56 protein-coding genes (2 of these 56 cut by a window edge) are annotated in these 54,866 nt (G+C 67.9%); 31 read left to right on the top strand and 25 right to left on the bottom strand.

Features of this window, described 5'->3' with window-relative positions; genetic code table 11:
• From KVT32_RS15320 to KVT32_RS15305, 4 genes are all read right to left on the bottom strand, one after another.
• Positions 1-864: the 5' portion of a DMT family transporter gene (locus tag KVT32_RS15320; RefSeq protein WP_175155400.1), read on the bottom strand. Its footprint begins 24 nt before the window's first position; only the first 864 of its 888 coding nucleotides appear in the window; its start codon is at positions 862-864; its stop codon lies off the left edge, out of view.
• A gap of 464 nt (positions 865-1,328) precedes the next feature.
• On the bottom strand, positions 1,329-3,986 hold the full coding sequence (locus tag KVT32_RS15315; RefSeq protein WP_217618461.1) for an AAA family ATPase: 2,658 nt from the start codon (positions 3,984-3,986) through the stop codon (positions 1,329-1,331).
• Complete coding sequence (locus KVT32_RS15310) at positions 3,983-5,128, bottom strand: DNA repair exonuclease (protein ID WP_152384326.1); 1,146 nt, start codon at positions 5,126-5,128, stop codon at positions 3,983-3,985. The genes KVT32_RS15315 and KVT32_RS15310 overlap by 4 nt, the downstream gene beginning before the upstream one ends.
• 130 nt (positions 5,129-5,258) lie before the next feature.
• Positions 5,259-6,560, bottom strand: coding sequence for a D-amino acid dehydrogenase (locus KVT32_RS15305; protein ID WP_152384325.1), 1,302 nt, complete (start codon positions 6,558-6,560; stop codon positions 5,259-5,261).
• A 135-nt stretch (positions 6,561-6,695) separates the two neighbouring features.
• On the opposite strand from KVT32_RS15305, the gene KVT32_RS15300 reads away from it, so the two are divergent.
• From KVT32_RS15300 to KVT32_RS15285, 4 genes are all read left to right on the top strand, one after another.
• Positions 6,696-7,163 (top strand): winged helix-turn-helix transcriptional regulator, encoded by a 468-nt coding sequence (locus tag KVT32_RS15300; protein WP_056317296.1) that lies wholly within the window; start codon positions 6,696-6,698, stop codon positions 7,161-7,163.
• A gap of 147 nt (positions 7,164-7,310) precedes the next feature.
• Positions 7,311-8,039 (top strand): DUF502 domain-containing protein, encoded by a 729-nt coding sequence (locus KVT32_RS15295; protein WP_175155397.1) that lies wholly within the window; start codon positions 7,311-7,313, stop codon positions 8,037-8,039.
• A gap of 23 nt (positions 8,040-8,062) precedes the next feature.
• Positions 8,063-8,320 carry an RNA-binding S4 domain-containing protein gene (locus KVT32_RS15290; protein ID WP_063953978.1) on the top strand — a complete coding sequence of 86 codons (258 nt, stop codon included), beginning with the start codon at positions 8,063-8,065 and terminating at the stop codon, positions 8,318-8,320.
• A 32-nt stretch (positions 8,321-8,352) separates the two neighbouring features.
• Positions 8,353-8,928, top strand: a complete 576-nt coding sequence (locus KVT32_RS15285; protein WP_217618460.1) for a restriction endonuclease — start codon at positions 8,353-8,355, stop codon at positions 8,926-8,928.
• A 33-nt stretch (positions 8,929-8,961) separates the two neighbouring features.
• On the opposite strand, the gene KVT32_RS15280 is transcribed toward KVT32_RS15285, so the two are convergent.
• Positions 8,962-9,342 (bottom strand): nuclear transport factor 2 family protein, encoded by a 381-nt coding sequence (locus KVT32_RS15280; RefSeq protein WP_152384322.1) that lies wholly within the window; start codon positions 9,340-9,342, stop codon positions 8,962-8,964.
• A 161-nt stretch (positions 9,343-9,503) separates the two neighbouring features.
• Between KVT32_RS15280 and KVT32_RS15275 the strand changes: the two genes are divergently transcribed.
• Entirely contained in the window at positions 9,504-9,896 is a 393-nt protein-coding gene (locus KVT32_RS15275) for a DUF2784 domain-containing protein (protein ID WP_152384321.1), read from the top strand.
• Between the two features lie 26 nt (positions 9,897-9,922).
• Here the strand turns inward: KVT32_RS15275 and KVT32_RS15270 are convergent, their stop codons facing one another.
• From KVT32_RS15270 to KVT32_RS15260, 3 genes are all read right to left on the bottom strand, one after another.
• Entirely contained in the window at positions 9,923-11,050 is a 1,128-nt protein-coding gene (locus KVT32_RS15270; RefSeq protein WP_180099364.1) for an acyl-CoA dehydrogenase family protein, read from the bottom strand.
• Between the two features lie 117 nt (positions 11,051-11,167).
• Positions 11,168-12,988 (bottom strand): glycoside hydrolase family 15 protein, encoded by a 1,821-nt coding sequence (locus KVT32_RS15265; RefSeq protein ID WP_217618459.1) that lies wholly within the window; start codon positions 12,986-12,988, stop codon positions 11,168-11,170.
• 8 nt (positions 12,989-12,996) lie between these two features.
• Positions 12,997-13,818 (bottom strand): glucose 1-dehydrogenase, encoded by an 822-nt coding sequence (locus KVT32_RS15260; protein ID WP_217618458.1) that lies wholly within the window; start codon positions 13,816-13,818, stop codon positions 12,997-12,999.
• A 251-nt stretch (positions 13,819-14,069) separates the two neighbouring features.
• Here KVT32_RS15260 and KVT32_RS15255 point away from each other — a divergent pair, with 251 nt between their 5' ends.
• Together KVT32_RS15255 and KVT32_RS15250 are read left to right on the top strand one after the other, a co-directional pair.
• Positions 14,070-14,966: an NAD(P)/FAD-dependent oxidoreductase gene (locus KVT32_RS15255; RefSeq protein ID WP_217618457.1), complete on the top strand. Its 897-nt coding sequence runs from the start codon at positions 14,070-14,072 to the stop codon at positions 14,964-14,966.
• Positions 14,967-15,077: 111 nt separating this feature from the next.
• Positions 15,078-16,133, top strand: a complete 1,056-nt coding sequence (locus KVT32_RS15250; protein WP_227741381.1) for a sensor domain-containing diguanylate cyclase — start codon at positions 15,078-15,080, stop codon at positions 16,131-16,133.
• 68 nt (positions 16,134-16,201) lie between these two features.
• On the opposite strand, the gene KVT32_RS15245 is transcribed toward KVT32_RS15250, so the two are convergent.
• From KVT32_RS15245 to KVT32_RS15215, 7 genes are all read right to left on the bottom strand, one after another.
• Positions 16,202-17,173, bottom strand: a complete 972-nt coding sequence (locus KVT32_RS15245) for an alpha/beta fold hydrolase (protein ID WP_175155392.1) — start codon at positions 17,171-17,173, stop codon at positions 16,202-16,204.
• Between the two features lie 161 nt (positions 17,174-17,334).
• On the bottom strand, positions 17,335-19,065 hold the full coding sequence (locus KVT32_RS15240; RefSeq protein ID WP_063953969.1) for an ABC transporter substrate-binding protein: 1,731 nt from the start codon (positions 19,063-19,065) through the stop codon (positions 17,335-17,337).
• A 119-nt stretch (positions 19,066-19,184) separates the two neighbouring features.
• Entirely contained in the window at positions 19,185-19,493 is a 309-nt protein-coding gene (locus KVT32_RS15235) for a DUF2160 domain-containing protein (protein WP_056317261.1), read from the bottom strand.
• A 27-nt stretch (positions 19,494-19,520) separates the two neighbouring features.
• The gene (locus KVT32_RS15230) at positions 19,521-20,333 is read right to left on the bottom strand and encodes a carbohydrate ABC transporter permease (RefSeq protein WP_175155390.1); all 813 of its coding nucleotides are present in this window, start codon (positions 20,331-20,333) and stop codon (positions 19,521-19,523) included.
• Positions 20,326-21,216, bottom strand: coding sequence for a carbohydrate ABC transporter permease (locus KVT32_RS15225; protein ID WP_056317256.1), 891 nt, complete (start codon positions 21,214-21,216; stop codon positions 20,326-20,328). Before KVT32_RS15225 ends, KVT32_RS15230 begins: the two co-directional genes overlap by 8 nt.
• A complete protein-coding gene (locus tag KVT32_RS15220) occupies positions 21,213-22,301 on the bottom strand; it encodes an ABC transporter ATP-binding protein (protein WP_175155389.1) in 1,089 nt (362 codons plus the stop codon). Before KVT32_RS15220 ends, KVT32_RS15225 begins: the two co-directional genes overlap by 4 nt.
• A complete protein-coding gene (locus KVT32_RS15215; RefSeq protein ID WP_175155388.1) occupies positions 22,301-23,386 on the bottom strand; it encodes an ABC transporter ATP-binding protein in 1,086 nt (361 codons plus the stop codon). Before KVT32_RS15215 ends, KVT32_RS15220 begins: the two co-directional genes overlap by 1 nt.
• A gap of 221 nt (positions 23,387-23,607) precedes the next feature.
• Here KVT32_RS15215 and KVT32_RS15210 point away from each other — a divergent pair, with 221 nt between their 5' ends.
• Positions 23,608-24,399, top strand: coding sequence for a DeoR/GlpR family DNA-binding transcription regulator (locus KVT32_RS15210; RefSeq protein ID WP_056317250.1), 792 nt, complete (start codon positions 23,608-23,610; stop codon positions 24,397-24,399).
• A gap of 92 nt (positions 24,400-24,491) precedes the next feature.
• A complete protein-coding gene (locus KVT32_RS15205; RefSeq protein ID WP_217618456.1) occupies positions 24,492-26,090 on the top strand; it encodes a glycerol-3-phosphate dehydrogenase/oxidase in 1,599 nt (532 codons plus the stop codon).
• A gap of 4 nt (positions 26,091-26,094) precedes the next feature.
• On the opposite strand, the gene KVT32_RS15200 is transcribed toward KVT32_RS15205, so the two are convergent.
• The 3 genes from KVT32_RS15200 to KVT32_RS15190 form a co-directional block, all read right to left on the bottom strand.
• A complete protein-coding gene (locus tag KVT32_RS15200) occupies positions 26,095-26,694 on the bottom strand; it encodes an HD-GYP domain-containing protein (protein ID WP_217618455.1) in 600 nt (199 codons plus the stop codon).
• 142 nt (positions 26,695-26,836) lie between these two features.
• Positions 26,837-27,517, bottom strand: a complete 681-nt coding sequence (locus KVT32_RS15195; RefSeq protein WP_056317241.1) for a type 1 glutamine amidotransferase domain-containing protein — start codon at positions 27,515-27,517, stop codon at positions 26,837-26,839.
• Positions 27,514-28,563 (bottom strand): NADP-dependent oxidoreductase, encoded by a 1,050-nt coding sequence (locus tag KVT32_RS15190; RefSeq protein WP_152384311.1) that lies wholly within the window; start codon positions 28,561-28,563, stop codon positions 27,514-27,516. Before KVT32_RS15190 ends, KVT32_RS15195 begins: the two co-directional genes overlap by 4 nt.
• A gap of 162 nt (positions 28,564-28,725) precedes the next feature.
• Here KVT32_RS15190 and KVT32_RS15185 point away from each other — a divergent pair, with 162 nt between their 5' ends.
• From KVT32_RS15185 to KVT32_RS15140, 10 genes are all read left to right on the top strand, one after another.
• Positions 28,726-29,505, top strand: a complete 780-nt coding sequence (locus KVT32_RS15185; RefSeq protein WP_152384310.1) for a TetR/AcrR family transcriptional regulator — start codon at positions 28,726-28,728, stop codon at positions 29,503-29,505.
• A gap of 2 nt (positions 29,506-29,507) precedes the next feature.
• Positions 29,508-30,461, top strand: a complete 954-nt coding sequence (locus KVT32_RS15180) for an HlyD family secretion protein (protein WP_217618454.1) — start codon at positions 29,508-29,510, stop codon at positions 30,459-30,461.
• Positions 30,458-31,405 (top strand): ABC transporter ATP-binding protein, encoded by a 948-nt coding sequence (locus tag KVT32_RS15175; protein ID WP_217618453.1) that lies wholly within the window; start codon positions 30,458-30,460, stop codon positions 31,403-31,405. Before KVT32_RS15180 ends, KVT32_RS15175 begins: the two co-directional genes overlap by 4 nt.
• Positions 31,402-32,547 carry an ABC transporter permease gene (locus KVT32_RS15170; protein ID WP_128829460.1) on the top strand — a complete coding sequence of 382 codons (1,146 nt, stop codon included), beginning with the start codon at positions 31,402-31,404 and terminating at the stop codon, positions 32,545-32,547. Before KVT32_RS15175 ends, KVT32_RS15170 begins: the two co-directional genes overlap by 4 nt.
• A 4-nt stretch (positions 32,548-32,551) precedes the next feature.
• Positions 32,552-34,018 (top strand): efflux transporter outer membrane subunit, encoded by a 1,467-nt coding sequence (locus KVT32_RS15165; RefSeq protein ID WP_217618452.1) that lies wholly within the window; start codon positions 32,552-32,554, stop codon positions 34,016-34,018.
• A 131-nt stretch (positions 34,019-34,149) separates the two neighbouring features.
• Entirely contained in the window at positions 34,150-34,875 is a 726-nt protein-coding gene (locus KVT32_RS15160) for a DNA-binding response regulator (protein WP_217618451.1), read from the top strand.
• Positions 34,876-34,938: 63 nt separating this feature from the next.
• Positions 34,939-35,421, top strand: a complete 483-nt coding sequence (locus tag KVT32_RS15155; protein ID WP_056317222.1) for a YbaK/prolyl-tRNA synthetase associated domain-containing protein — start codon at positions 34,939-34,941, stop codon at positions 35,419-35,421.
• A gap of 20 nt (positions 35,422-35,441) precedes the next feature.
• On the top strand, positions 35,442-37,421 hold the full coding sequence (locus KVT32_RS15150) for an FUSC family protein (protein WP_253853750.1): 1,980 nt from the start codon (positions 35,442-35,444) through the stop codon (positions 37,419-37,421).
• Positions 37,422-37,424: 3 nt separating this feature from the next.
• Positions 37,425-38,225, top strand: a complete 801-nt coding sequence (locus KVT32_RS15145; RefSeq protein WP_217618450.1) for an NRDE family protein — start codon at positions 37,425-37,427, stop codon at positions 38,223-38,225.
• A gap of 128 nt (positions 38,226-38,353) precedes the next feature.
• On the top strand, positions 38,354-38,788 hold the full coding sequence (locus KVT32_RS15140; protein WP_217618449.1) for a carboxypeptidase-like regulatory domain-containing protein: 435 nt from the start codon (positions 38,354-38,356) through the stop codon (positions 38,786-38,788).
• Positions 38,789-38,848: 60 nt separating this feature from the next.
• On the opposite strand, the gene KVT32_RS15135 is transcribed toward KVT32_RS15140, so the two are convergent.
• On the bottom strand, positions 38,849-39,223 hold the full coding sequence (locus KVT32_RS15135) for an MAPEG family protein (protein ID WP_062841508.1): 375 nt from the start codon (positions 39,221-39,223) through the stop codon (positions 38,849-38,851).
• 162 nt (positions 39,224-39,385) lie between these two features.
• On the opposite strand from KVT32_RS15135, the gene KVT32_RS15130 reads away from it, so the two are divergent.
• Positions 39,386-40,222: a CPBP family intramembrane glutamic endopeptidase gene (locus tag KVT32_RS15130; protein ID WP_253853752.1), complete on the top strand. Its 837-nt coding sequence runs from the start codon at positions 39,386-39,388 to the stop codon at positions 40,220-40,222.
• Between the two features lie 3 nt (positions 40,223-40,225).
• Here KVT32_RS15130 and KVT32_RS15125 read toward each other — a convergent pair whose 3' ends face one another.
• The 4 genes from KVT32_RS15125 to arfB form a co-directional block, all read right to left on the bottom strand.
• Positions 40,226-41,281, bottom strand: a complete 1,056-nt coding sequence (locus tag KVT32_RS15125) for an alkene reductase (RefSeq protein WP_217618447.1) — start codon at positions 41,279-41,281, stop codon at positions 40,226-40,228.
• 51 nt (positions 41,282-41,332) lie between these two features.
• On the bottom strand, positions 41,333-41,680 hold the full coding sequence (locus tag KVT32_RS15120) for a helix-turn-helix transcriptional regulator (protein WP_056317201.1): 348 nt from the start codon (positions 41,678-41,680) through the stop codon (positions 41,333-41,335).
• A gap of 69 nt (positions 41,681-41,749) precedes the next feature.
• A complete protein-coding gene (locus tag KVT32_RS15115; protein ID WP_217618446.1) occupies positions 41,750-42,442 on the bottom strand; it encodes a DUF2238 domain-containing protein in 693 nt (230 codons plus the stop codon).
• An 8-nt stretch (positions 42,443-42,450) separates the two neighbouring features.
• On the bottom strand, positions 42,451-42,867 hold the full coding sequence (gene arfB / locus KVT32_RS15110; RefSeq protein WP_152384299.1) for an alternative ribosome rescue aminoacyl-tRNA hydrolase ArfB: 417 nt from the start codon (positions 42,865-42,867) through the stop codon (positions 42,451-42,453).
• A gap of 210 nt (positions 42,868-43,077) precedes the next feature.
• Here arfB and queE point away from each other — a divergent pair, with 210 nt between their 5' ends.
• From queE to KVT32_RS15055, 11 genes are all read left to right on the top strand, one after another.
• A complete protein-coding gene (queE, locus tag KVT32_RS15105) occupies positions 43,078-43,710 on the top strand; it encodes a 7-carboxy-7-deazaguanine synthase (protein ID WP_056317195.1) in 633 nt (210 codons plus the stop codon).
• 28 nt (positions 43,711-43,738) lie between these two features.
• Complete coding sequence (gene queD / locus KVT32_RS15100; RefSeq protein ID WP_217618445.1) at positions 43,739-44,182, top strand: 6-carboxytetrahydropterin synthase QueD; 444 nt, start codon at positions 43,739-43,741, stop codon at positions 44,180-44,182.
• Between the two features lie 142 nt (positions 44,183-44,324).
• Positions 44,325-44,798, top strand: a complete 474-nt coding sequence (locus KVT32_RS15095) for a MarR family winged helix-turn-helix transcriptional regulator (protein ID WP_128829467.1) — start codon at positions 44,325-44,327, stop codon at positions 44,796-44,798.
• Positions 44,795-46,846 carry an FUSC family protein gene (locus KVT32_RS15090; RefSeq protein WP_217618444.1) on the top strand — a complete coding sequence of 684 codons (2,052 nt, stop codon included), beginning with the start codon at positions 44,795-44,797 and terminating at the stop codon, positions 46,844-46,846. The genes KVT32_RS15095 and KVT32_RS15090 overlap by 4 nt, the downstream gene beginning before the upstream one ends.
• The gene (locus KVT32_RS15085; RefSeq protein WP_025140452.1) at positions 46,843-47,055 is read left to right on the top strand and encodes a DUF1656 domain-containing protein; all 213 of its coding nucleotides are present in this window, start codon (positions 46,843-46,845) and stop codon (positions 47,053-47,055) included. Before KVT32_RS15090 ends, KVT32_RS15085 begins: the two co-directional genes overlap by 4 nt.
• Before the next feature lie 2 nt (positions 47,056-47,057).
• Positions 47,058-47,972: an HlyD family secretion protein gene (locus KVT32_RS15080; RefSeq protein ID WP_128829468.1), complete on the top strand. Its 915-nt coding sequence runs from the start codon at positions 47,058-47,060 to the stop codon at positions 47,970-47,972.
• Between the two features lie 69 nt (positions 47,973-48,041).
• Complete coding sequence (locus KVT32_RS15075) at positions 48,042-49,463, top strand: efflux transporter outer membrane subunit (RefSeq protein WP_217618443.1); 1,422 nt, start codon at positions 48,042-48,044, stop codon at positions 49,461-49,463.
• Positions 49,464-49,620: 157 nt separating this feature from the next.
• The gene (locus KVT32_RS15070) at positions 49,621-50,454 is read left to right on the top strand and encodes a hypothetical protein (protein WP_217618442.1); all 834 of its coding nucleotides are present in this window, start codon (positions 49,621-49,623) and stop codon (positions 50,452-50,454) included.
• A 13-nt stretch (positions 50,455-50,467) separates the two neighbouring features.
• Entirely contained in the window at positions 50,468-52,192 is a 1,725-nt protein-coding gene (locus KVT32_RS15065; protein WP_217618441.1) for a thiamine pyrophosphate-binding protein, read from the top strand.
• 60 nt (positions 52,193-52,252) lie between these two features.
• Positions 52,253-53,230 (top strand): tripartite tricarboxylate transporter substrate binding protein, encoded by a 978-nt coding sequence (locus KVT32_RS15060; protein ID WP_062841521.1) that lies wholly within the window; start codon positions 52,253-52,255, stop codon positions 53,228-53,230.
• A 1-nt stretch (position 53,231) separates the two neighbouring features.
• Positions 53,232-54,026, top strand: a complete 795-nt coding sequence (locus KVT32_RS15055; RefSeq protein ID WP_062841522.1) for an SDR family NAD(P)-dependent oxidoreductase — start codon at positions 53,232-53,234, stop codon at positions 54,024-54,026.
• Between the two features lie 36 nt (positions 54,027-54,062).
• Here KVT32_RS15055 and KVT32_RS15050 read toward each other — a convergent pair whose 3' ends face one another.
• Positions 54,063-54,845, bottom strand: coding sequence for an IclR family transcriptional regulator (locus KVT32_RS15050; protein WP_056317168.1), 783 nt, complete (start codon positions 54,843-54,845; stop codon positions 54,063-54,065).
• Positions 54,845-54,866, bottom strand: the 3' end of a protein-coding gene (gene ypfH / locus KVT32_RS15045) for an esterase (RefSeq protein ID WP_217618440.1). Its footprint extends 683 nt past the window's final position; 22 of the gene's 705 nt are visible here — the last part of the coding sequence; its start codon lies beyond the right edge, outside the window — the gene reads right to left on this strand; it ends in the stop codon at positions 54,845-54,847. Before ypfH ends, KVT32_RS15050 begins: the two co-directional genes overlap by 1 nt.

The following is a 54,866-nucleotide window of genomic DNA, read 5'->3' as shown; positions in this document are numbered from 1 at the left end:
GTTCCCCGACGCCGGATGGCGCAGGACGAGCATCAGCCCCGTCAGGATCGCGGCCATGCCCGCCAGGCTGAGCGCCGGCAGGCGATTGCCCAGGATCACGTAGTCCAGCGCGGCCGTGCCCACCGGCACCAGGTAGAACAGGCTGGTGACGTTGACGAGATTGCCCGCCTGGATCATGCGGTAAAAAAGCAGCGTGGCGCCCACCGAGATCACAAGGCCCATCCAGATCAGCGGCACGATAAAGCCGACGCTCCAGTCGGCATGCAGCGGCTGGAATGGCGCAAACAGCAGGCACAGCACAAGGCTGACCGCGTACTGCAATGGCATCACCGCCATTGGCGCCTGCCGGACGCGCTTTTGCAGCAAGGCCCCGCCTGTCATGCTGGCCAGCGCGGCGCAGGCGTAGGCGATGCCAGCCACGGACAAGCGGGTCAGCGCGATGCTTTGATACACCACCAGCACCAGCCCGGCCAGCGCCAGGCAAAGCCCTGCCAGACGCGCCGGGGCATAGCGGCGCTCGGTCAGCGCCAGCGTCAGGATGGGTTGCGCGCCAAGCAACGTGGCCAGCACGCCCGGCGTCACGCCATGATCCAGCGCGAGCAGATAGCAGATGGAGTAACTGCCGATCAGCAGCGCGCCCGTCGCGGCCACCTGAATGCGCGTGCCGGGCAGGGGCAGCCATCGCCGGCGGGGTGCGCAGATCAGGAGCAGCGCCGCCAACGCAAGCAGGAAGCGGCACAACAGAAATCCAAAGGCGGAGGCGTGCGACAGCCCCCATTTTGCGAAGATCGCGCCGCCGCTCCACAGCAGCACGAACAAGGTGGTGGACGCGCGGGCAGTCCACGCGCTTCGGTTGATGGACATGAGAAATCACCTGTCTGAATGGCAACAGACTCCAGCCCGGCGCGCGATGACGCGCGCTCTCGGGCGCGCGCTGCTCAGAGGGCAGACGTCATGCGGCTTGCGGCGCGGCGCGACGGGTCAGGAGGGAGAAGGGAAAGCGGCAGGTCAGCCGACGACGGCCGACACGGGGCGGCGCAAAGCCAACCCTGGCGGGCACACGCCCGACACGACACCGCTGAGCGGCGAGGCGGGCGGCGGCGGCGCCGCGTTCTTGACAGGAGAGACTGCCGGCGGAGAACCGGCAGAGAAGAAAGCCGGCACGCGCGCGCAGGCAAGACCGGCGCGGACGGCGCAGGCAAGCATGGCGAGAGGCGTGTGATCTGGCATCGGGGCAGACTACCGGCCGCGGGCCGAAGCGTCAAGCGTCAAGCGTCAAGCGTTGGCGTTGGCGTTGGCGTCGGAATCAACGCCAACGCGCCCCGCCGCTATCCGATCCGGCGCTGCTCCACGCCCATGTCCCGCCATGCCTCGCCGTGGCAGGTGAACATGAGGATCTGGTGCCGCGTGGCGGCGTCAAAGAGCGCCCGTTTCATGAAGTCGCGACGCGCGTCATCGGTGTGCACCAGGGCATCGTCCAGCAGCAGCAGCGTGGGCCGGCCGGCCTCGCGCAGCAGATCCGCGTAGGCAAAGCGCGCCAGGATGCCAAGTTGCTCGCGCGTGCCGAAGCTGAGCGCCTCCAGCAGATCCTCGCCGTCGCCGCGGCGCAGCGCCGTGGGCAGCAGCGCATCGTCCAGTCGCAGCGCGGCATCGGGAAAGAGCAGCGCCAGATAGTGGTTGAGCCGCCGGGCGAGCGGCGCCTGCAGGCGCTGCGTGGCCGCTGCGCGTTTGTCGGCCAGCAGCTTTTGCAGCAGGTCCAGCGCGGCGGCGCGCCGCGCGAACTCGTCGCGGCGCCGTTGCAGGCGTTCGCAGGCCGCCTGCATTTCGGACAGGCGTTCGCCCAGCCCCTGCGCCCCGGCCTGATCCAGCTTGCCCTGCAGCTGCAGGATGTCGCCGTGGCGCTTGTGCTGCGCATCGCGTTCGATGGCGGCGGATTTCTCGAACCGCTGCACGTCCTGCTCGGCCAGTTCGGGCCGGTGTTCGGCCAGCGCGGCCCGGGCCTCGCGCACACGGGCGTCGAGCTGGTCGTGGGCGCTGCGCACTTCAGCGAGCCGGCCGGCGCGCGCCTGCCGTTGGGCCACGCGTTCAGCGGACTGCAATTCGGCGCCCCGGGCTGCCGCCTGCCCTTCCAGCAACTGGGCGCGGGCCGTGTCGGCGTCCAGCGCGCGCTGCGCATCGGCAACCGCCTTTTCTGCCTGGGCGGCCACCGCTTCGGCTTCGCGCAGGGCCTGGATGGCGTCCGGCAGGCCGTCGTCGTCTGCGTCCGCGACATCACCGGGCACATCGTCGCTCAGGTCCTGCGCGGGGGGCAGTTTGGACAGCCTTTCCTGCAACTGGGCAAGACGCGCCCGCGCTTCGTCGCGCTGCGTGCGCAGCGCATCCACGCCGCGCGGCGCATGAATGCCCAGGGTTTTGCGCATGCCGTCCAGCTCGCGCTGCAACGCGGTGTAGCGGGCGTGGCGTTGCTCGGCGTCAGTAAGGGTATCGACGCCAGCCCGCTTGAGCAACGCGGCACATGCCGACTCCGCGCGCGCCAGGTCGCGCTGCAGGGCCGGCAGATCCTGCCCGCCGGGTTCGATCTGCAGGCGGCCCACGCCGGGCAGGTCGAGTTCAGCCGCGGCCGTCAGCAGGACCTCTCCCGAGCCGCTGACCGCCTTGCCATCGAGCAAGGCTTGCGCGCCGGCATCGAGTCGGTAGCGCAGGCGGGTGGCCACGGCCTGTTGCTGCAATTGCAGATTGCCCAGTTCGCGGCTGGCCTTGCGCAGGGCTTCGATTTCGGCGTCGGAGATCTCCAGGCGCACGGCCTCGGTCTTGAGCGCGGATCCTTGTTCGATGAGGTGGGTGACCGCGATCAGGGCGGTGTCCAGGCGTTCGATCTCGGGCGTGAGCTGCGCCAGCTGGCGGTCCAGATCCCGGCGGTCGGCTTGCGCCTGAAGCTGCGCCACGCGACGGCGCGCGGCCTCGAGGGCGGCCGCATGCGACTGCCGCTGCTGCTGGGCGCGCACCAGCGGCTCCTGCATTGCCTGCACATGCGCGTGCGCGGCGCGCGCATCGCGCAGCAGCAACTGGTAGTCGGCTTCGTCCTGCTGATCGCGCCGGACCTGATCCTGCAGCAGCGCAAGTGTCTGTGCTGCCTGCGCCTGCTCGCGTTGCAGCCCGTCGAAGGCTTCACGTTCCTTGGCCAGCGCGGCCAGCCGCGCGCGGGCCTGCACGGCCTTGGTCTCGAAATCCTTCCAGGGCTGCTCGGCCTGCGCGCGTTCATGATCCCGCCGCAACTCGGCCAGGCGGTCGACGTCGGCGTTCAGTTGCGCCATGGCCTGCGCGCACGCGTCGCGCTCGGACATGGCGCGGGCAAGCGCGTCTTCGGCTTCCTTGTAGCTGCCCTTGGGCCGGCCGTTGCGCGCGTCCAGCAACGCGGCGCGCTCAGCCGAGACGCGGTCGAACAGGCGATCGCCGTCGCTGGACGCCAGCTCGCCGGAGAGCTGCGTCAAGGCATCGCGCAGATGCGAGCCGGCGTAGCCCGCGGCTTCGTGCAGGTTCTGGCCGTCGCCCTGGCGTATCCAGAGCAGGCCCGGTACGCCGGCCAGGTCGGGTTTGCTTTGGCCGCGTCCGGGGAGCTCAAAGCCCAGCAAGACCGCCAGCGCGTTTTCGGCCTCTTCGCCGTCCAGCCGCTGCGCGCCGTCGTCGACGACGAGTTCGCAGCGGGCCTTGGACAGGAACTGCTTTTTCAGGACGTACGAGTGATCCGCGTGCGTGAAGGCCAGCTCCACGCTGGGGCGCGCGCCCGACTCGCCGTGCGGCGCCAGGTCGGCGACCTTGCTGGTGCTGTAGCGTTCAAGGAACGCGGCACGGATGGCGGCGGCGATCGTGCTCTTGCCGGCCTCGTTGGGACCGACAAAGAGGTTCAGGCCGTCTTGCAGATTGTCCAGCGACAACGGCTGGCGGAACTTGCGGAATTCTTCGAGGGCGATGCGGGAGATCTTCATTTGGCGGCTCCCGGCGCAGCGGTTTCACGCTGGAAGCGCAGCAGCAGGCGCAAAGCCTCGCTGGCCACAGCGGACTGGTCGTCTTCGGCATGCGTTGCCTGCGTTGCCTGCAGCGCCTGCAGTTGCGCGGCGACCTCGCCCACATAGCCGCTGGCGCGCAATTGCGCCAGGTCGGCCTCGTCGGGTTCGAGCCGCACGCCCGACAGATCCGGCAGTAAGGCCCGTACCTGCGCGGCGGCTTCTCCCACCGCCTTTTGCAGCGCATCCCAGGTTTCAAGGTTGACGTGGCCCTGCACATCCAGGCGCAACACATCATCGGCGCGCAGCGCTGCCATGCGCTCGGCCAGCGCCTGCGCGTCTGACGATAGGCTGAGCGTCTCTGTCCAGGCTGACCAGCGATACCGGCCCGTCGCGATGCGTTCAACCACGGGCGCCATGCCGGGCGCGCCGATCTGCACGTCAAGCACGTAGCCAGGCTCGTTGCCCCGGAAGCGGTCCTGTTCGGGCGTGCCGGCATACCAGGTGCGGGCGTCGATGGACAGGCAGCCGTGCCAATCGCCCAGCGCCAGGTAATCCAGACTGGCGCGGTCCGCGCGATCGGGCGCGATGGGGTTGGTGGCGTCGATCGTGTCGGGCAGGCGGCCGGCAACGCTGCCGTGCGCCAGGCCCACGCGGATGCGCCCGGCTGGCGTTTCCAGCGTGTCGAAGGCCTGCGTGACGTCGTCGTAGGTATGGCGCTGCGTGAGCGGGGCCGCAAGCACGGCGAGGTTGGCCTGCGGCAGATCCACCACGCCGGTGACAAGCGGGACATGCACGTGGGCGGGAATGCAGCCCAGCTGCATGGCGCGGCTCCAGACGCTGTCGGCCAGCGCGGCATCGTGGTTGCCGGCGATCATGACCCAGGGCCCGGTGTAGGCGGACATGGCGGCAAAAAGCCGGCGGATGGTGCGATCCGAAACGGCTTGCGTGTCGAAGACGTCTCCGGCGACCAGCACGGCGTCCACGCGGCGCTCGGCGGCCAGGGTGGCGATGCGGGCCACGGCCTCGAAGCGGGCCTCGGCCAGCATGGCGGCATCGTCGGTTTCAAACTGGCCGTACTGACGGCCGATCTGCCAGTCGGCAGTGTGAAGGAAATGGGTCATGCGGCGATTTTGGCATAAAGCGGCGGGCCTTCCGGGCCCTCGCCGTGCTCAATTCAGCACACACAAAAAGACGCGGGCCGCATCGAAGCGGCCCGTCGGGGGGTGCGCCGGCAGCGGCGCGGTGGACGGATCAGGCGCCCTTGCCGTTCAGCACCAGTTCCTGACGGGAAGCGGCGCGCCGGTCGTAGCGCGACAGGCCAAGCCCGTCGGTGCTGATCGCGGGACGCTGGCCCATGACGAGGTCGGCGACCAGCTTGCCGGAACCGCAAGCCATGGTCCAACCCAGGGTGCCGTGGCCCGTGTTCAGATAGAGGTTGCCGTAGCGCGTGGCGCCGACAACCGGCGTGCTGTCCGGCGTCATGGGACGCAGGCCCGTCCAGAATTCGGCCTGGGCGACGTGACCGCTACCCGGGAACAGGTCGTTGACGACCAGTTCCAGCGTCTTGCGGCGGGCGTCCTTCAGGCGCAGGTCAAAGCCCGACAGTTCCGCCATGCCGCCCACGCGGATCCGCTGGTCAAAGCGCGTGACGGCGACCTTGTAGGTTTCGTCCAGAACGGTGGACACCGGCGCGGCGGCCTCGTCCTTCATGGGGATGGTCAGCGAATAGCCCTTGACCGGATACACCGGCAGGTCCAGTCCCAGGGGTTCCAGGAAACCGCGGGTGTAGCTGCCGAAGGCCGCCACGTAGCGGTCGGCCGTCAGGACCTCGTTGCCCACGCGCACGCCGGTGATCTGGCCGCCGGCCGTGTTCAGCCCCGTGACGCTTTGGCCAAAGCGGAAATCCACGCCCAGTTCGGCCGCCATGTCGGCCAGCCGGCGGGTAAAGAGCTGGCAGTCGCCGGTTTCGTCGTTGGGCAGGCGCAGACCGCCGGAAAGCTTGTGGGCGGAATTGGCCAGCGCGGGTTCGGCGGTCACGAGGCGGTGACGGTCCAGGAGTTCGTAGGGGACACCCACCTCTTCGAGCACGGCGATGTCGCGGCGCGCGGCCTCCATCTGGGCATCGGTGCGAAACAGCTGCAGCGTGCCCCGGGCGCGTTCTTCATAGTGGATGCCGGTGGAAGCGCGCAGTTCGCGCAGGCAGTCGCGGCTGTACTCGGACAGGCGCAGCATGCGTTCCTTGTTGACGGCATAACGGTCGGCCGAGCAGTTGGCCAGCATGGCGGCCATCCATTTCAGCTGGTACAGGCTGCCGTCCAGGCGGATCGCCAAGGGCGCGTGCTTTTGAAACAGCCATTTGATCGCCTTGAGCGGAATGCCGGGCGCCGCCCACGGGGTGGAATAGCCGGGCGAGACCTGTCCGGCATTGGCGTAGCTGGTTTCCTGCGCAGCCGCGGGCTGGCGGTCCAGCACGGTCACTTTGGCGCCCTGCCGGGCCAGGTAATAGGCAGTGGTGGTGCCGATGACGCCGCTGCCAAGGACGATCACATGCATGATTCTTTCCGATAGTTGGTATTGTCTGGGAATTTCGGTAGTCTATGACCCCTTCGGCAGTGAAAAACACTGAAGATTTTGCTTTACCAGTGCTTTTTCTCGGGCCACCCCGTTTTTTTGATCCGCAAAAGTGAAATGCGCGACCTCGACCGAATCGACCTCAAAATCCTCGATATCCTGCAGCGCGAAGGCCGGATTTCGGTCACCGAATTGGCAGAGCGCGTCAGCCTGTCGGCCACCCCCTGCTCCGACCGCGTCAAGCGCATGGAGCGCGAGGGCGTCATCACGGGTTACCATGCGCGCGTCAATCCGGCGGCGCTGGGCAAGAACCTGCTCGTCTTCCTGGAAATCAAGCTGTCGGCCAAATCGGGCGACGTCTTCGACAAGGTCAAGAAAGAGTTGCTGTACGTCCCGGAAGTCATGGAGTGCCACCTGGTGTCGGGGGACTTCGACTATCTGGTCAAGGCCCGCCTGACCGAAATGAACGAGTACCGCCGTCTTTTGGGCGAAATCCTCAAGCGCCTGCCCGCCTCCGCCGAATCGCACAGCTACATCGTGATGGAGGAAATCAAGGAGACGCTCTTTCTGCCGGTGGACCGTTAGGGCCTGTTCACACTAAAAGATGGGATGCGCCCTGCCCTGGCCACCTGCGGCCGCGGGGTTGTTACCGAAAAAACCGTTGGCGGCTGCTATGCTGCGGCCCTCCCGGCGAACCAATGCGTTCGTCCGACCCTATTTTTGCTCTTGCCTATGACCCGTCTTTATAAATACTTCTTTCGCGGCCTGATCACCGTCCTGCCGCTGGCGCTGACGATCTACCTGCTGTATCTCTTTCTGGCCTGGACTGAAGGCGTGGCGCTGACCTTCCTGCGCCCCTTCATCGGCGGCTTCTACGTGCCGGGCATGGGTCTGGCGCTGGGGATCCTGGGCATCCTGGCCATCGGCTATCTCGTGTCCAAGCAGCGCGTGCAGCGCGTTTTGACGCTGGTCGAGATGCCGTTTACCAACCTGCCGGTGGTCAAGAGCATCTATTCGTCGCTCAAGAGCTTTGCCGACTACTTTTCGCCCAGTTCCAAGAACACCGCCCAGCAGGTCGTCGTCCTGCGCATCCCGGGCCAGCAACTGGAGTTGGTGGGCCTGGTGACCCGCCGCGGCACGGACGGCCTGCCCGAAGGGTTCACCCAGGGCGACCGCGTCGCGGTCTACCTGCCGATGGGTTACATGATCGGCGGCTACACCGTCTTCGTGCCGCAGGAATGGGTGCAGCCCATCCAGATGTCCGTCGAGGAAGCCATGCGCTCGTCGCTGATCGCCTGGATGGCGCGCGCCGAAACCGGCAACAACCGCCCCGTGCCTCCCGCCAGCCCGCAGGCGCCCGCGGAGGACCCCGCCGCTGTCCCGGCCGCCTCGGCCGCGACTTCGCCAGCCAACCCCGCCGCCCCGGCCAATCCCGGCACCCCCGGCAACGGCCCGGCCTGACCCCGCCGTTTCGAAAGCTCATCATGTCCATCATCGAATTCACGCTCGCCGAAGGCAGCCCCTATATCGAGATCAACCAGCTGCTGAAGGCGACCGGCCTGTGCGACAGCGGCGGCGCCGGCAAGATGCTGGTGGCGGACGGCCAGGTCAGCGTCGGCGGCGTGGTCGAAACACGCAAGACGGCCAAGATCCGCGATGGCCAGATCGTGACCTGCGGCGGCGTGCGCATCGTGGTCCGTGCCTTTGCCGGCCCGCATGACGACGCCGGCGGCAGCGCCTGATTCCCTGTTGATCCCATTCGCCGCGAGCCGTCATGAAACTCAAGATGTCCCAGAACTCCATTTTTGCCGTGCTGCTGCGCTCGCCGTGGTGGATGAGCGCCGGCGTGGCCGTGCTGCTCAGCGCCGGCGGCTTTGCCGCGCTGCCGCTGGAGTATGCCGCGATGGGCGTCTTTGCCGCGGTGCCGTTCGCCGTGATTTCCCTGATGGCGGCCTACAAGCAACTGCGCGCCCCGTCCGGCGCGCGCGTGCAGGCGGTCACCGAAGCGGTGGCCGCGATGTCGTGGGCCGACTTTTCGCGGACCGTTGAAGCCGGCTTCCGGCGCGACGGCTGCGAGGTCGAGCGCCTGCAGACGCCCGGCGCCGATTTCGCGCTGACCAAGGACGGCCACGTGGCGATTGTCAGCGCCAAACGCTGGAAGGCCGCCAGGAATGGCGTGGAGCCGCTGCGCGAGCTGCAGGCCGTGCGCGAAAAGCGCTGCGCCCGCGAAGCCATCTACATCGCGCTGGGCGACGTATCCGACAACGCGCTGCAGTACGCGAAGGCGCAGGGAGTCTCGCTTATGACGGCGCCGGAACTGTCCAAGCTGCTGCGCGACCTGAAAGTCTGAAAGCCTGAAAACCAGAATGCCGCCCGGCGCGGCCTACACCACCATGACCGACGTGGCCGCCACGACGCGCCACGCGCCCGACGCAGAATCGGGCGTCCAGGTCCGCATGAAACGGAACGTGCCGTTGGCCGGCACGCCGTTGTAGCTGCCCGAGATGCGGGCCAGCACCGACACCACCGCGCAATCGGTCCGCGGCAGGATGCACTGCTCGGACAGGTCCAACGCATGAATCTTGAGCAGTCCGCCGCGGTGGGCGTCCAGGTCGTCTTCGCGCGTGACCGTCCAGCCCATGTGATTGACGAACAGCAGATCCGGGTCCAGCAGCGCCTCGAGCGCGGCGATGTCCGAGGACAGCATGGCTTGGCGCAGCCGTTCCTCGGCGGCCTGAATTGCGGCGGTGATCGAAGCGTGCATGGCGTGGGTTCCGGGCTGATCTTGGGATGACAACACGCCCGCATTCTATTCGGTCATCAGGCGTTTTGCCTTGTTGCCATTGCCGTACGCGCGCCCCGCGCGCATGCGCTTTAATTCACCTGCCGCCTGTTTGCGGCGCAACCCCACCTGTGATTTCCGAGATGACTTATCGCCTCCTTGCCGACCTTGTGCTGGTCATCCATGGACTGTTCGTCGCGTTCGTGGTCTTTGGCGGCCTCTTGGCGTTGTGGAGACCGCGCATGGCGTTCTGGCATCTGCCGGCGCTGGCCTGGGGCGCGCTGGTGATCGGCATGGGCTGGATCTGCCCGCTGACGCCGCTGGAGGTGTCGCTGCGCGAGCGGGCCGGCCAGGAAGGCTACGCGGGCGGCTTCATCGAACACTACATCCTCGGCATCATCTACCCCGAAGGCATCACCCGCCCCACGCAAATGCTGCTGGCGGCGCTGCTCATCGTGGGCAACCTTGTCATCTACACCGTGTGGGCGCGGCGCCGGGCCGGCGCGCGCCGTGAGGCCGCGGCGGCTTGCAGATAAGGGACGCCGCGGCGCTTCCCGTGGGGCTACAGACTACGCGCGATCACCAGGCGCTGGATGTCGCTGGTGCCTTCGTAGATCTGGCAGACGCGCACGTCGCGATAGATGCGCTCGACGGGAAAATCCTTCAGGTAGCCATAGCCGCCCAGCGTCTGGATCGCCGCCGAGCAGACCTTCTCGGCCATCTCGGACGCAAACAGCTTGGCCATGGAGGCCTCGGTCAGCGCCGGCCGGCCCGCTTCGCGCAAGGTCGCGGCGTGCAGCACCATCTGGCGCGCGGCGTGTATCTGGGTCGCCATGTCCGCCAGCCGGAACGACACGGCCTGGTGTTCGATGATCGGTTTGCCGAAGGCCTGGCGGTCGCGGGCGTAGTCGCGCGCGCATTCGAAGGCGGCGCGCGCCATGCCGACCGATTGCGCCGCGATGCCGATGCGGCCGCCCTCCAGGTTGGACAGGGCGATCTTGTAGCCCTCGCCTTCCTCGCCCAGCCGCCAGGCGGCCGGAATGCGCATGTCCTCAAAGGCAATCTGGCAGGTGTCGGAGGCGTGCTGCCCGAGCTTGTCTTCCACCCGCAGCACTTTGTAGCCGGGCGTGCTGGTGGGCACGATGAACGCGGAGATGCCGCGCTTGCCCGCGTCCGGGTCGGTGACCGCGAACACGATGACGGTCTGCCCGTTGCGGCCCGACGTGATGAACTGCTTGGCGCCATTCAGGATGTAGTCGCCGCCGTCGCGCCGCGCGCGGGTATGCAGGCTGCTGGCGTCGGACCCGGCCTGCGGCTCGGTCAGCGCGAACGCGCCGATGTGTTCGCCGCGCGCCAGCGGACGCAGGAACTGCGCCTTCTGTTCGTCATTGCCGAACTTCAGAATGGGCATGCAGCCGACCGAGTTGTGCACGCTCATGATGGTGGAGCAGGCACCGCTGCCCGCGGCGATTTCCTCCAGCGCCACCGCGTACGCGAGGTAGCCGCTGTCGTTGCCATCCCACGCTTCCGGCACCAGCATGCCGAAAAAGCCCAGTTGCGCCATCTCGGCGATGGCATCGGCGGGATAGTGATGCTCGCGGTCCCACCGCTCGGCGTTGGGCGCCAGGCGCTCCTGGGCAAACCGGCGCGCCATCTCCTGGACGCTTTGCTGTTCGTCGGTCAAAAGCATGCTTGTCTCTCCTGCTGCGCCAACCGGCAGGCAAGCCGCGGCGCGCGATTCTTGTGGGGTGCACGCGCGGCGCATGACGGAACGCGCCGCGTGATGGCGAGAATACACCGGCGCAGGCTAGGCCCGGGGCGCATCCTGTTCCGCGCGCTGCTGCGCCGGTCCCATCGCGCGGCTCAGGTTGTAGGCCGTGTTCACCAGCCCGATGTGCGAGAAGCCCTGCGGAAAATTGCCCACCAGCCGGCGCCGCACCACGTCGTATTCCTCGGACAGCAGCCCCAGGTCGTTGCGCAGCGACAGCAGGAGGTCGAAAAGCCGCTGCGCATCGCCCAGCCGCCCTTGCATCACGTAAGCATCCGCCAGCCAGAAGCTGCAGGCCAGGAACACGCCCTCCTCGCCTTCCAGGCCATCGTCGGTATCCTGGACGGCGTATCGGCGCACCAGCCCGCCGTGCATGAGCTCGCGCTCGATCGCGTGCACGGTGCCGGTCACGCGCGGATCGTTGGGCGGCAGAAAGCCCACCTGCGGGATCAGCAGCAGGCTGGCGTCCAGCGCTCGCGAGCCGTAGCTCTGCACGAAGCAGCCGCGCGTGCGGTCAAAACCGTTTTCGCAGATGTCCTTGTGGATGCGTTCGCGAATCCGGCGCCAGACTTCCACCGGCCCCTTCAATCCCCAGCGCTCGCAGGCCTTGACCGCCCGGTCGAACGCCACCCAGCACATCACCCGCGAATGCGTGAAGGCGCGGCGTTCGCCCCGCACCTCCCAGATGCCGTGGTCCAGTTCGCGCCAGCGCTGCTCCAGCGGCTTGAGCAACACGTTCTGCAGGCGCCAGGCCTCGGCAAGCGGCGCCAGGTCGGCGACGCGGGCCGCATACAAGGTGTCGATGAGCTCGCCGTAGATGTCGAGTTGGCTCTGCCCGGCCGCACCGTTGCCCCGGCGCACGGGCCGGCTGCCCTCGTAGCCGGGCAGCCAGGGGATTTCCAGCTCCGGCAGCCAGCGATCGCCGGCGATGCCGTACATGATCTGCAACTGGTCGGGGTGCCCGGCCACTGCGCGCAGCAGCCATTGCCGCCATGCCTCGGCTTCCTCGCGATACCCGGCGTTGAGCAAGGCGTACAGCGTCAGCGCCGAGTCGCGCAGCCAGCAATGCCGGTAATCCCAATTGCGGCCGCCGCCCAGCTGTTCGGGCAGCGAGGTCGTCGGCGCGGCGATGATCCCGCCGGTGGGCTGGAATGTCAGCAGCTTCAGCGTGATCAGCGAGCGCACCACCGCGTCACGGGTGCCGTCGCCCGGTCCGTCCCAATGGCAGCGCTTGGACCACTCCTGCCACCACGAGACGGTGCGGTCCATGCTTTCGACCCGGTCGGGCACGAACCGGGGCGTGCGGTGCGAGCGGTGATACGACAGGGTGAACGGCACGACGCGCCCGGGATGCACCGCAAAGCGCGCCGTCGTCTTCATGTCGTGGCCTTCCAGCTCGATGGGCGTGTGCAGCTCGACGGCGTCCGGCCCGGCGATGGCGTTGAGTCCGTAGTCGCGCCGCCGCACCCACGGCACGCTCTGGCCGTAGTTAAAGCGCAGGATCAGCTCCATGTCCATCTGCACATGGCCGGACTCGCCGCGCACGATGCGCACGACATCCACCCGCTCGTCGTCGTCGCTGAGCGGCATGAAGTCTTGCACCAGCACCGATCCCGTGCGGGTTTCGAAACGGGTTTCCAGCACCGCCGTGTCGGGCACGTAGCGGCGCGACGTGGCGCGGACCTTGCCGTGCGGCGCAATGAGCCAGCGTCCATGGCTCTGGTCGCCCAGCAACGCGGCAAAGCACGCGGGCGAATCGAAGTGCGGCAGGCACAACCAGTCGATCGAGCCGTCCCGCGCGACCAGCGCCGCGGACAGCATGTTGCCGATGAGGCCGTAATCCTCGAGCGGTTTGGACATGCCGGTCCTCAACCCGCGCCGCGGAATTCGGGATACAGCGTCATGCCGCCATCCACGAAGAGCGTGGTGCCGGTGACGTAGTCCGACGCATCGCCCGCCAGCCAGACGGCGGCCTGCGCAATGTCCTCGGGCTCGCCGATCCGGCCATAAGGGATGAGCTCCAGCAGCTTGGCCAGCGCCTGCGGCGTGTCCCACGCGGGCTGGTTGATCGCGGTGCGAATGGCGCCGGGCGCAATGGAGTTGACCCGGATCCGGTCCGGCGCCAGTTCCTGGGCCAGCGATTTCATCAGCAGCGAAATGCCGCCCTTGGAGGCCGCGTAGTTCACCTGAAACGCCCACGGGATCACTTCGTGGACCGAACTGATGAACAGGATGTTGCCCACGGACAGCTTCTGGCGGGCAGGATCCGGGGACTGCGACTTGAAAGCCCGGGCCGCCGCGCGGGCGCAGAGGAAGTGCCCGGTCAGATTGACGTCGATCACCCGCTGCCAGTCCGCGAGCGTCATGTCGGCGATCGGCGACGGATGCTCAACGCCCGCGTTGTTGACCAGGATGTCCACCCGGCCGAAATGCTGCATCGCCTGCTCGAACAGATGGTCGACGTCGGCTTCGCGGCTGATGTCCGCGGCCGCCGCCACCGCCGTGCCGCCGCTGCGCTGAATCGATTCCACCACCGCCGCGCCGCGGGCCTGCGAATCGCCGCCAGCCCGGTGGTTCACCACCACCCGCGCACCCGCTTGCGCGAGGCCGATTGCCACGGCGCGTCCAATACCGGACGACGCGCCCGTCACCACGGCCACGCGGCCGTTCAGGTCAGTCGTGTGCTGCATGCCAGTCTCCTTGGCGGTCGGCATGGGCCGGCCGCCGGTGTAGAGGAATCCAGGGTAGTCCCGCGCAAGGGGCCGGCGCAACCCGGCCGCTTCGGAGCGGCGGACAGCAAGCGCCATTCCTCAGGCCGGAAACACAATAATGCAACACCATAAGTTGCGTAAGAAGCCGCCGGCTTCTATCATGCAACTTTCAAAGTATCGAAATCTCAATTCTCAGCCCCCTGAGTTCAGCCCGTTCCGGAGGATCCTTCATGCACTACGACGTCATCATCATCGGCGGCAGCTTTGCCGGCCTGTCCGCCGCCATGCAATTGGCGCGAGCGCGCCGGCAGGTGCTGCTTGTCGATGCCGCCCGGCCCCGCAACCGCTACGCCGCGCACGCGCACGGATTTCTGGGCCAAGACGGCGTGCCGCCGCAGGAGATCGTGGCCAATGCCCGCGCGCAGCTTGCGCGCTATCCGACGGTGTCGTTCCTGGACGGCGAGGCGATCCAGGCGCTGGCGCAGGACGGCGGCTTTGCCGTCGTCATGGCGGGCGGCGAACAGGTGCGCGGCGCGCGCCTGATCCTGGCGACCGGCATGCGCGACGAACTGCCGCCACTGCCCGGATTGCAGGCGCGCTGGGGCCAGACCGTGCTGCACTGCCCGTACTGCCACGGCTTCGAGGTGGCAGGCGAACCGCTGGGCGTGCTGGCCGCGCATCCGATGTCGGTTCACCAGGCGATGTTGCTGCCCGATTGGGGGCCGACCACCTACTTCACGCAGGGCCAGTTCGAACCGTCGCCCGAGGATGCCCGCCATCTTGCCGCGCGCGGCGTCCACGTGGAACGCACGCCCGTCGTGGCGCTGCTGGGCGACGCGCCAGCCCTGACGGGCGTGGTGCTGGCCGACGGCCGCGAGGTGCCGGTACGCGCGCTGTTTGTCGCCAGCCGCGTGCACATGGCCAGCCCGCTGGCCGCACAGCTGGGCTGCGAATTCGACGAGGGGCCGTTGGGACCCGTCATTCGCGTGGACGACATGAAGCAGACCACCGTGCCCGGCGTGTTCGCCGCGGGCGACGCGTCGACCCCGATGTCCAACGCCACGCTGGCCAGCGCCTCGGGCGTCATGTCGGGCGTGTGCGCGCACCGCTCGCTGGTCATGCCATGACGTCATGCAGACGGGGCCCTGGCCCGTGCATAATGGCGGGATTGCCGGCCCGCTCTCCGCCTGGAGCACGGGCCGCATGTTCATCCGACCATGCATCCAGGAGCAGCCGTGCTGGATCCCATCCTCGCCGAACTTTCCACTACCCTGCCCGCCGCCAAGTCGGTCGAGCAGTTGACCCGCCCGCTGCTGGACATGCTGGGCGCCGTAACCGGGCTTGAATCGACATACCTTACCTCGATCGACCTGAAGGCCGAGCTGCAACGCGTACGCTACGCGCGCAACGTGGGACACCTGCAGATCCCGGAAGGCCTGTCGGTGCCCTGGGACGACACGCTGTGCAAGCGCGCGCTGGACGAAGGCCGCATGAGCACCAGCAACGTCGCGCAGTGCTGGCCCGATTCGGACGCGGCCCGGCAACTGGGCATACAGACCTACGTCAGCACACCGGTGCGCGCCGACGATGGCGCCTTGTACGGAACGCTGTGCGCCGCCAGCGCCCGCCGCCACGAAATCAGTCCCGAGGCCGAAGCGGTGCTGAAACTGTTTTCCAGCGTGATCGCCAGTTTCATAGAGCGCGAAATGCTGGTTGAGCAACTGCATGCGGCCAACGTGCAGCTCCTGTCGTATGCGCTGACCGACATGCTGACGGGCCTGCCCAACCGGCGCGCGCTTTACGAAGCGCTGGACCGGCTGCTGGCGCGGGCCGTGCGCGAACACGGCAGCGTGCTGGTCGGCGTCATCGACCTGGACGGGTTCAAAAGCATCAACGACACGTACGGCCACCAGGCGGGCGACACCTTTCTGCAGGAAGTTTCGCGGCGCATGGCCGCGGCGCTGCGCGGATCGGACATGCTGGGACGCGTGGGCGGTGACGAATTCGTCCTGATCGGGCCCGGCCCCGCGCTCATTCGCAAGCGGCCGGATGCTGGCGGCGTGGCGCAACAGGCCGAAGCCGAAGAAGCGGCGCGCGCCATGGAAGAGCGCATCCTGGCTGCCACGATGGGGCGCTATCCGCTGGGCGAAACCACGGTGGCCTATGAGGGCGCCAGCGCCGGGGTGGTGGCGCTGGACCCGGCCGGACTGGACGCCGAAGCGGCCGTCCGGCTGGCCGATGCGCGGATGTATGAAATCAAGCAAGCGCGCCGCGCGGCGCGCACCATTCACTGATTGGCCGCGCGGCGCATCGGCCTTCGATGCGCCGGCGCGCAAACCCGCGTTGACGCGCGGGCGCGCGCCTATTGCAGTTGCGCCTTGAAGAACGCCGCCACGCGGGCGTTCAGGTCCTGATGGAATGCGGTGCGATCAAAGCCTGGCTCATCGCGGCAGATGCCGGGCGATGCCTCGGCCTGTTCGGCGCCGCACGGCGCGAGAAACGCGAAATGTCCGGCGCCGTCGGCCACCTGGTAGTCGGGCGCGGCGCCCAGGCCCTCGCGCACCGCCTGCACGCTGGCGGGGCTGACGCCATCGCCGCCCTGCGCTGAAGCCCAAAGCTGGATCGGCAGCGACACGCGCTTGAGCGCCTCTTGCGGAAAGACATTGAGCGGGTCGGCAATGACCGCCGCCTTGATGCGCGCGTCCTGCGGATACGGTTGCTGCGGCACCCGGCCCGCCGCGATGTCGCGGCACATGGGCAGCGATGCCTGGCTGGCGCAGATTGCCAGTCCCGCCGCCAGGTCCGGCGCCGCACCCGCCAGCACCAGGCCCGTATAACCTCCGCGTGAAAACCCAAAGAAGCCGATCTTCTCGGGATCCAGCCTCGCCTTGTCGGGCCACGTGCCGGTCATGTAGTCGATCAGACGGCGCACTTCGCGCGGCCGGGTGGAAAAAATGGACAGATAGCCCTGGCGCGACTTGTCCTGCGCGTTGTCGCCCACGTGATTGATCGCCGCCACAACGAAGCCCGCATCGGCCAGCGCGGCGGCGGTGTCATGGTGGCTGAGGTACGAACCCGCCGAGCCATGCGACATGACGATGAGCGGGTAGCGGCCTTCGGGCAGCTTGCAGCCCTGCACGCCCTGGATGGTGACGCGACCCACCTTGATTTCACCGGCCGGTTCGGCGCAGGGCGTCCAGACCGCGCCTTGCAGGCCGGGACCGTTCTGGTCCATGGGCAGGTTCAGGCGTTGAAAACCGGCGGCGTGCGCCATGCCGGCGGACAGGGCCAGCGCAGCAGAAACCAGGGAGACGGCGAGCTTGGGAACGAGCATGCAGTAAAGAATTCTTAGAGACGCGCGGCGCGCGGATGGCGAGATTGTGGCATGCGCGATTCCCCGGCGGCGCGAGGCCTGGGCGTGCAAAAAAAGAACGCCACAGGCAGCCTGTGGCGTTCATGCGTTGACGGCCAATGCGTTGACGGAAAGTCAGGCGCTTACCGCACCTTGCCGGCCTTCCACGCCGACAGCAGCTGGTCGTACGGAATCGTTTCGCCCTTGGGCTTTTCATTGGCCAGCTTCTTCCACGGCGCGTGCTGGTCGGACAGCCACTTGCTGGGATCGCTCTTGGGATTGAGCTTGGGCGCGCATTGGGCCATCCCGGCCCGTTCAAGCCGCGCCATCACCTGATCCATTTCGTTCGCCAGATTGTCCATGGCCGCCTGCGGGGTCTTTTCGCCCGTGACCGCGGTGGCGACGTTCTTCCACCACAGCTGCGCCAGCTTCGGATAATCCGGAACGTTGGTGCCGGTCGGCGTCCAGGCCACGCGCGCCGGACTGCGGTAGAACTCGATCAGGCCGCCGTAGTTGGCCGCGTTCTTGGTGAAGAACTCGCTGTTGATGTCGCTGTCGCGGATGAAGGTCAGGCCCGTGATCGACTTTTTCAGCGACACCGACTTGGACGTGACGAACTGCGCGTACAGCCAGGCGGCCGCCATCTTGTCGGGGTTGGTGGACTTGAAGAACGTCCACGATCCCACGTCCTGGTAGCCGTTCTGCATGCCGTCCTTCCAGTACGGACCATAGGGCGACGGGGCCATGCGCCACTTCGGCGTGCCGTCGTCGTTCACGACCGGCAGGCCCTTCTTGGTCATGTCGGCGGTAAAGGCGGTGTACCAGAAGATCTGCTGCGCGATCTGGCCCTGCGCCGGCACGGGCCCCGCCTCCGAGAAGGTCATGCCCATGGCCTGCTGCGGCGCGAACTTCTTCATCCAGTCGATGTACTTGGTCAGTGCGTATACGGCGGCCGGGCTGTTGGTGGCCCCGCCGCGCGAGACCGACGCGCCGACCGGCGTGCATTTGTCGTCGGCGACGCGGATGCCCCACTCGTCCACCGGCATGCCGTTGGGCAGCCCCTTGTCGGCCGCGCCCGCCATGGACAGCCACGCATCGGTGAAGCGCCAGCCCAGCGACGGGTCTTTCTTGCCATAGTCCATGTGGCCGTAGACGCGCTTGCCGTCGATCTCCTTGACGTCGTTGGAGAAGAACGTGGCGATGTCTTCGTACGCGGACCAGTTGGTGGGCACGCCCAGCTCATAGCCGTACTTGGCCTTGAATTTTTCCTTCAGGTCCGGGCGGGCGAACCAGTCGGCGCGGAACCAGTACACGTTGGCGAATTGCTGGTCCGGCAACTGGTACAGCTTGCCGTCGGGCGCCGTCGTGAACTTGGTGCCGATGAAATCCTTCAGGTCCAATCCGGGATTGGTCCATTCCTTGCCCGCCCCGGCCATGTAGTCGGACAGCGGCAGGATGGCGCCATAGCGGTAGTGCGTGCCGATCAGGTCGGAATCGGAGATCCAGCCGTCGTAGATGGACTTGCCGGACTGCATGGACGTCTGCAGCTTTTCGACGACGTCACCTTCCTGGATAAGGTCGTGGTTGACCTTGATGCCGGTGATGTCGGCAAAAGCCTTGGCCAGCACCTTGGATTCGTACTCGTGCGTGGTGATGGTTTCGGACACCACGCTGACCTCATTGATGCCCTTGGCCTTTAGCTTGGCCGCGGCATCGATGAACCATTTCATTTCGGCCATCTGCTGTTCCTTGGACAGCGACGACGGCTGAAACTCCGAATCGACCCACTTCTTCGCCTCCGGCTCGCCGGCCCAAGCCCCTGACGTTCCGATCAGGGCGATAGCGGCCGCCATGGCGTGCATGCGCAATTTCATGACCTGTCTCCTCGATAAGTCTTCCCCTATCGTGCTGCGGACCGCTGGCCGGGGAAGACGCTGGCCGATAGTCCTTTACCTGACTGCCCGAAACCAACGAAGGGTCTGGCGCCCTTCTCTCACCCTTTTTTCATGATGAAGGCCAGCAGCAGCATGGACAGCACGAAGCTGATCCACACCGACGGCGGCTGATCCAGCGAAAACCATTCGACCGCTTTCTGGCCGAATCCCAGGAACGCCAGATTCAGCCACGCCGCGGCCATCAGGCCAATGAACAGCCGGTCGCCGCGCGTGGTGCGCAGGGGCAGAAAGCCCTTGCGCTCCTGCGTGGGCGACTTCAATTCCCAGATCGTCATGCCGACCAGCATCAGGACGATGCAGCTGAAGAACACGGCGACCGGGGTGGTCCACACCATCCAGCTGAACATGGCTGCGCCCTCCTGTTGTCCAGATGCCTACACGCGGCCCATCGCGAAGCCCTTCGCGATGTAGTGCCGCACGAACCAGATGACGATGCCGCCCGGCACGATGGTGAGCACGCCCGCCGCGGCCAGCACGCCCCAATCCATGCCGGAGGCCGACACGGTGCGCGTCATGGTCGCGACGATCGGTTTGGCATTGACCGAGGTCAGCGTGCGCGCCAGCAGCAGTTCCACCCAACTGAACATGAAGCAGAAAAACGCCGCCACGCCGACGCCCGACTTGATGAGCGGCAGGAAGATCGTCAGGAAAAAGCGCGGGAACGAATAGCCGTCCACGTAGGCGGTCTCGTCGATCTCGCGCGGCACGCCCGACATGAAACCTTCCAGGATCCACACCGCCAGCGGCACGTTGAAGACCAGGTGCGCCAACGCCACCGCCAGGTGCGTGTCCATCAGGCCGAACGAGCTGTAGAGCTGGAAGAACGGCAAGAGGAACACGGCGGGCGGCGTCATGCGGTTGGTGAGCAGCCAGAAGAAAACGTGCTTGTCGCCGATGAAGCGGTAGCGCGAGAACGCGTAGGCGGCCGGCAGCGCCACGCCCAGCGAGACGACCGTGTTGATGACGACGTAGATCAGCGAATTGATGTAGCCCGAATACCAGGCCGGGTCCGTAAAGATGGTGCGGTAGTGCTCGAAGGTGAAGTCGCGCGGCCAGAGCGTCAGCGTGCTGACGATCTCGGTGTTGGACTTGAACGACATGTTCAGCATCCAGTACAGCGGCAGGATCGCGAACACCAGGTACAGCGTCAGGAAGGCGCCGCGCCACCAGGAGGATTTATCACGCATTTGCCCGCTCCTCGTCGAAGCCGCCCGTGGTGCCCGCGCGCTGCATCCAGTTGTAGAGAATGAAGCACAGCAGCAGGATGATCAGGAAATAGATGATCGAAAACGCCGCCGCCGGGCCCAGGTCGAACTGGCCCACGGCCTTCTGCGTCAGGTATTGCGACAGGAAGGTGGTGGCGTTGCCCGGGCCGCCGCCGGTCAGCACGAAGGGCTCGGTGTAGATCATGAAGCTGTCCATGAAGCGCAGCAGCACCGCGATCATCAGCACGCCGCGCATCTTGGGCAGCTGGATATAGCGGAAGACGGCAAAGCGCGAGGCGCCGTCGATCCTCGCGGCCTGGTAGTACGCATCGGGGATGGCGCGCAGCCCCGCGTAGCACAGCAGCGCCACCAGCGGCGTCCAGTGCCACACGTCCATGACCAGCACGGTGACCCAGGCGTCGACGTCATTGCCCGTGTAGTTGTAGTCCACGCCCAGCCACGACAGCGTGGCGCCCAGCAGGCCGATGTCGGTGCGGCCGAACACCTGCCAGATCGTGCCGACGACATTCCACGGAATCAGCAGCGACAGCGCGATGATGACCAGCACGGCCGACGCGCGCCAGCCGCTGGCGGGCATCGACAGCGCCAGCAGGATGCCCAGCGGGATCTGGATCAGCAGCACCGCGAACGAGAACCCGATCTGCCGAAAGAGCGCACCGTGCAGTTCCTCGTCCTGCAGCACCGCGGCGAACCACTCGGTGCCGACAAACACGCGGCGCTCCGGCGAAATGATGTCCTGGACCGAATAATTGACGATGGTCATCAGCGGCAGAATGGCCGAGAACGCCACGCAAAGCACGACCGGCATGACCAGGAACCAGGCACGGTGATCGGTGGGTTTCATGGGATCAGCACCTCGTCGCGGTAGAAGCAGGTATGCGGGTTGAGCACGGACAGCCACACCGTGCCGCCCTTGCCTTCGGTGACGATGTTGCTGCCCAGCCGGGCGCGCACGGCCGTGCCCTCGAAGTCGGCGACCAGCAGCGTGTAGGTGCCCACGTCCTGCACGCGCTCCACGCGCATGGGCACCGCGCCGGGCGCCCCGGCCTCGGCCAGCCGCAGGTATTCGGGCCGCACGCCCAGCTTGACCGGCCCCGCGTCCCGCAGCTTGGCGGCCACGGCCTCGGGCACGCCGTCCATGCGGCGCTGCCCCACCATCACCGCGCCATCGCGCCACTGCGCGGGCAGGAAGTTCATGCCGGGCGAGCCGATGAAATGGCCGACGAAGGTGTGCGCGGGCCGCTCAAAGAGATCGTCCGCGCTGCCCACCTGCACCGCGCGGCCCCGCGCCATCACCATCACCTGGTCGGCAAAGGTCAGCGCCTCGGTCTGGTCGTGGGTCACGTAGATCAGCGTCAGCTTGAATTCGTGGTGAATTTCCTTGAGCTTGCGCCGCAGCTCCCACTTGAGCTGCGGATCGATGACGGTGAGCGGTTCGTCGAACAGGATGGCCGACACGTCGCTGCGCACCAGCCCGCGGCCCAGCGAAATCTTTTGCTTGGCGTCCGCCGTCAGGCCGCTGGCCCGGCGATCCAGGACGTTGGACATTTCCAGCATTTCGGCGATGCGGCCCACGCGCTCGCGGATGCGCTCGGGCGGCACGCCGCGGTTGCGCAGCGGAAACGCCAGGTTTTCGGCGACGGTCATGGTGTCGTACACCACAGGAAACTGGAACACCTGGGCGATGTTGCGCGCCTGCGGGGTCTGGTCGGTGACGTCCTGGCCGTCGAACAGAATGCGCCCGTGCGACGGCCGCAGCAGGCCCGACACGCAATTGAGCAGCGTGGTCTTGCCGCAGCCGGAGGGCCCCAGCAACGCGTAGGCGCCGCCGTCGCGGAAAGTAAATTGCAGCGGCAGCAGCGCGTAGTCGTCATCGGACTGGGGATGGGCGACGTAGGAATGGGACAGGTCCAGCTCGATCTGCGCCATCAGGCCACCTCCCCCGCGCCGGCCGGCTGGCGCGGTGCGGCCAGCAGCGCGCCGTCCGCGCCGAAGGCATAGGTCTGGGCAGGATCGAAGTACAGCTGCACCCGCTCGTCCAGCTTGTAGCGGTGCACGCCGGGCAGCTGGGCCACGACGTCGCCTGCGGCCGTCTCGGCGTGCACGAAGGTGTCGGAACCCGAGATTTCAGCCAGCGTCACCCTACCGGGCAGCGCCACGTGGCCGGGCCGCGCCTCCACGTCCAGCGCCCCGGCCCGCAGGCCGGCCGTGATGCCGGCCTCGGCGCCCGGCGGCAGCGCGCGCGCCACCGCCACGTCGCCCTGGAGCACGAAGCCGCCGTTGTCGCGGCGGGCGGCGAACAGGTTCATCGGCGGATCGCTGAAAGCGCGCGCCACACGGATCGAATTGGGCCGGTGAAAGACGTCGGCCGTGGGGCCGTACTGCAGCAGTTCGCCCGCGTCGAGCACGGCGGTGTGGCCGCCCAGCAACAGCGCCTCGCCGGGCTCGGTCGTGGCGTAGACCACGGTCGAACGCCCCTGCGCAAACAATTCCGACAGTTCGTCGCGCAATTCCTCGCGCAGCTTGTAATCCAGATTGACCAGCGGCTCGTCCAGCAGGATCAGCGGGGCGTCCTTGGCCAGCGCCCGGGCCAGCGCCACCCGCTGCTGCTGGCCGCCAGACAGCTCGGACGGGTAGCGGTCCAGCAGATGATCGATGTGCAGGCGCGCCGCCATCGCGTGGACTTTGTCGCGGGTATTGGCCTCGCCGCGCAGCTTGAGCGGCGAGGCGATGTTGTCGTAGACCGACATGGACGGATAGTTGATGAACTGCTGGTAGACCATGGCCACGTTGCGCTGGCGGACCGGCACGCCGGTGACATCGGCGCCGTCAACCCGCACGCGGCCTTCGGTGGGCCGGTCCAGCCCGGCCATGATGCGCATCAGTGAGGTCTTGCCGGCCAGGGTGGCTCCCAGCAGGACGGTCATGGCGCCGGGAACCGGGGCCAGGCTCATGGGATACAGGTGCGTCTGCGAGCCGGCCCGCAAAGCTATCCCGTCCAAGGTCAGCTGCATCTAGTCTCCTCAACCTACTTATACGTCCCTGTTTTCTACGGACTTCGGTATTCGGCACAGCGTCCCGCCCTTTACGGCGGCGCGATCACGCGCCGACGCAACAGGATGAGCATACTCTTTCAGATGGCTTTCGTTTTTTGTGCGTTTTACCGAAGAAGCGAACAAAAAACAATCTTGCGGTGCGTCATTATTTTTCGCTTTTGTTGTTTTATCATTCGAACATGACACTGAATCCACGACAGAGCGCGCTGATCGAAATGGTGCGGGCCCAGGGCTCCGCCTCGATCGAAGAGCTCGCCAAACGCTTCGACGTGACGCTGCAGACCGTGCGGCGGGACGTCAACATCCTTTCCGAAGCCGGCCTCTTGTCGCGCTTTCATGGCGGCGTGCGCATCGAAGCGTCCACCATCGAGAACATCGCGTACCGCAAGCGCCAAGGCCTGCATGCCGCGGGCAAGCAGCGAATCGCCGAGGCCGTGGCCCGCGCGGTGCCGGATGGCTGTTCGCTGATCCTGAACATCGGCACCACCACCGAAGCCATTGCGCGCGCGCTGCTGCGCCATCGCGGGCTGCGCGTCATCACGAACAACCTGCACGTGGCCGACATCCTGTCCGACAACCCGGATTGCGAAGTCATCGTGGCCGGCGGCGTGGTGCGTTCGCGCGACCGCGGCATCGTGGGCGAAGCCACCATGGATTTCATCCGCCAGTTCAAGGTCGACATCGGACTGATCGGCATCTCCGGCATCGAGGCCGACGGCACGCTGCGCGATTACGACTTTCGCGAAGTGCGCGTGGCCCGCACGATCATCGAGCAATCGCGTGAAGTCTGGCTGGCCGCCGATAGCAGCAAGTTCAAGCGCCAGGCCATGGTGGAACTGGCGCATATTTCGCAGATCGACCGGTTCTTCACGGACGCGCATCCCCAGGAACCGCTGGCACAAGTGTTGCTGGATTCGGGCGTGCGCTGTGACGTCGCCGCGGCGCCGAACCTGCCCAAACCGACACCCTGACCCGTGCGCCGCAGCGGCCCCAACCTCCGCTTGCGCGCTGCCGGCACGAATATCGAAGCATTTACCTCGCGGCCACGCCGCCCCCAAAGAACATGAACCAACCCCTCGCCTCCGTCACCCCGCCCGAACGCAGCCGCTTACTCAACACGCTAGACAACACGCACTCCTGGGACGTCATCGTCATCGGCGGTGGCGCGACCGGCCTGGGCACGGCGGTGGATGCCGCTGCGCGCGGCTACCGGACGCTGCTGATCGAAGGCGCCGACTTTGCCAAGGGCACGTCCAGCAAGGCCACCAAGCTCGTCCACGGCGGCGTGCGCTACCTGGCGCAAGGCAATGTCAGCCTGGTGCGCGAAGCCCTGCACGAGCGCGGCCTGCTCAACCGCAACGCCCCGCATCTGGTCTGGCCCCTGGGTTTCGTGGTGCCGGCCTACACGATGATGGACCAGCCCTTCTACGGCATCGGCCTGAAGATGTACGACATGCTGGCGGGCAAGCTGAACCTGGCGCCCAGCCGCTGGCTGTCGCGCCGCGAGACGCTGGCCAACGCCCCCACCCTGGCCGAGACCGTCAACGGACGCAGCCTGAAGGGCGGCGTCCTGTACTACGACGGCCAATTCGACGACGCGCGCCTGGCGATCAGCCTGATGCGCACGCTCTTTGACCTGGGCGGCACGGCGGTGAACTACGTGCGCGCCACCGGACTGACCATGACGAATGGCAAGGTGGACGGCGTCACGGCCACGGATGTGGTCGGCGGATCGACCTTCACGTTGCGCGCGCGCTGCGTCGTCAACGCCACCGGCGTGTGGGTCGATGCAGTGCGCCGCATGGAGGACAAGAACGCGCAGACGATGGTGGCGCCCAGCCAGGGCGTGCACCTGACGCTGCCGCACGACTTCCTGCCCGGCAAGCGCGCCGTCCTCATCCCGAAGACCGACGACGGCCGCGTGCTGTTCGTGGTGCCCTGGAACGGCCACACCATCGTCGGCACCACCGACACGCCGCGCCAGGACCTGCCGCTGGATCCCGACGCGGGCGCGCAAGACGTGGATTTCATCCTGAACACCGCGGCGCGGTATCTGAGCCGCAAGCCGACGCGCGACGATGTGACCAGCGTCTGGGCCGGCCTGCGCCCGCTGGTCAAGGCGACCGGCGAGGCCTCCACCAAGAAGCTGTCGCGCGAGCACACGATCCTGGTGTCCAAGGCCGGCCTGGTGACGGTGACGGGCGGCAAATGGACGACGTACCGGCGCATGGCGCAGGACGTGGTGGACACCGCGATCCAGCACCAGTTGCTGACGCAGGCCTCGTGCCGCACCGAGTCGCTGCCGCTGCACGGCGCCGGCGGCCTGGCGCCGTCGCAGGAACACGCCGGCACGCCTGACAGCTACTACGGCAACGATCTGGCGACGCTGCAAGCGTTGCCCGGCGCCGGGCGCATGCTGGTCAAGGCCAGCGGCCTGTCCGAGGCGCATGTGCGCTTTGCCGCCCGCTACGAATTGGCGCGCAGCGCGGAAGACGTGCTGGCGCGCCGCAACCGCGCGCTGTTCCTGGACGCCGAGGCCGCCATGCTGGCCGCGCCCGAGGTCGCGCGCATCCTGGCCGAGGAACTGGGCCACGACGCGGCCTGGCAGCAGCGCACGCTGCAGGATCTGGCCGCTGTCGCTGCGAACTACCGCTTGAAGTAAACCGCTACGGCACGCGTAGCGGGCTGCCCCCGATCATCGATTCGAAGACGCGCAGCAGGTCGGGATCGCATTTCGATCCCGCCTCCTGGTTCAGGATCCGCATGATCTGCGTGTGGGTGCGCGCCGGATGGTAAGGCCGCGCATCGCCCAGCGCGTCGTAGGAATCGGCCACCGAAATAATGCGCGCATGCAGCGGAATGGCGTGGCCCGACAGGCCATCCGGATAACCGGAGCCGTCGAAGTGTTCGTGGTGATGCCGCACCGCCAGCGCAATGGCTTCGCGCTGCGGCATCGCGGTTTGCAGGATGATGAAGGCGCCCGCCGCAGCGTGCGCCTTCATGATTTCCCAGTCTTCCTTTTCCAGCCGATGCGGGCTAAGCAGCACGCGGTCGGGCGTGCCGATCTTGCCCACGTCGTGCAGCCGCGCCGCCACGGACACGACGTCCAGTTCATCCTGCGGCAGCCCGCAGGCCCGGGCCAGCGCAACGCTTAGCGCCATCACCCTTTTGCAATGCCGGCCAGTGGCCGGGTCGCGCGCCTGCATGGCGGCGAAAAGCGCCGCTTCATAAGTTCCTGCTGGGAGATCGGGGACGTCGGGGGGCATTGGAAAGCACGCGCGCCGCAACGGCATGACGGCGCGCTCAGTTCAGAAAGGCGGGATTCTGACACAATCCGCCACAATGCCGGGCCGCATCGCGCTTGGCGTGCGGCCCGGCTCATGTCCTGCCCTGCGCGCCCGGCGGCGGTCAGTCCTTCAGGCGTTCCAGCAGCGCGCGCGCCACGCCCACCGACGAGCCGGGATTCTGCCCCGTGATGAGCAGGCCATCGCTGACCACGTGCGGCTGCCAGTCCGGCCCGCTGCTGTACAGCCCGCCCAGCTTTTTCAGTTCGTCCTCGACCAGAAACGGCACGACATCGGTCAACTGCACGGCCGCTTCTTCTGCGTTGGAAAAGCCCGTGACCTGCCTGCCCTGCACCAGCGGCTTGCCGTCGGCGGTCTTGGCGTGACGCAACACGCCGGGCGCATGGCACACGGCCGATACCGGCTTGCCGGCGGCCAGCATGGTTTCGATCAGCGCCACCGAATTGTTGTCTTCGGCCAGGTCCCACAGCGGGCCGTGGCCGCCGGGATAGAAGACCGCGTCGTAGTCCGAGGCCTGCACCTCGGACAGCCGGCGCGTGGATGCCAGCACGCGCTGCGCGTCGCTGTCTTGCTTGAAGCGGCGCGTGTCGTCCGTCTGCGCGTCGGGATCGTCGCTCTTGGGATCGAGCGGCGGCTGGCCGCCCAGCGGCGAGGCCAGCGTGAGCTTGGCGCCGGCGTCCAGGAACGCGTAATACGGCGCCGCAAACTCTTCAAGCCAGAAGCCCGTCTTGCGTCCCGTGTTGCCCAGCGTGTCGTGGGAAGTCAGCACGATCAGGATGTTCATGTAGCGCTCCATTCGTCAGGGCCGACCCGCACAATGCGTTTGCCGGCATTTTCGCCCTTGAGCAGCCCGATCAGCCCGCGCGGGGCGTTCTCCAGGCCGTCGACCACGTCTTCACGATACTTGATGCGGCCTTGCTTGATGAGGTCCAGCATGGCGTCGCGGAATTCACCGTAGCGGTGCGCGTACTCGTTGAAAATGATGAACCCCTGCATTTTCAGCCGCTTCGTCAGGATGGTGCGCATGAGCAGCGCGAGCCGGTCCGGGCCCTCGGGCTGGCTGGTCGCGTTATAGGCCGAGATCAGTCCGCAGACCGGCACGCGGGCTCGCGGGTTCAAGAGCGGCAGCACGGCATCGAAGACGGCGCCGCCGACGTTTTCGAAATACACGTCGATGCCTTGGGGCACGGCCGCGGCCAAGCGGCCTGCCAGGTCCGGCTGCCGATGGTCCAGGCATTCGTCAAAGCCCAGCTCCTGGACCACGTAGCGGCACTTGTCGGGTCCGCCGGCAATGCCCACGACCTTGCAGCCGTGGATCTTGGCGATCTGGCCCACCACCGCGCCCACCGCCCCGCTGGCAGCGGCCACGACGACGGTTTCGCCCGCCTTGGGCTGGCCGATGTCCAGCAGTCCCATGTAGCCGGTAAAGCCGGGCATGCCCAGCACGCCCAGCGACCAGGACGGGTTTTCGGGGTGGGCGCCCAGGCGCAGCAGGCCCGCGCCGTCGGACACGGCGTAGTCCTGCCACCCGGTCTGCGCCAGCACCCATTCGCCGACTGGAAACTGCGGATTATTCGAGGCCTGGACCCGCGTGACGGTGCCGCCGACCATCGGTTCGCCAATCTGCACGGGCTCGGCGTACGACGGAGCATCGCTCATGCGGCCGCGCATGTAGGGGTCGAGCGACAGGTAGACCGTGCGCAGCAGCACCTGGCCCGGGCCGGGTTGGGGGACTTCGCCCGTTTCCAGGCGGAAGTCGGTATCGGCGGGCTCGCCTTGCGGCCGGGCGGCAAGCACGATACGGCGGTTGGTTGAAGCGGATTGGGGCATGGTGTGCGGCCTCCTTCATGGAGCCGGCCGGGCCTCGCGACACGCCCGGACGGCGTGGTGGGGAACCGGACCATTACACCATCGCACGCCGCCGGCAGCCGCTGAAACCCTGATGATCGATCCCCCTTTTAATTAATTAATTCTTTAATTAGAATGCGCCGCATGGTTGCAGCTTCCCACCCCTTGCCCCCTCGCCGTCCCGGGCGTCCGCCGCGTCCGGACACCGCCACCGCCCGCGCCAAACTGCTGGATCTGGCCACGCAGCTGTTCGCCGCGCAGGGCGTGGCCGCCACCACCATCGCCAACATCGCGCAGCGCGCGGGCGTCACGCCGGCGATGCTGCATTACTACTTCAAAAGCCGCGACCAATTGATCGACGCCGTGGTGCTGGAGCGGATCGTGCCCGTCATCGGCTATGTCTGGGCGCCCGTGCCGCTTGAGCCGGGTGGAGCCGCCGGAGGGCCGGCTGCTGATGGCCCACCTGCTGGCGGCACGCCCGCGGCCCCCCTGCCCGATCCGGCGTCGGCGGCGCGCGGCTTCATCACGGAAATCGTGGGCCGCGTGGTCCAGAGCGCGACCGAAAAGCCCTGGCTGCCCTCGCTGTGGATGCACGAAGTCGTCAACGAAGGCGGCCAGTTGCGCGATCGCGTGCTGCGCCATCTGCCATCGGACCGGCTTCAGGCGTTTGCTGGCCTCATTGCCGAATGCCAGCGGCGCGGCGCCATCACGCCGGGGGTGGAACCGCGTCTGGTGTTCCTGTCCATTCTGGGCATGACGCTGCTGCCGCTGGCCACGTCGAACTTATGGCGCCGCATCTGGCAGAACGACCCGGTGGCGCAGACCATCGACAACGACGCGATCGCGCGCCACGCGATCGCCATGCTGACCGGCGGCCTCTTTGCGCCCACCACGCCGCCAACCCCCTCGTCTTCAGGACGCTGACCATGCGCACCCTCCGCCTTCTGCCCGCTTCCCTGGCCTTGCTGACGCTTTTCGGCTGCGGCAACCACGACCAGGCCTTCTACCAGGGCTACGTGGAGGGCGACTACGTCTATGTGGCCTCGTCCGAGCCGGGGCGCCTGGACACGCTGGCGGTGCGGCGCGGCCAGCAGGTCGACGCCAACCAGCCGCTCTACACACTGGACGCCACGCGCGAAGCCGCCGCGCGCGATCAGGCCCAGGCCGAGCTGTCGGCGGCGCGCGCCCAGCTGGAGGACATCGCCACCGGAAAGCGGCCCCCCGAAGTCGACGTCAGCCTGGCGCAATTGGCGCAGGCGCAGGCGGCCAGCCGGCGGTCCGCCGCGCAGCTTGCCCGCGACAATGCGCAGTTCCGCATCGGCGGCATCCCGCGTTCGCAGCTGGACGATAGCCGCGAGCAGGCGCAGTCGGACGCGGCGCGCGTGCGCGAACTGCAGGCGCAGGTCGAGGTGAACCGGCTGCCGGGGCGCGACGACGCGCGGCGCGCGCAGGCCTCGCAAGTGGAGGCGGCCGACGCCGCGCTGGCGCAAGCCGAATGGACGCTGGCCCAGAAGCAGCTGGCCGCGCCGTCCGCGGGCCGGGTGTTCGACACGATGTACCGGGTGGGCGAATGGGTGCCCGCCGGCAGCCCCGTCGTCAGCCTGCTGCCGCCCGGCAACATCAAGGTGCGCTTTTTTGTGCCGGAGACGGTCGTGGGGTCGCTGAAGATCGGGCAACAGGCCACGCTGCGCTGCGATGGCTGCGGCGATCCGATACCCGTGCGCATCGATTACGTATCGGATCAGGCCGAATACACCCCGCCCGTGATCTACAGCCGCGAAAGCCGCAGCAAGCTCGTGTACATGGTGGAAGCGCGCCCCGCTGCCGACGTGGCGGCGCGGCTGCATCCGGGCCAGCCGGTGGAGGCCACCCTGCCATGAGCGCCCCCGGCTCCGCCACCAACGTCATCGACGTTCACGGCCTGAACAAGCACTTCGGCAACAAGCACGTCGTGAATGACGTGACGCTGCAGGTGCGCGAGGGCGAAATCTTCGGCTTCCTGGGCCCCAACGGCAGCGGCAAGACAACCTGCATCCGCCTCATGTGCGGCCTGCTCACGCCGGATTCGGGCAGCGGCACCTGCCTGGGCTACGACATCCTGCGCGACAGCGCCCAGATCAAGCGCAAAGTCGGCTACATGACGCAGAAGTTCTCGTACTGGGAAGACCTGACCATCCGCGAGAACCTGGATTTCGTGGCGCGCATGTACGGAATGGACCAGCGCAAGGAGGCCGTGGACCGCGCGCTGCAGGATCTGGGGCTGCAAAGCCGCGCGGGACAGTTGACGGGATCGTTGTCCGGCGGCTGGAAGCAGCGGCTGGCGCTGGCCGCCTGCCTGCTGCACCAGCCACGGCTGCTGCTGCTGGACGAGCCCACCGCCGGCGTGGACCCGACGGCGCGGCGCGATTTCTGGGAGCAGCTGCATGAACTGGCGGCGCGCGGCATCTCGGTGCTGGTCAGCACCCACTACATGGACGAGGCCGAACGCTGCCACAAGCTGGCCTACATTTCGTACGGCAAGCTGCTCACGCAGGGCACCGCCGACGAGGTCATCGCCGAACAGGACCTGACCACCTGGGCGATCCACGGCGCCAACCTGGTTCCGCTGGGCCAGCAGCTGCGCGGCGCGCCCGGGGTCGACCAGACGGTCGCGTTCGGGTCGGCGCTGCATGTCAGCGGCAAGGACGCGGCGCAGCTGGGAAGCACGCTGCGCGCGGCCATCGCGGGCCAGGACCTGCGGCTGGAACGCGTGGACACGAGCCTGGAAGACGTCTTCATCTACCTGATGAACCGGTCCACCGACAACTTTGCGAGCCAGCCATGACCGCGCGCCTGAACGGCTTTTCGTGGTCGCGCTGGTGGAGCATGGTGCTCAAGGAATTCCTGCAGCTGCGCCGCGACCGCATCACCTTCGGCATGATCGTCGGCCTGCCCATCATGCAGCTGGCGCTCTTCGGGTACGCCATCAATACCGACCCGCGCCAGATGCCCACCGCCATCATCGCCTCGGACCACAGCCCGTTCACGCGCAGCTTCATCGCGGCGATGCGTTCGTCGGACTACTTTCACATCGTCGAGGAACTGGACACCGAGGAAGCGGGCCGCGCCGCCCTGGCGCAGGGCCGCGTGCTGTTCGTCGTGACCATCCCGCCCGACTTCACCCGCAGCCTGTTGCGCGGCGAACGCCCCGCCCTGCTGATCGAGGCGGACGCTACCGACCCCATGGCCACCGGCATGGCGCTGGGCGCGGCCACCCAGCTCACCCAGGCCGTTGCGCAGAAGGACCTGACCGGGCCGCTGGCAAGCCTGGCGGGCGGCCAGCCGCCCTTCGACGTGCGCATCCACCAGCTCTACAACGAAGAACAGATCTCGCAATACAACACGGTGCCGGGGCTGATGGGCGTGATCCTGACCATGACGCTGGTGATGATGACCGGGCTGGCGATGACCCGCGAGCGAGAGCGCGGCACCATGGAAAACCTGCTGGCGATGCCGGTGCGGCCGATCGAGGTGATGACCGGCAAGATCGTGCCCTACATCGCCATTGGTCTCATCCAGGCCACCATCATTCTCGCGGCGGCGCATTTTGTGTTCCACGTGCCCGTCATGGGCAGCCTGCTGTCCGTCTACCTGGCCGCGCTGCTGTTCGTCGCGGCGAACCTGACGGTCGGGATCACGCTGTCGTCGCTGGCGCAGAACCAGCTTCAGGCCATGCAGCTGACCATGTTCTATTTCCTGCCGAACATGCTGCTGTCCGGCTTCATGTTTCCGTTCCAGGGCATGCCGATGTGGGCCCAGCACCTGGGCAACCTGCTGCCGCTGACGTATTTCAACCGGCTGATCCGCGGCATCCTGCTCAAGGGCAACGGCTGGTGGGACCTGTGGCCCAACATCTGGCCGCTGATGCTGTTCACCGTCATCGTGATGACCGCCGCCGTGAAGTTCTACCGCCGCACCCTGGATTGATCCCATGCTCCGCGCCCGCCACCTGCCCGCTTCCCGCCCCCTGGCCGTCTCGGCGCTCTGCGCCCTCGTGACCGCCTGCGCGGTCGGCCCCGACTTCGACAAGCGGGCCGCGCCCGAAGTGGCGTCCTATACGCCCGGACAGGACGCGCTGCTGCCGGGCCAGCAGCGCCTGCAGGCGGGCGCCGACATCCCCGGGCAGTGGTGGCGGTTGTTCCAGTCGGAGCCGCTGGACCGGCTGGTGCGCCAGGCGCTCGACGCCAGCCCCACGCTGGATGAGGCGCGCGCGCGGTTGCGGCAAGCGCAGGAAGACCTGGCCGCCGACACCGGCGGGCGCATGCTGCCCGCAGTGGACGGCAACCTGTCGGCAGCCCGCAAAAAGGTGGATCCGGCGGCCTATGGCGTGCCGGTCGCCGAGCCGCCCCCGCCCTTCACGCTCTACAACGCCTCCATCGACGTGTCCTACACCCTGGACGTGTTCGGCGCCAACCGCCGCGCGCTGGAAAGCCTGGCCGCGCAGATGGATTACCAGGCCCACGAACTGCAGGCGGCACGCATGTCGCTGGCGGCCAACGTCGTCACCGCCGCCATCCGTCAGGCGGACCTGGCCGAGCGGCTGGCAGCCACGCGCGATCTGCTGGCCGCGCAGGTGAACCAGCAGGACATCATGCAAAAGCGGCTGGAGGCGGGCGGCATCGCCCTGGCCGACCTGCGCAACCAGGAGCTGCTGGTCGCGCAGACGCGCGCCACCCTGCCGCCGCTGGAATACCAGCTGGCGCAGGTGACCCATCAGCTTGCGACCTACCTGGGCATGCCGCCCGCCAGCCTGCAATCGCCCCCGCTGCGCCTGGCGGACCTGACGCTGCCGCCGGATGTGCCCACGGGCGTGCCCTCGGCGCTGACGCGCCAGCGGCCCGACATCCTGGCCGCCGAAGCCCTGTGGCACAAGGCATCGGCCGACTTGGGCGTTGCCACGGCCAACCTGTATCCGCAGTTCACGCTGACCGCCAGCTTTGGTTCCCAGCGCACGGGCGCGAACGAACTGGCCAATGGCGTGAATGTCTGGAATCTTGGCCTGGGCCTTGTCCAGCCGCTCTTTCACGGCGGCGAGCTGCGCGCGCGCAAGCGCTCGGCCGAAGCCGCGTATGATGCGGCCGCCGCGGCCTACCGCCAGACCGTGCTGGATGGTTTGCGCCAGGTGGCCGATGCGCTGCGCGCGCTGCAGACGGACGGCGAGGCCTTCGCGGCCTATGACGACGCCTGGCGCCGCGCGGACGACGCCGGCCGCATCGCCGCGGGCCGCTACCAGGCCGGCGGCATCAGCCACCTGAGCCTGCTGGACAGCCAGCGGCAGGTGTTACAAACGCGGATTTCGCGCATCGAGGCCGACGCGGCGCGCTACACCGACACGGCCGCCTTGTTACAAGCGCTGGGCGGCGGATGGTGGAATGAGGCGGTTGCCGCCGTGCCGTGAGCCGCCAAAAGGCGATTCCCGCGCCCATGGCCGAGAATTCGGGTAGGAAAGTGTCGTTGAGCGCTTTTTGGAAAGCGGTGTAACCGTTGCATCATGCCTGTGCTCAAGCTGCATGATGTTTACACCGATTCATGAATGACCTATTAGACCTGATCGTCTTCGCTCCCGACGCCGGCCAGCGCGGGCGCCGCAGCGACGAACTGGCCGAAATGGGGTTCTCGCCGCGTCCTTGCGAAGACTCCAACGGACTGTTCCGCCTGTTCCAGGCCCGCCGCACCCCGCTGCTCGTGATGCAAGCCGAATTTACCGATCTCTGCATGGCCGTCGCAGGTCTGCGCGCCATGGACACCACCGCCGGCATTGTCGCCATTTCCGCCTTCGACACCCCCGAGAACCGCATCCTGGGCCTGCACTGCGGCGCCGACGCCTGTTTTTCGCCCGACGTCGCCACGGGCGAGATCGCGGCCGCCCTGCAGGCGCTTGTGCGCCGCGTGCCCACCGCCGCCGGCCGCCGCGCCCCCGAGGCCGAGCCGCGCCCAGCCGTGGCCGCAGCCCCCGCCGAACCGACCGGCAAGTGGCAATTCCTGGACGCGGCCTGGACGCTCGTCAGCCCCCACGGCACGCGCCTGGCGCTGACCCAGGCCGAACGCGACTTCCTGCTCAAGCTGACCGGCTCGCCCGACAAGCGCATGCCGCGCGGCGACCCGCCGGGCATCGATCCGCATTCCGGCCGCGAATCCGTCCGCCGCACGGACGTCGTCGTCAGCCGCCTGCGGCGCAAGGCCCAGGACGTCGACGTGGAATTGCCCATCCGTACCGTGTGGGGCTGGGGCTACGCATTCACCGGGGAAATCTAGCGCGCCGCGGGCGTATGATTTCGCGTACAAGGCCGACCCCCGGCCGCTTCTGCCCCGAGTCCCATGGAAGTCTTCGAACGCCTGCAAGCCCTGCTCATCCAGAACCAGGCCCGTTACCGCCTGCTTGAACATGCCGCGGCCGGGCGTTCCGTCGAGGTCGCCGCCATTCGCGGCACCGAGGTCAGCCAGGGCGCGAAGGCGCTGGTCTGCCGCGTAAAGATCTCTTCCAACCTTCGCAAGAACGTGCTGGCCGTCTTTCCCGCGGACAAGCAGGCCGACCTGGACGCCATTGCGCGGGCGGCCGGCGGCAAGAAGGCCTCGCTCGCGTCACAGGACCTGGCGCGCGAATTGACCGGCTGCGAGATCGGCGCGATTCCGCCCTTCAGTTTCAATCCGGACCTGACGCTGCTGGTGGACCCCAGCCTGCGCGAACGCCACGCCGAAATCGTGTTCAACGCGGGACGCCTGGACGCGTCCATCCTGCTGAACACCGACGACTACTTCCGCCTGGCCGCGCCTGAAGAGGCGCCGCTCATCAAGGCCTGACAGCCGCCCATGAGGCCACCGTGTCCCGCCCATCCATAAGCCGCGTCGCGCACGCCTCGAACATGCGCTGGCTGATGAGCCTGGCGCACATGGAGCCGTCGCCGGTGAATCCGTGGGTGATGCTGCGCGCCGCGCTGGCCATCGGCCTGCCGACGGCGGTGGGCATGGCGCTTGACGAGGGCGCGGCGGCCGCGCTGGTGGCGCTGGGCGCGCTGCCCGCCATCACGGGCGACAACGGCGGCCCCTACCGCAACCGGGCGCTTTCGATCGGTTCCACGGTGTTCGGCGGCGCATTGGGTTACCTGCTGGGCAATTTGATCGCCGGGCACGGCCTGTGGACCTCCGCAGCCATGATGGTGCTGGTGCTGGCGGCCAGCCTGGTCGGCACTTTCAACAACATCGCCGCCGTCGCCACGCTGCAATTTGCCACCTACGTCATCGTCGGCTCCAGCTTGACGTCCACGCTGCCCGCGTGGATGCCGCCGGTGCTGGTCGGCGCGGGCGGGCTGTTCGGCCTGGCGCTGACGCTGTCCGGGTGGGTGGTGAACCCCATCGCGCCGGAGCGGGCCGCGGTGGCGCAGGCCTACCGCAAGCTGGCGGCAATGTTCACGGCGATCGGCACCTCGCGGGTCATGGCCGCGCGCCGCGACATGGAAGCGGCCATGACCGCCGCCTATGACACCGTGCTGGCCGCGCGTGGCCGGTCGGCCGGCCCGACGCCGCGGCTGGCGCGCCTGGCCGCGCAGTTGCAGGCCTGCACGCCGCTCACCAATGCCGCGTTGACGCTAGCGCGCGCCGGCCGGGTACTGCCGCCCGAGTGCGCCCGCGTCATGAACCAGGTGGCCGACCGGGTCGAAAACGATGCCGAACCGGACGCGCGCGACGACATCGCCGCCCTGCGCCGGGCCGGCATGCCGCAGCTGGCCGAGGCGCTGGAGCAGGTGCAACTGTTGCTGAACGGCGCCCGCGCCGCGCAGCCCGACGCCTTCGCGACGCTGCAACCCGCACCCGCGCGTACGCCTTGGCGCGTGCTGGTCCGCACGTACCGGCCCGGACCGACGACGGTGCGGTATCTCGTGCGTCTGGGGCTATGCCTGCTTGCCGCCGAGGCTGTCGCCCTGGCGGCCGCGCTGCCGCGGTCCTACTGGGTGCCGCTCGTCGTCGTGGTGGTGTTCAAGCCCAACTTCGGCTCGGTGTTCGCGCGCGCGCTGCAAAGCTGCGCGGGCAGCGTGGTGGGCGTGGGCATCAGCGCCACCGTCCTCGCGCTGGACCGGGGCGGCCTTGCCAGCCTGTTGACGGTTGCCGCGCTGGCCGCGCTGCTGCCGTGGTCGATACGGCGCAACTATGGGTTGTTTTCGGCCATCATGCTGCCCATCCTCATGCTGCTGATCGGCGCGCTGCAGCCGGGGAGCTGGGCCATTGCGCTGGCCCGGCTGGTGGACGTGGGCGTCGCGGCGGCCATCGTATTGCTGGTGGGCTATCTGCCCTGGATCCGGATCGAACGCAGCAATCTGGACCATGCCGTGTCCTCGGCCACGTTCACGCTGGCGGCGTACCTGAACACGGTCTTTCAGGCCGATCCCGACAAACGGCACGACCTGCGCGCCCGCGCCTACTCGCGCCTGTCGGACCTGCGCATCGCCCTGCAGCGCGGGCTGTCCGAGCCCCGGCTGGTCAGCCGCCGCGCGCTGGCCTGGTGGCCGGTCGAAGTGGCGCTGGAACGCGTGGCCAACGCCATCTCGGACACGGCCTGGTCGCTGCCTGACGGCCAGGCCGCGCCGCCCGCCGCCGAGGTCGCCCAACTGGCCGCCGCCCTGGATCGCATTGCCGGCTCCGTCGAACAGGGCCTGCCCGTGCCTGGCGATGCGATCTCGACGCCTTCGCCCGCGCTGCGCGACGTCGCCGCGCAGATCGAAGCCTTGCGCGCCACGCTGGCCGGACCCGACTTCACCGCCGCGCCCGGCCGCCCTGCCAATCCCTCCCCCCTTCATCAGGTCTGAATCATGTGTCTTGCCGTACTGGCCCTGCACTTCTTGCCCGGCATCCCCGTCCTGATCGCCGCGAACCGCGACGAGTTTCACGCGCGTCCCACCCTGCCCGCCGCGCAATGGCCGGACGCCCCGAATATCTACGCCGGGCGCGACGGCCAGGCGGGCGGCACGTGGATGGGCGCGACGACCGAGGGGCGCTACGCGCTGGTCACCAACTTTCGCGAGCCCGGCCGGCATCTGGACGACGCGCCGTCGCGCGGCGCGCTGGTCGAGGACTTTCTGCGCGGCGCCATGACGCCGCAGGCGTATCTGGAAACGGTGCATGACGTGGACCAGGCCTATAACGGCTTCAACCTGATCGTGGGCGACGCCCGCCAGGCGTGGTACCTGAGCAACCGCGACGGCGGGCCGCGCGCGCTGGCGCCCGGCATCTATGCCCTGTCAAATCACCTGCTGGACACGCCTTGGCCCAAGCTGGCGCGAACCAAGGCCGCGTTCACCGCCGTGCTGCACCACCAGCCGCAGCCGGACCTGCCCGCGCTGTTCACCGCGCTCGCCGACCGCAGCCCGGCGGACGATGCAGACTTGCCCGCCACCGGCCTGCCGCCCGACCGCGAGCGACTGCTGAGCAGCCCCTTCATCGTCAGCGCGACGTACGGCACGCGCAGTTCCAGCGTGATGGCGCTGCATGGCAACGGCGCCGCCCAGCTCGAGGAACGGCGTTTTGCCCCGGATGGCGCTGTCAGCGGCGTCAGCCAGCTGACGTTTTCCTGGCACGAGGCCGGCGGCAGCGACCCGGCACGCGGCGCCTGATACAAACGGTTGATTTCCGAGGCGGACGGACGCGAACTCGCCTTGCGCGGTCAAGTCGAATCGTTGCAAGCTACCGCCGGGGGCAGCCACAACGCGCTGCCCCGCCGGTTTTCCTGCAGGAGAATTCCATGAACAAACGTTTTGAACGCTGCACGATGGCCGCCGCCATGGCCCTGGGCAGCATGGCCATTGCAGGCGTCCTGTCCACCGCCCAGGCGGGCATGCCGCCCGTGCAGCATCAGGGCACGGTGGAGTACGTCAGCGGCGGCATCGGCATCGACGAATCGGAAGCCATGAAGGCCGCGTCCAGCAGCTATCCGCTGGCGCTGACCTTTGCCGCCCAACGCGGCGGCAAGGCCGATTACGTGGCCGACGTGACCGTCGCCATTCGGGACGCCCAAGGCAAGGCCGTGCTGCAGACCACCGCGCAAGGCCCCTACATGCTGGTGAAGCTGCCTGCGGGCAGCTACAAGATATCGGCCACGTACGACGGCCAGGCGCAGGAGCGTGAGGTCACGGTGCAAGGCACGGGCACCGCGCGCGCCATGTTCGAGTGGAAGTGATGCCGGGCGGCCGCGGCGCGTAACGCCGCGGCCAGTCTCATTGGGTCGTGCGCCGCAGGCTCAGACGCCCGCGAACAGAATCGCGATCACGAACCCCACGCCCGCCGTCCAGACCAGCGAGCGCAGCGCGCCCCAGTTCGCCAGGTACATCGCCAAGTATCCCAGCCGCGTGCCCAGCCAGCACGCCATCAGCGTGGCAACGTGCGCGGGCGAGGCCTGGTTGTACAGCGCGAACAACACCGCGGCGTAGAAAAACGGCAACGCTTCGAATGTGTTGACCTGCGCGGCGTTGGCCCGCGCCCGCCACCCTTCCTGCCGCGCCAGCCACGCGCGCGGATCGTTGTTGTCGAACTTCTTGCCGCCTGCCTTGGCGATGATCGTGCACACGAACGGCAGCAGCGCCGCGGCCAGCATCAACCACGCGATTGTCTTCATTCCTGACTCCATTGCTGGCGGCGCCATGTCCGCCTGACATGCGGGGCATGTGCCGCCGCTGCCGCATGGTCGCCTGAAATCACCGGCAAGGCAAAGCCGGCGCGGGCCCGCGCGTACACTCAGGCCTTCGCGATAGCCTCCCACCCGCCGATGCCGCACGTCATGCCGTGGTTTGCCCTGTTCCTGGCCGCCGCCCTCTTGTGGCCGCCTGGCACGCGCCGCTGGGCGCTAGCCCCCTTGGCGGTGGCGTGGGCTTGGGCATTGGCCGACGGCGTCGCGGATCCCGTGGCGCTCGCGGGTCCGGCACTGCTGCTTGCTGCGGCCGCGCTGGTGCGCGCCGGCGGGGGGCCGGCATCGCGCGCGGCCGGTCATGCGCTCTTCGTGGTCGTGGCCGTGCTGCTCTTTGCCCATCTGTTGCCCGGTTTTCACAACCTGCGCGTCATTGCGCCCGCGCCGCTCAGTCCGGACGCCGTGCCGTTCGGCATGTACCTGAACCTGGACAAGCCGCTTGTGGGGTTCTGGGTGGTGCTGGTGCTGGCCCCGCCGATGGCGGCGGCGCATGCGCGGCTGACCTTGCAGGCGGCGTTGCTGGCGTGCGCGGGCGCAGTGACGGCCTGCCTGGGCTTGGCGCTGGCGTTGGGCGTGGTGGGATGGGCGCCCAAGTGGCCCGCGTCCGGCTGGATCTGGCTGCTGAACAACGCCCTGCTCGTCACGCTGGCCGAAGAGGCGCTGTTTCGAGGATATGTGCAGGAGCGTCTGACGCAATGGTGGCGTCATCATCCGTGGGGCGCCTGGGCGGCGCTGGCCGTGGCGGCCGCGCTGTTCGGGCTGGCGCACTACGCCGGAGGCTGGCAGTGGATGCTGCTGGCGGCGCTAGCGGGGGTGGGATACGGCGTGGCCTACCGCTACGGCGGCCTGGCGGCCGCCGTGCTGGCGCATCTGGGCCTGAACGCGGCGCACTTCGGATGGTTTACCTATCCGATGCGCGCCGCGCTTTGAACGTCAGGCCGCCATTGCCGGGTAGTCGGTATAGCCTTCCGGGCCGGACGCGTAGAACGTGGCCGGGTTCGGCGTGTTGAGCGGCGCATTTTGCTGCAGACGCTCGGCCAGATCGGGCGTGGCGATGTACGGCACGCCAAACGCCACGGCGTCGGCACGGCCGGCGGCCACGGCCGCCTCGGCGGTTTCGCGCGTGTAGCCTTCGTTGGCGATGAACACGCCGCCGAACTCGGCCTTCATCATCGGCGCCAGGCTGTCGGGACCTTCGTGTTCGCGGGCACACAGGAAGGCGATGCCGCGCTTGCCCAGTTCGCGCGCCACATAGCCAAACAGGCCGGGCAGATCCGAATCGCCCATGTCGTGGGCGTCCGCGCGCGGCGACAGATGCACGCCGACGCGACCCGCGCCCCAGACCGCCACGCAGGCGTCGACCACGTCGAGCAGCAGTCGCGCGCGGTTTTCGACGGAGCCGCCGTACTGGTCCGTGCGATGGTTGGTGCTGTCCTGCAGGAACTGGTCCAGCAGGTAGCCGTTGGCGGCATGCACTTCGACGCCATCGAAACCGGCTTCCATCGCCATCTGCGCGCCGTGGCGGTAAGCCTCGACCACGCCGGGGATCTCCGCGGTTTCCAGGGCGCGCGGCGTCACGTAGGCGCGCTTGGGGCGGACATGGCTGACGTGGCCCTTGGCCGCGATGGCGCTGGGTGCGACCGGCAGCTCGCCATCGAGGAACATCGGGTCGGAAATGCGCCCCACGTGCCAAAGCTGCGCGACGATCACGCTGCCCTTGTCATGCACCGCGGACGTCACCTTGCGCCAGCCCTTGACCTGTTCGGGCGACCACAGCCCCGGGGTATCCGCGTAGCCGACGCCCTGCGGCGTGACCGCGGTGGCTTCCGTGAGGATCATGCCGGCCCCGGCGCGCTGGGTGTAGTACTCGACCATCAGGTCATTCGGCACGCGGCCGGCGCTGGCGCGCTGACGGGTCAGCGGCGCCATCACGACGCGGTTGCGCAGCGTCAGGTCGCCGACTTTCAGCGGTTCAAACAACGGGTTCATGAAACATCCTTTCGTCCCGGCAATGGGGCGCTTGCGGGTATGGCAGACGGGCTACATATCCTGGTTCAACTGCCGCAGAAACGCGGCAATCACGGGTTCATTGCGACGAAAAAAGACCCACTGCCCCACCTTGGTCGCTGAAATCAGGCCGGCGCGCTGCAGCACGGCCAGATGCGACGACACCGTCGACTGGGACAGGCCGCAGCGATCATCGATATGGCCCGCGCACACCCCGTGTTCAAAGGTGTGGCCCGGGCGCTCCTCGAAATGGGCGTGCGGCGTCTTCAGCCAGGTCAGGATGTCGCGGCGGACCGGATTGGCGAGAGCCTTGAGAATGGCGTCTGCGTCGATCGCGGGTTGCGTGGCGTCCTGCTCGGTGCGTGAGGAAGTTGCGGTCATATTGGTATATCGCAATTTATCGAATCATATATCGGGTTTAAGCGATATATCGTCATGCCCCTATGGACTTCAAGGATTTTCGGCTATCCGCCGTCTGTCGGGCTTCAGGCTGTCCGCCCAGTCGCGGGCGACATCTCGGCGCGCCCGCCAGTTGATCAGCGCCGTCACGGCCATGGCGATGACCGCGCCCAGCGCCGCCAGCGCCATGTCCTTCTGCGCATCCCAGATATCGCCCTGCGTCCCCAGATACGCCGCGCCCAGGTCGCCGCCAAAGAACTCGGCAGCGCCCCACTCGATCAGTTCGTACAGGGCCGAGGTCGACAGCGTGACGTCCATCGGCAGGAAGTACGCCCAGAACCCGCGCACCTCGGCCACGCGCAGGAAGATCTCGCGGATCGGGTAGGCCAGCAGCAGGCCATACGAGAAATGCACGACGCGGTCGAAGTTGTTGCGCTCCCAGCCCAAGAGGCTGTTGAGCGTACGCCCGGTCAAGGCACGCCACCACTCGTCGTACGGGACCAGGGAATACGTATAGTGCGCCCCGATGGTATGCAGGCACAGAAACAGGAAGATCAATGTGTACGACACGCGCGAGAACACGAACGCGTGCCGCGTGGCAAAAAGCACGATGCCCAGGCCCAGCACCAGCGCATTTTCCAGCGCCCAGGCCGAGCGGTCGTGCGGATCGATGGCCAGCGCCGCCCAGATGACGGCAAACACCCCGGCAAGGGTGAGCAGGTAACGGCGGCGTGCGTCGACCATGGCGGCCTCTAATCGCCCTGCACCCGGCCGCGCAGCCGCTTGACCTCGCCGTGCAGCACCTTGCGCTGCACGCGCCGGCGCTGCGAGGCGCGCGTCGGCTTGGTGGCGCGGCGCGGCTTGTCCACCCGGATGGCCGACCGCACCATGCCCACCAGGCGCTCGATGGCCTCGGCGCGGTTCTTTTCCTGGCTGCGGAACGACTGCGATTTGATGACGATCACGCCTTCCTTGGAGATGCGGTGGTCGTTCAGCGCGCACACGGCATCCTGCACCTCGGGTGGCAGGCGGGAAGCGCGCACATCGAAGCGCAGGTGGACGGCGCTGGAGACCTTGTTGACGTTCTGCCCGCCGGCGCCCTGCGCGCGGATCATGGTGAAAGTCAGGTCGCGCTCGTCGATGAATAGCGAGTCTTGGACGTGAAACATAGGCGGCAAGTCTACAGGGCCGGCAGGCTTCGCGCAGCAGGCACGGAGAACGGCGCGCATGCGGATCCCGCGATTTTCCGGGCGCGGCGCACCCGCCTGCCAACGGCGGCGAACCCGCGTGGCGCAGGGTCTTTCGGCGGATATCGGCCGCGCCAAGTAAAATGATGCGCTTTTGCTCGAATCCGGGGCGGTCAGCCGCCCGCATCCCCCATGACTTACTCCGCCAAAGAAATCTTCAAGACCTTGCAAGGCGAAGGCGCCCATGCAGGCCGCGCGGCGGTATTTTGCCGGTTCGCGGGCTGTAATCTGTGGTCCGGCCGCGAAAGCGACCGCGCCAGCGCCGCCTGCACCTTCTGCGACACCGACTTCATCGGCACCGACGGCGACGGCGGCGGCAAATTCGCCACGGCGGATCTGCTGGCCGACGCCATCGCCGCGGCCTGGGGCCCCGGGGCCGACAACCGCTACGTGGTCTTCACGGGCGGCGAACCGCTGCTTCAACTGGACACGCCGCTGCTGGACGCCATTCACGCCCGCGGGTTCACCGTCGCCATCGAAACCAACGGCACCATCAAGCCGCCCGCCGGCGTGGACTGGATCTGCGTCAGCCCCAAGGGCACGGCCCCGGTCGTGGTCGAACGCGGCAACGAGCTCAAGCTGGTCTACCCGCAACTGAACGCCCTGCCCGACGCTTTCGCGCACCTGGATTTCGAACACTTTTTCCTGCAACCCATGGACGGTCCGGCGCGCGCAGCCAACACCGAGCAGGCCGTCCAGTACTGTATGCAGCATCCGCAATGGCGGCTCAGCCTGCAAACCCACAAATACATAGGCATTCCATGATTTACCCCCACGCCTCGCGGAGCGCACGATGATTTCCGTGACCCGCAGGCTCGAGTTCGACGCCGGCCACCGCATTCCCGACCACCGCAGCCAGTGCCGCAACCTGCACGGCCACCGCTATGTGCTGGAAATCACCCTGACGGGCGACGTGGTGCAGGCGCCCGGCGAGTCCGACAACGGCATGGTCATGGACTTCTCCGAGATCAAGCACATCGCCAAGACCCACATCGTGGACGTCTGGGATCACGCGTTCCTGGTCTTCGAAGGCGACACCGCCGTGCGCGGCTTCCTGGGCACGCTGCCCGGGCATAAGACCGTCGTGCTGGACCGCATCCCCACGGCCGAAAACCTGGCCACCATCGTGTTTGAAACGCTGGCGCCGCATTACCACGGCCACTACGGCGCTGAACTGCGCCTGACGCGCGTGCGTCTGTACGAAACGCCGAACTGCTGGGCCGACTGCAACGGTTGATCCCTGAGGGGGTGGACGGGTGCCACCCCCAGTTTTCCACTCACGGAAAACCGCCCCGCTATTTTCCCAATTGAGAAAATCTATCGAGAGAGTCGCCATTTTCAATCATTAGTAAGCTAATAGATAGGATACAATCGATTCCATGCTTACTCCTTCCGACTCCCAGCTCATGGCCACCACCGCCAACCTGATGGTGCTGTCGCGCGCCTATCGCGGCGCTGCCGACAAGGCGCTTGCCGACTACGGACTCTCCCAGGCAACCGCGTGGCCCGTCATCCTGGCCGGCCGACTTGGCGACGGGGTTCGCCAAGGCGCGCTGGCCGAAGCTTTGGGCGTTGAAGGCCCCTCACTCGTGCGCGTGCTGGACCAGCTGGTGGCCGCCGGCCTGATGGAACGCCGCGAAGATCCCCACGACCGCCGCGCACGCACCCTGCATCTGACCGACGCCGGCCATGCGCTGCGCGCGCAGGTCGAAGAGGTGCTGGTCGAACTGCGCCGCCGCGTCTTCCAGGGTGTCAGCGAATCGGATCTGCAGGCCTGCCTGCGCGTCTTCGACGCCTTGAAGGTGTCGCTGGGCCGCAGCGGCGCCGGCGCGCAAGAGGACGCGCGGCCATGAAACTGCCGAACGTCCGCGAAACCCTCTTCTCGCTCAAGAGCTACCTGAGCGCCATCATGGCGCTCTATCTGGCTTACAGCATTGGTTTGCCGCGTCCGTTCTGGGCGATGACCACCGCCTATGTCGTGGCCCAGCCGTGGTCCGGCGCGGTGCGTTCCAAGGCCCTGTACCGCCTGATCGGCACCTTCGCCGGGTCGGCGGCCACCGTCTACATGGTGCCGCGCCTGTCGAACTCGCCCGTCGTCATGACCGGCGCGATGGTGCTGTGGGTGGGCGCCTGCCTGTACATGTCGGTGCTGGACCGCACGCCGCGGTCTTATCTGTTCATGCTGGCCGGCTACACCGCCGCCATGATCGGCTTTCCCAGCGTCACCGACCCGTCCCTGGTCTTTGACACGGCCCTCGCCCGCGTCGAGGAAATCAGCCTGGGCATCGTGTGCGCCACGCTGATCCACAGCATCGTCCTGCCCCGCGGCCTGGCGCCCGCGCTGACGCTGCAACTGGACAAGGCCGTGCGCGATGCCCGCAACTGGATGCATGACACGCTGAGCGGCAAGACTGCCGAACAGCGTGACAAGGACCGCCGCGTGCTGGCCAACGACATCACGCAATTGCGCCTGCTGTCCACCCACGTCCCCTTTGACACCAGCAACCTGCGCTGGACCGCGGGCGCCGTGCGCGCCATGCAGGACCAGATCGCGGCGTTGACGCCGGCCGTGTCCGCCGTCGAAGACCGCATGCGCGCCTTGCAGGCAGACGGCCAAACGCTGCCAGAACCGGTGCAGGCGCTGCTGGCCGATATTTCGGAATGGATCAATGCCGGCGCCCAGGCCTCGCACGAGACCGCCGTCCAACTGCGCGCCGCGGTCACCCGGCTGACGCCCGGGATCGACAGCCGCTCCACCTGGCGCGACGCGCTGCTGGCCAGCCTGATGACCCGCCTGCGCGAGTTGATTGACACGTACGACGAATGCCTGGCCCTGCGCCGCGACATCCGCGCGGGGTTGCAGGGCGCGCCGGTGCGCACCCCGCGCACGGCCCGCGACCCCAATGCCGCGCTGCATCGCGACCACGGCATGGCGCTGCTGTCGGCGCTGGCCGCCGGCCTGGCCATTTCCGTGTGCTGCCTTTTCTGGATCGGCACGGCATGGAGCAACGGCGCCACCGCCGCGCTGATGGCCGCGATCTTCAGCTGCTTTTTCGCCTCGCAGGACAATCCCGTGCCCGGCATCATGCAGTTCCTGACCTACACGGTGTATTCGATTCCGCTGTCGGCGCTGTATCTGCTGGGCATCATGCCGGCCATTCATTCCTTCGAGATGCTGGCGCTGTCCATGCTGCCGACCGCGTTCGTGCTGGGCGTCTTCATTGCCCGCCCGGCCAGCACCGGCAAGGCCATGGCCATGCTGTTCGGATTTCTGGGCACGATGGCGCTGCAAGACACCAACACGGCCGACGTCGTGTCCTTCATCGACACGCAGGTCGCGCAGTGCATCGGCGTGGCCACCGCCGCGATCATCGCCGCCATCTTCCGCACGGTCAGCGCCGACTGGAGTGCGCGCCGCATCCAGGCCGCCAACTGGAAAGAGCTGGCGACGCTGGCCAGCGCGCCCCGCGCGCCGTCGCGCCACACCTATGCCGCCCGCATGCTGGACCGCATCGGCCTGTTGCAGCCGCGCCTGGCGCTGGCCAAGCGGCCCGACGACCTCGTGGCCGCCGATGCGCTAAAGGACTTGCGCGTGGGCCGCGACATCACCGAACTGCAGCGGGCGCGCCGCCATCTGCCGATGGCCGAATCCACGATCCAGCCGGTGCTCGACAGCCTGGCGCAGTTCTTCCGGCTGCGTTCGTCGGGGCGCACGCAAGACAAGTCAACCGAGTTCCTGGCGCAGATCGACCGCGCGCTATGCAGCGTGGCTGCCACGCCGCAGGGGCCCCACGCGCGCGACCGAGCCGTGGTGGCGCTGGTCGGCATCCGCCGCGCCTTCTTTCCCGACGCGCCCGACTTCCAACCCGCCCATCCCACGCTGGAGGGCCACGCATCATGATCGGCGAATTCAATCTCTACGGCATTTACTTCCCCTGGCTGCTCGTGCTGGGCGTCGTCACCCTGGGCGTGGCCTGGGCGGTGCGGCGCGTGCTGGCGCGCGCCGGGCTGTATCGCCTGGTGTGGCACCCCGCGCTCTTTGATCTGGCGCTCTTCGTGGTGCTGCTGTACGGCGTCTCCCTCATTTCCCCTTATTTTCTTCAGAGATAGGTATGAAACTCCCCAATGCCCTTCGCCCTGCTGCTATCGGCAAGTTCGCAGTGACGGCCGTTGTCGTCGCCGCCGCCGCTTACGCCGGCTGGCAGCTTTGGGATCACTATGAAGTCGAGCCCTGGACGCGCGATGGCCGCGTCAAGGCCTATGTGGTGCAGGTGGCGCCCGACGTGTCCGGCCTGGTGACAAGCGTGCCCGTGCACGACAACCAGGACGTGAAGGCCGGCGACCTGCTGTTCGAGATCGACCGCGCCCGCTTCCAGCTGGCGTACGATCAGGCCCAGGCCTCCGTGCGTTCGCAGCAGGTGGCGCACGACCAGGCGCTGCGCGACGCCAAGCGCAACCGCTCGCTGGGCCAGCTGGTTGCGGCCGAAGCCGTCGAACAAAGCCAGACCAAGGTGCAGCAGACCGAAGCCGCGCTCGCCCAGGCGCAGGTGCAACTGAACACTGCCCGCCTGAACCTCGCACGTAGCCGCGTCGTGGCTGCCAGCGATGGCCGCATCACCAACCTGGACCTGCGCGCCGGTTCGTACGCCACGGCCGGCCACGGCGTGATGGCGCTGGTGGACGCCGGGTCGTTCTACGTCGAGGGCTACTTCGAGGAAACCAAGCTGCCCGGCATCCACGAAGGCGACCCCGTCACCGTGACGCTGATGGGCGAATCGCGCCACATTCGCGGCCATGTGGAAAGCATCGCCATGGGGATCGCGGACCGCGACCGCAGCACCGGCGCGAACCTGCTTCCCAACGTGAACCCGACCTTCAATTGGGTCCGCCTCGCGCAGCGCATTCCGGTGCGCGTGAAGATCGACGACGTGCCCGAGGGCGTGCGGCTGGTCGCCGGCCAGACCGCCACCGTCTCGGTCGACGACCGCCCGCCCCAGGCCGCGGCCGCCGCGCCTCACGCTTCCTGAGGAGCGGCCCGCACCGCCCTGCTTTCCGAAAACCCTTGAATCCCTTATCGACGCCAAGCCGTACCTGCCATGAAAACCAGATTTCTCCTTCCGCTGACGCTGGCCCTCGCGCTGGCCGGATGCGCCGCCGTGGGCCCCGACTACCAGGTGCCGCGCGAGGCCGTGTCCCAGCGGCCGAGCGCGCAATCCTCCTTCGTGCAAGCGCAGGAAGACGTGTACCGGCAAGAGGCGGTCCCTGGCCACTGGTGGCGTCTGTACAACGACCCGGTGCTGGACGGCCTGGTCGAAAAAGCCCTGGCCGCAAACACCGACTTGCGCGTGGCCAGCGCCAACCTTGAACGCGCCCAGGCCGCGGTGCAGGAAACGAAGGCCCAGCAGCAGCCAACGATCGGCGTGAATGCCTCGCCCACGTTCGGCCACGTCTCCGGTTTGCAGGAGCTTCAGCCCGGCATCGATCCGCCCAACCGCTGGTCCTACTCCACCGGCGCCAGCGTGTCGTATCAACTGGACCTGTTCGGCCAGATCCGCCGCGCCGTGGAAGCCTCTACTGACGACGCGCAGGCCGCGCAAGCCGCGTACGACGCCACGCGCGTCACGGTTGCGGCCGAGACCGCGCGCGCCTACGCCAACCTGTGCGCGGCGGGCATGCAGCTGGCCTCGGCGCAGCATTCCGTGCAGGTGCAGCGCGAATCGGTCGACGCCGTCAGCCGCCTGCAGCGTGCCGGCCGGGGCACCACGCTGGACGTCACGCGGGCGCGCAGCCAGCTTGAACAATTGCAGGCCAACCTGCCGCCGTTCCAGGCCCAGCAGCGCACGGCCCTGTATCGCCTGGCGGCGCTGACCGGCCAGACGCCCGGCGAGATCTCGCCCACGCTACTGCAATGCGCCAGCGCGCCCAAGCTGACCGAAACCATCCCGGTGGGCGATGGCGCGCAGCTGCTGCGCCGCCGTCCCGACATCCGCCAGGCGGAACGCACCCTGGCCGCCTCCACGGCCCGCATCGGGGTCGCCACGGCCGACCTTTATCCCAAGATCACGCTGGGCCTGTCCGCCGCATCGGGTGGTCCGGCCGCCATGTTTGGCGACCGCGGCACTTTCAGCTGGAGCGTGGGCCCGCTGATCTCCTGGACGGTGCCCAACACGGGCGCCGCGCAAGCGCGCATCGCCGAGGCCCAAGCCAACACCAAGGCCGCCGCCGCCCGCTTTGACGCGACCGTGCTCAATGCCTTGCGCGAAACCGAAAGCGCGCTGGTCGTCTACGCCCGCCAACTGGACCGCGACACCGCCCTTCGCGCGGCCCGCGACCAGAGCGCGGAAGCGGCTTCGCAGGCGCGGCGCCTGTTCCAGTACGGCAAGACGGACTACCTGACCGTGCTGGACGCCGAGCGCACGCTGGCCAGCAATGAAAGCGCGCTGGCGGCGTCGCAGGCGGAACTCTCCAACGACCAGATCGCGGTGTTTCTGGCGCTGGGCGGAGGCTGGGAGCCCTAAGCCGGCCGCAAAATCAATTCCATATTATGGGGATCGCATTGATTCCATAAAACCCGCGCCCCTAGAATCGTCCCGAACGCGATAACAACATCAAACGATTCGACAGCGCAGCCCGCCCCGACGGAGCCACCGCTGTAGGACGGGGACAATTCATAATATGGAATATCCGGAAGGTATCCGGGATGCGCGGGTGCTGGACAGCATCACCAAGCTGACGCGGGAGGACGCCGGGCGCGTCGTGATTGCCGGGTCGCATGGCGGCAGCTATGCCGCCTATTGCGCGGCACGGGGCGAGGTGCGCGCCGTCGTGCTGAACGACGCCGGCGTGGGCTGGCAGCGCGCCGGCATTGCGGGCCTGGACGACCTGCAACGTTGGGGCGTGCCCGCCGCCACCGCCAGCTACCGCAGCTGCCGCATCGGCGATGGCGCAGACATGGCGCGCCACGGCGTCATCAGCTTTGTGAATGCGCTTGCCCAGGACCTGGGCTGCGAGCCGGGCATGACCGTCTCCGAAGCCGCTGCGCGGCTCGCGCACGCCCAGCCAAACGCCGGCCGCCCCACCGCCATCAAGGAATCCCGCATCGTCATCAAGGCCGGCCCGGACGGCGCCCCGCTCGTCTTGGGCGCCGATTCCGTGTCGCTCGTGGATGCGCAAGACGACGGCCTCATCGCCGTCACCGCCTCTCACGGAGAACGGCTGGCCGGCCTGCAGTCCGATGGCGTCCGGGCCTCCCCGCGCCTGGTCACCTTCAACGACGCGGGCATGGGCAAGGACAGCGCCGGCATCGGACGCCTGCCCCTGCTGCAGCAGCGCGGCATCGCCGCATTGACCGTCTCGGCGCACACCGCGCGCATCGGCGACGCCCGGTCCTGCTACGAGGAAGGGACCATCTCTTCGGCCAACGCCCGCGCCCGCGAGCTGGGCTGCCGCGTCGGCACACCGCTCAAAACCTTTATCGACGCCCTGCTTGCCGGGCGCGACACCCACTAGGAGCCTTACCCGCATGTCGGAAAAACTGGAAATCACCGGAGGCGAAGCCCTCGCCCGCATGTTTGCCGCGCACGAGGTCGGCCTGATGTTCGGCATGGGCGGCTTCCAGCTCCTGCCCTTCTATGACGCCGCGCGCCGCCTGAACCTGAATCACAACCTGATCAACGACGAGCGCTGCGCGGTGTTCGCGGCCGACGCCTACACCAAGGTCAGCGGCCGCCCGGGCGTGTGCGACGCGACCCTGGGTCCTGGCGCGACCAACCTGGTGACCGGACTGGCCGAAGCCTACAACGCCGGCACGGCGCTGGTCGCGCTGGTCGGCGACTCGCACCGGATGCACTCGTGGAAGAACATGACGCAGGAGGCCCGGCAGCTGGAGGTGCTGCGCCCAGTCGTGAAAGACGTGCTGCGCGTGGAGATGATCGAGCGCATTCCCGAGCTGGTGCGGCGCGCGTTTGCCGTGGCCACCAGCGGCCGTCCGGGGCCCGTGGTGCTGGACGTGCCCGAAGACATCGCGCACGCGGTCCATGCGTTCGATGCCGACGACTTTTATTCCAGCCCCAACTACCGGCGCTCGCCCGCCCTGCGCTGCCGTCCGTCGGCTGACGACGTGGCCCAAGCGGCAAGCATGCTCGCGGGGGCCTCCCGCCCGCTGATGCTGTGCGGCGGCGGCGTGCACATCAGCGATGCCGCCGATACCGTCCAGGCCTTCGCACGCAAATTCGGCATTCCCGTCGCCCACACCATGAGCGGCAAGGGCGCGATCGCCTGCAGCGATCCGCTGAACGCGGGGCTTTTCGGCCGCTACAGCCGCATTGCCAACGACCTGATCGCCAAATCCGACTGCCTCTTTGTCGTCGGCTGCAAGCTGGGCGAAGTGGCAACCCGCCGCTACGACCTGCTGGCTGCGGGCGCGCCGATCATCCATCTGGATATCGTGGCCGAGGAATTCGACCGCACCACCACTCCCGCCCTGCGCCTGTGGGGCGACGTGCGTGCCACGCTGGAGGACCTGGACGCGCGCCTGGCCGCCCACGGCGCGCCTGCCCGCCAGGACTACGTGGACGAGGTGGGCCAGGCCATGCACGCGTGGCGCGAATCGGTCAACGCAAAGCTGACTTCCGGCGACCGCCCCGTCGGCATGGCGCGGCTGATGCACGAGATCAATGCCTCGCTGCCCGAAGACGGCATCCTGGTGGCCGACGGCGGCTTTGCCGCGCATTGGGGCGGGTTGCTGTTCGACACCAAGCGCGCCGGCCGCGGGTTTGTGCCCGACCGCGGCTTTGCGTCCATTGGCTACGGCATCCCGGGCGCGATCGGCGCGGCCGCGGCGGCCCCCGGCCGCCAGGTAGTCAGCCTGACCGGCGACGGCGGCTGCAATATGTCGCTGGGCGAACTGGAAACCGCGGTGCGCATGAAGCTCGCCTTCACGCTCGTGGTGGTCAATAACGCCGCGTCGGGTTACATCAAGGCGTTGCAGCACCTGATGTATGGCGCGGGCAGCTACCAGTCGTCGGATCTGGTGGACACGAACTACGCCAACGTGACGCGTGCGCTGGGCTGCAATGGCATCCGCGTCGAGGATCCCGCGGAGTTGCCCGCCGCGCTGGCGCAGGCCTACGCCTGCAAGGACCGTCCCACCATTCTTGACGTGGTGGTCACGCGCGACCCCGCGCACATGCTGCCGGGCGTGGACAGCCGGGCGGCCAAGATCAAGCCGGGCGACCGCATCGCCTGAGGGCGGCGCGCATCGCCCGGTTCGACACACAAAACAATATCAAGCAAGGAGACAAACCTCATGAAGCGCAGAACCTGGATCAAGCTCGCGGCCGCCGCGGCAACCCTGTCGCTGGCGGGCGCCGCCGCGGCGCAGGCCACCTACCCCGACCGTCCCATCCGCCTGATCGTGCCCTTCCCGCCGGGCGGCACCTCGGACGTGGTCGGACGCATCTTTGCCGAAGCGCTGGCCAAGCAGATCGGCCAGCCGGTCGTGGTGGAGAACCGCGGCGGCGCGGGCGGCACCGTGGGCAGCCGCGCCGTGGCCTCGGCCGCCCCGGACGGCTACACGCTGCTGCTGGGCACGTCCAGCACCAACGGCACCAACCCTGCCGTGTACAAGAACCTGCCCTACGACGCGGTGAAGGACTTCACGCCGGTCACGCAGATCATCCGCGTGCCTGGCGTGATCGTCGTGAACAAGAACTTCCCGGCCAAGGACTATGCGTCGTTCACCGCCCTGATCAAGGGCGCCCCGGGCAAGTATTCGTACGCCTCGTCCGGCAACGGCGGCGCCACCCACATGGCGATGGAGTATTACAAGTCGCTGTCGGGCCTGGACATGATGCACGTGCCGTATCGCGGCACGGGTCCCGCGCTCAATGACGTCATCGCCGGCCAGGTGCCCATCCTGTGGGATACGGCCGCGTCATCGATGGCGCACATCCAGTCGGGCAACCTGCGCCCGATCGTGGTGGCCGCCAAGTCTCGCCTGCCGCAGTTGCCGGACGTGCCCACGTTCGCGGAAGTGGGTCTGCCGGACTACGACGCGGAAATGTGGAATGGCCTGCTGGCGCCCGCGGGCCTGCCCAAGGACGTGCTGGCCAAGCTGAACGACGCATCCCGCAAGGCGCTGGCGGACAAGGACGTGCAGGCCAAGTACGCGGGCGTGGGCGCGTATGTGGTCGCCGACAAGCCCGAGGCATTTGCCGCGATGATCCAGGGCGACGTGGCCAAGTGGAAGAAGGTCGCCGACTTTGCGCACATCTCGGCGGAATGACATGGGTCAGCGGCTGAAAGACAAGGTGGCGCTGGTGTTTGGCGCGGGCTCGTCCGGGCCGGGATGGGGCAACGGCAAGGCCGCGGCGGCCCTATACGCACGCGAAGGCGCGTGGGTATTCGCCGTGGACCTGCGGCCGGAGGCCGCCCGCGAAACCTGCGGCATCATCGAAGCCGAAGGCGGGCGCTGCCAGGCATTGACCGCCGACGTGACCGATTCCGGGCAGATCCAGGCGGCGGTCGCCGCCGTGCTGGCGGCCGCCGGGCGCATCGACGTGCTGCACAACAACGTGGGCATCACGGAAATGGGCGATCCCATCGAGGCCACCGAGGAGAGCTGGCATCGCGTGCTGGACACCAACCTGACCGGCGTGTTCCTGACCTGCAAGCATGTGCTGCCCGCCATGCTGGCGCAGGGCGCGGGCAGCATCGTCAACATCTCGTCGCTGGCCTCGATCCAGGTGAATTCCTATCCGTACACCTCTTACTACGCCGCCAAGGCCGGGTTGAACCACCTGACGCGGTCATTGGCCGTGCGTTACGCGCCGGACAATATCCGCGTGAATGCGGTGCTGCCCGGCGTCATCGACACCCCGTTGATCTACAAACAGATCGCGGGCCAGTTCGATGACGTCGAGGAAATGCGGCGGCGGCGCAATGCCGCCAGCCCCATGGGGCGGATGGGCGACGCCTGGGACGTGGCCCATGCCGCGCTGTTTCTGGCAAGCGACGAGGCCAAGTACATCACCGGCGTGTGCCTGCCGGTCGATGGCGGCAAGGCCTGCGCGGGACGCTAGCGCAAAGCCGGCGGGACCGGACTGGCCGGGACGCGATCAGACGCGCGGGGCCAGGTCCGCCGACAATTCCGCCGCCGCGCGCTGCAGCGCAGCCACCACGTCGGCCAGGCGCGCGCCGGACAGGCGCGACCGGATGGCTGCCACGCTCAGCGCCGCCACCACGTGCTGCTCGCGGTCGAGCACCGGCACCCCCACGCCCAGCATGTCCGGAATGATGCGGCCCGGGTTCAACGCATAGCCGTTCCGGCGCGCGGCGGCGATGTCCTCGCGCAGCATGTCGGTCGATGGCAGGTCGGGCGCCGCGCTGGCGTCGTAGCGCGCCAGCACGCGTTCGATATCGTCATTGGGCAGGAACGCCAGCAAGGCCAGGCTGCCCGCGCCAACGCCCAACGGGCGGCGGTGGCCGACTTCCAGCGTCAGGATCTTGATGGGAAAGTCGCCCGTCTTGCGGTCCACGCAGACCGCTTCGTGCCCGGAGCGCACCGACAGGAAGCTGGTGTCGCCCGTGGACTGCGCCAGCCTCAGCACGGCCGATTCGGCGATGGCCTTGATGCCGTGCCGGCTTTCGGCCGCCAGCCCCAGGATGTAGGACTCGCGGCCAAGGCTGTAGGTCTTCAGGCGCGGATTGAGCGACAGGAAGCCTTCCTGCAGCAGCGCCGTGAGCATGCGATGCGCGGTGGGCGGCGTCAGGCCGACATCGCGCACCACGTCCGTCAGGCCCACGCCACGCGCCGGGGCCGCCCCGACGTACTTGAGGATGCGCAACACGCGGAAAATGCTTTGCGCGCCGCCGACGGCGTCGCTCGCGCGGGGCGCCATCAATGCACCGTCGCCCCGTCC

The organism is Achromobacter sp. GbtcB20, from assembly GCF_019091095.1.
Taxonomy (GTDB): domain Bacteria; phylum Pseudomonadota; class Gammaproteobacteria; order Burkholderiales; family Burkholderiaceae_B; genus Achromobacter; species Achromobacter mucicolens.
Note: the sequence above shows the minus strand (reverse complement) of the source record. Positions and strands in the feature narration are given on the sequence as shown.

Excerpts from the sequence above, each read along its gene's own strand:
- KVT32_RS15315 (WP_217618461.1), bottom strand. The coding sequence starts at position 3,986 with ATGAAGATCTCCCGCATCGCCCTCGAAGAATTCCGCAAGTTCCGCCAG.
- KVT32_RS15310 (WP_152384326.1), bottom strand. The coding sequence starts at position 5,128 with ATGACCCATTTCCTTCACACTGCCGACTGGCAGATCGGCCGTCAGTAC.
- KVT32_RS15305 (WP_152384325.1), bottom strand. The coding sequence starts at position 6,560 with ATGCATGTGATCGTCCTTGGCAGCGGCGTCATCGGCACCACCACTGCC.
- KVT32_RS15300 (WP_056317296.1), top strand. The coding sequence starts at position 6,696 with ATGCGCGACCTCGACCGAATCGACCTCAAAATCCTCGATATCCTGCAG.
- KVT32_RS15295 (WP_175155397.1), top strand. The coding sequence starts at position 7,311 with ATGACCCGTCTTTATAAATACTTCTTTCGCGGCCTGATCACCGTCCTG.
- KVT32_RS15290 (WP_063953978.1), top strand. The coding sequence starts at position 8,063 with ATGTCCATCATCGAATTCACGCTCGCCGAAGGCAGCCCCTATATCGAG.
- KVT32_RS15285 (WP_217618460.1), top strand. The coding sequence starts at position 8,353 with ATGAAACTCAAGATGTCCCAGAACTCCATTTTTGCCGTGCTGCTGCGC.
- KVT32_RS15280 (WP_152384322.1), bottom strand. The coding sequence starts at position 9,342 with ATGCACGCTTCGATCACCGCCGCAATTCAGGCCGCCGAGGAACGGCTG.
- KVT32_RS15275 (WP_152384321.1), top strand. The coding sequence starts at position 9,504 with ATGACTTATCGCCTCCTTGCCGACCTTGTGCTGGTCATCCATGGACTG.
- KVT32_RS15270 (WP_180099364.1), bottom strand. The coding sequence starts at position 11,050 with ATGCTTTTGACCGACGAACAGCAAAGCGTCCAGGAGATGGCGCGCCGG.
- KVT32_RS15265 (WP_217618459.1), bottom strand. The coding sequence starts at position 12,988 with ATGTCCAAACCGCTCGAGGATTACGGCCTCATCGGCAACATGCTGTCC.
- KVT32_RS15260 (WP_217618458.1), bottom strand. The coding sequence starts at position 13,818 with ATGCAGCACACGACTGACCTGAACGGCCGCGTGGCCGTGGTGACGGGC.
- KVT32_RS15255 (WP_217618457.1), top strand. The coding sequence starts at position 14,070 with ATGCACTACGACGTCATCATCATCGGCGGCAGCTTTGCCGGCCTGTCC.
- KVT32_RS15245 (WP_175155392.1), bottom strand. The coding sequence starts at position 17,173 with ATGCTCGTTCCCAAGCTCGCCGTCTCCCTGGTTTCTGCTGCGCTGGCC.
- KVT32_RS15240 (WP_063953969.1), bottom strand. The coding sequence starts at position 19,065 with ATGAAATTGCGCATGCACGCCATGGCGGCCGCTATCGCCCTGATCGGA.
- KVT32_RS15235 (WP_056317261.1), bottom strand. The coding sequence starts at position 19,493 with ATGTTCAGCTGGATGGTGTGGACCACCCCGGTCGCCGTGTTCTTCAGC.
- KVT32_RS15230 (WP_175155390.1), bottom strand. The coding sequence starts at position 20,333 with ATGCGTGATAAATCCTCCTGGTGGCGCGGCGCCTTCCTGACGCTGTAC.
- KVT32_RS15225 (WP_056317256.1), bottom strand. The coding sequence starts at position 21,216 with ATGAAACCCACCGATCACCGTGCCTGGTTCCTGGTCATGCCGGTCGTG.
- KVT32_RS15220 (WP_175155389.1), bottom strand. The coding sequence starts at position 22,301 with ATGGCGCAGATCGAGCTGGACCTGTCCCATTCCTACGTCGCCCATCCC.
- KVT32_RS15215 (WP_175155388.1), bottom strand. The coding sequence starts at position 23,386 with ATGCAGCTGACCTTGGACGGGATAGCTTTGCGGGCCGGCTCGCAGACG.
- KVT32_RS15210 (WP_056317250.1), top strand. The coding sequence starts at position 23,608 with ATGACACTGAATCCACGACAGAGCGCGCTGATCGAAATGGTGCGGGCC.
- KVT32_RS15205 (WP_217618456.1), top strand. The coding sequence starts at position 24,492 with ATGAACCAACCCCTCGCCTCCGTCACCCCGCCCGAACGCAGCCGCTTA.
- KVT32_RS15200 (WP_217618455.1), bottom strand. The coding sequence starts at position 26,694 with ATGCCCCCCGACGTCCCCGATCTCCCAGCAGGAACTTATGAAGCGGCG.
- KVT32_RS15195 (WP_056317241.1), bottom strand. The coding sequence starts at position 27,517 with ATGAACATCCTGATCGTGCTGACTTCCCACGACACGCTGGGCAACACG.
- KVT32_RS15190 (WP_152384311.1), bottom strand. The coding sequence starts at position 28,563 with ATGCCCCAATCCGCTTCAACCAACCGCCGTATCGTGCTTGCCGCCCGG.
- KVT32_RS15185 (WP_152384310.1), top strand. The coding sequence starts at position 28,726 with ATGGTTGCAGCTTCCCACCCCTTGCCCCCTCGCCGTCCCGGGCGTCCG.
- KVT32_RS15180 (WP_217618454.1), top strand. The coding sequence starts at position 29,508 with ATGCGCACCCTCCGCCTTCTGCCCGCTTCCCTGGCCTTGCTGACGCTT.
- KVT32_RS15175 (WP_217618453.1), top strand. The coding sequence starts at position 30,458 with ATGAGCGCCCCCGGCTCCGCCACCAACGTCATCGACGTTCACGGCCTG.
- KVT32_RS15170 (WP_128829460.1), top strand. The coding sequence starts at position 31,402 with ATGACCGCGCGCCTGAACGGCTTTTCGTGGTCGCGCTGGTGGAGCATG.
- KVT32_RS15165 (WP_217618452.1), top strand. The coding sequence starts at position 32,552 with ATGCTCCGCGCCCGCCACCTGCCCGCTTCCCGCCCCCTGGCCGTCTCG.
- KVT32_RS15160 (WP_217618451.1), top strand. The coding sequence starts at position 34,150 with ATGAATGACCTATTAGACCTGATCGTCTTCGCTCCCGACGCCGGCCAG.
- KVT32_RS15155 (WP_056317222.1), top strand. The coding sequence starts at position 34,939 with ATGGAAGTCTTCGAACGCCTGCAAGCCCTGCTCATCCAGAACCAGGCC.
- KVT32_RS15145 (WP_217618450.1), top strand. The coding sequence starts at position 37,425 with ATGTGTCTTGCCGTACTGGCCCTGCACTTCTTGCCCGGCATCCCCGTC.
- KVT32_RS15140 (WP_217618449.1), top strand. The coding sequence starts at position 38,354 with ATGAACAAACGTTTTGAACGCTGCACGATGGCCGCCGCCATGGCCCTG.
- KVT32_RS15135 (WP_062841508.1), bottom strand. The coding sequence starts at position 39,223 with ATGAAGACAATCGCGTGGTTGATGCTGGCCGCGGCGCTGCTGCCGTTC.
- KVT32_RS15130 (WP_253853752.1), top strand. The coding sequence starts at position 39,386 with ATGCCGTGGTTTGCCCTGTTCCTGGCCGCCGCCCTCTTGTGGCCGCCT.
- KVT32_RS15125 (WP_217618447.1), bottom strand. The coding sequence starts at position 41,281 with ATGAACCCGTTGTTTGAACCGCTGAAAGTCGGCGACCTGACGCTGCGC.
- KVT32_RS15120 (WP_056317201.1), bottom strand. The coding sequence starts at position 41,680 with ATGACCGCAACTTCCTCACGCACCGAGCAGGACGCCACGCAACCCGCG.
- KVT32_RS15115 (WP_217618446.1), bottom strand. The coding sequence starts at position 42,442 with ATGGTCGACGCACGCCGCCGTTACCTGCTCACCCTTGCCGGGGTGTTT.
- arfB (WP_152384299.1), bottom strand. The coding sequence starts at position 42,867 with ATGTTTCACGTCCAAGACTCGCTATTCATCGACGAGCGCGACCTGACT.
- queE (WP_056317195.1), top strand. The coding sequence starts at position 43,078 with ATGACTTACTCCGCCAAAGAAATCTTCAAGACCTTGCAAGGCGAAGGC.
- queD (WP_217618445.1), top strand. The coding sequence starts at position 43,739 with ATGATTTCCGTGACCCGCAGGCTCGAGTTCGACGCCGGCCACCGCATT.
- KVT32_RS15095 (WP_128829467.1), top strand. The coding sequence starts at position 44,325 with ATGCTTACTCCTTCCGACTCCCAGCTCATGGCCACCACCGCCAACCTG.
- KVT32_RS15090 (WP_217618444.1), top strand. The coding sequence starts at position 44,795 with ATGAAACTGCCGAACGTCCGCGAAACCCTCTTCTCGCTCAAGAGCTAC.
- KVT32_RS15085 (WP_025140452.1), top strand. The coding sequence starts at position 46,843 with ATGATCGGCGAATTCAATCTCTACGGCATTTACTTCCCCTGGCTGCTC.
- KVT32_RS15080 (WP_128829468.1), top strand. The coding sequence starts at position 47,058 with ATGAAACTCCCCAATGCCCTTCGCCCTGCTGCTATCGGCAAGTTCGCA.
- KVT32_RS15075 (WP_217618443.1), top strand. The coding sequence starts at position 48,042 with ATGAAAACCAGATTTCTCCTTCCGCTGACGCTGGCCCTCGCGCTGGCC.
- KVT32_RS15070 (WP_217618442.1), top strand. The coding sequence starts at position 49,621 with ATGGAATATCCGGAAGGTATCCGGGATGCGCGGGTGCTGGACAGCATC.
- KVT32_RS15065 (WP_217618441.1), top strand. The coding sequence starts at position 50,468 with ATGTCGGAAAAACTGGAAATCACCGGAGGCGAAGCCCTCGCCCGCATG.
- KVT32_RS15060 (WP_062841521.1), top strand. The coding sequence starts at position 52,253 with ATGAAGCGCAGAACCTGGATCAAGCTCGCGGCCGCCGCGGCAACCCTG.
- KVT32_RS15055 (WP_062841522.1), top strand. The coding sequence starts at position 53,232 with ATGGGTCAGCGGCTGAAAGACAAGGTGGCGCTGGTGTTTGGCGCGGGC.
- KVT32_RS15050 (WP_056317168.1), bottom strand. The coding sequence starts at position 54,845 with ATGGCGCCCCGCGCGAGCGACGCCGTCGGCGGCGCGCAAAGCATTTTC.